At 44.8% G+C, this 57,671-nt stretch carries 45 protein-coding genes and 5 pseudogenes (1 of these 50 running past the window's edge); 32 read left to right on the top strand and 18 right to left on the bottom strand.

The window, feature by feature from the left end; all coding sequences use genetic code 11:
- The 15 genes from ACWXW9_RS11670 to ACWXW9_RS11600 all read left to right on the top strand — a co-directional run.
- Nucleotides 1-779 carry the 3' portion of a hypothetical protein gene (locus ACWXW9_RS11670; protein ID WP_494929531.1) on the top strand. It extends 955 nt beyond the left edge of the window, so only the last 779 of its 1,734 coding nucleotides appear in the window; its start codon lies off the left edge, out of view; it ends in the stop codon at nt 777-779.
- A 123-nt stretch (nt 780-902) separates the two neighbouring features.
- Nucleotides 903-2,738, top strand: a complete 1,836-nt coding sequence (locus ACWXW9_RS11665) for a hypothetical protein (RefSeq protein ID WP_494929530.1) — start codon at nt 903-905, stop codon at nt 2,736-2,738.
- A 30-nt stretch (nt 2,739-2,768) separates the two neighbouring features.
- Complete coding sequence (locus ACWXW9_RS11660; protein WP_494929529.1) at nt 2,769-6,329, top strand: hypothetical protein; 3,561 nt, start codon at nt 2,769-2,771, stop codon at nt 6,327-6,329.
- A 14-nt stretch (nt 6,330-6,343) separates the two neighbouring features.
- Nucleotides 6,344-7,429, top strand: a complete 1,086-nt coding sequence (locus ACWXW9_RS11655; RefSeq protein ID WP_494929660.1) for a cell adhesion protein — start codon at nt 6,344-6,346, stop codon at nt 7,427-7,429.
- 14 nt (nt 7,430-7,443) lie between these two features.
- Nucleotides 7,444-8,277, top strand: coding sequence for a hypothetical protein (locus ACWXW9_RS11650; protein WP_494929528.1), 834 nt, complete (start codon nt 7,444-7,446; stop codon nt 8,275-8,277).
- A 144-nt stretch (nt 8,278-8,421) separates the two neighbouring features.
- On the top strand, nt 8,422-9,642 hold the full coding sequence (locus tag ACWXW9_RS11645) for a hypothetical protein (protein ID WP_494929527.1): 1,221 nt from the start codon (nt 8,422-8,424) through the stop codon (nt 9,640-9,642).
- A 270-nt stretch (nt 9,643-9,912) separates the two neighbouring features.
- Complete coding sequence (locus ACWXW9_RS11640) at nt 9,913-10,407, top strand: hypothetical protein (protein WP_494929526.1); 495 nt, start codon at nt 9,913-9,915, stop codon at nt 10,405-10,407.
- A gap of 36 nt (nt 10,408-10,443) precedes the next feature.
- Nucleotides 10,444-11,061 (top strand): hypothetical protein, encoded by a 618-nt coding sequence (locus tag ACWXW9_RS11635; protein ID WP_494929525.1) that lies wholly within the window; start codon nt 10,444-10,446, stop codon nt 11,059-11,061.
- Entirely contained in the window at nt 11,046-13,826 is a 2,781-nt protein-coding gene (locus ACWXW9_RS11630) for a filamentous hemagglutinin (RefSeq protein ID WP_494929524.1), read from the top strand. Before ACWXW9_RS11635 ends, ACWXW9_RS11630 begins: the two co-directional genes overlap by 16 nt.
- Nucleotides 13,827-13,862: 36 nt before the next feature.
- Nucleotides 13,863-17,867 carry a DNRLRE domain-containing protein gene (locus ACWXW9_RS11625; RefSeq protein WP_494929523.1) on the top strand — a complete coding sequence of 1,335 codons (4,005 nt, stop codon included), beginning with the start codon at nt 13,863-13,865 and terminating at the stop codon, nt 17,865-17,867.
- 703 nt (nt 17,868-18,570) lie between these two features.
- Complete coding sequence (locus tag ACWXW9_RS11620; protein ID WP_494929522.1) at nt 18,571-19,107, top strand: sigma-70 family RNA polymerase sigma factor; 537 nt, start codon at nt 18,571-18,573, stop codon at nt 19,105-19,107.
- A 168-nt stretch (nt 19,108-19,275) separates the two neighbouring features.
- Nucleotides 19,276-19,740 carry a DUF8551 domain-containing protein gene (locus ACWXW9_RS11615; RefSeq protein ID WP_494929521.1) on the top strand — a complete coding sequence of 155 codons (465 nt, stop codon included), beginning with the start codon at nt 19,276-19,278 and terminating at the stop codon, nt 19,738-19,740.
- Between the two features lie 32 nt (nt 19,741-19,772).
- Nucleotides 19,773-20,090 carry a hypothetical protein gene (locus ACWXW9_RS11610; RefSeq protein WP_494929520.1) on the top strand — a complete coding sequence of 106 codons (318 nt, stop codon included), beginning with the start codon at nt 19,773-19,775 and terminating at the stop codon, nt 20,088-20,090.
- Nucleotides 20,091-20,107: 17 nt separating this feature from the next.
- The gene (locus tag ACWXW9_RS11605; protein ID WP_494929519.1) at nt 20,108-20,440 is read left to right on the top strand and encodes a hypothetical protein; all 333 of its coding nucleotides are present in this window, start codon (nt 20,108-20,110) and stop codon (nt 20,438-20,440) included.
- A 104-nt stretch (nt 20,441-20,544) separates the two neighbouring features.
- Complete coding sequence (locus ACWXW9_RS11600) at nt 20,545-21,504, top strand: sigma-70 family RNA polymerase sigma factor (protein ID WP_494929518.1); 960 nt, start codon at nt 20,545-20,547, stop codon at nt 21,502-21,504.
- A 117-nt stretch (nt 21,505-21,621) separates the two neighbouring features.
- On the opposite strand, the gene ACWXW9_RS11595 is transcribed toward ACWXW9_RS11600, so the two are convergent.
- Together ACWXW9_RS11595 and ACWXW9_RS11590 are read right to left on the bottom strand one after the other, a co-directional pair.
- Nucleotides 21,622-22,710, bottom strand: a complete 1,089-nt coding sequence (locus ACWXW9_RS11595) for a M24 family metallopeptidase (protein WP_494929517.1) — start codon at nt 22,708-22,710, stop codon at nt 21,622-21,624.
- Nucleotides 22,711-22,782: 72 nt separating this feature from the next.
- Nucleotides 22,783-23,511, bottom strand: coding sequence for an MBL fold metallo-hydrolase (locus ACWXW9_RS11590; RefSeq protein ID WP_494929516.1), 729 nt, complete (start codon nt 23,509-23,511; stop codon nt 22,783-22,785).
- A 211-nt stretch (nt 23,512-23,722) separates the two neighbouring features.
- On the opposite strand from ACWXW9_RS11590, the gene ACWXW9_RS11585 reads away from it, so the two are divergent.
- A complete protein-coding gene (locus ACWXW9_RS11585; protein ID WP_494929659.1) occupies nt 23,723-24,244 on the top strand; it encodes a GNAT family N-acetyltransferase in 522 nt (173 codons plus the stop codon).
- 132 nt (nt 24,245-24,376) lie between these two features.
- Here the strand turns inward: ACWXW9_RS11585 and ACWXW9_RS11580 are convergent, their stop codons facing one another.
- The 3 genes from ACWXW9_RS11580 to ACWXW9_RS11570 form a co-directional block, all read right to left on the bottom strand.
- Nucleotides 24,377-24,811, bottom strand: coding sequence for a threonine/serine exporter family protein (locus tag ACWXW9_RS11580; protein WP_494929515.1), 435 nt, complete (start codon nt 24,809-24,811; stop codon nt 24,377-24,379).
- Between the two features lie 20 nt (nt 24,812-24,831).
- Nucleotides 24,832-25,587 (bottom strand): threonine/serine exporter family protein, encoded by a 756-nt coding sequence (locus ACWXW9_RS11575; RefSeq protein ID WP_134910629.1) that lies wholly within the window; start codon nt 25,585-25,587, stop codon nt 24,832-24,834.
- A 112-nt stretch (nt 25,588-25,699) separates the two neighbouring features.
- Nucleotides 25,700-26,557, bottom strand: coding sequence for a hypothetical protein (locus ACWXW9_RS11570; protein ID WP_494929514.1), 858 nt, complete (start codon nt 26,555-26,557; stop codon nt 25,700-25,702).
- Between the two features lie 416 nt (nt 26,558-26,973).
- Between ACWXW9_RS11570 and ACWXW9_RS11565 the strand changes: the two genes are divergently transcribed.
- A complete protein-coding gene (locus ACWXW9_RS11565) occupies nt 26,974-27,750 on the top strand; it encodes an HAD family hydrolase (RefSeq protein ID WP_494929513.1) in 777 nt (258 codons plus the stop codon).
- Nucleotides 27,751-27,842: 92 nt separating this feature from the next.
- The gene (locus tag ACWXW9_RS11560) at nt 27,843-28,523 is read left to right on the top strand and encodes a protein kinase family protein (RefSeq protein ID WP_494929512.1); all 681 of its coding nucleotides are present in this window, start codon (nt 27,843-27,845) and stop codon (nt 28,521-28,523) included.
- Between the two features lie 109 nt (nt 28,524-28,632).
- Here ACWXW9_RS11560 and ACWXW9_RS11555 read toward each other — a convergent pair whose 3' ends face one another.
- From ACWXW9_RS11555 to ACWXW9_RS11545, 3 genes are all read right to left on the bottom strand, one after another.
- Nucleotides 28,633-30,051, bottom strand: coding sequence for an NAD-dependent malic enzyme (locus ACWXW9_RS11555; RefSeq protein WP_134910625.1), 1,419 nt, complete (start codon nt 30,049-30,051; stop codon nt 28,633-28,635).
- 271 nt (nt 30,052-30,322) lie between these two features.
- Nucleotides 30,323-31,129 carry an adenosylmethionine decarboxylase gene (gene speD, locus ACWXW9_RS11550; RefSeq protein ID WP_149094592.1) on the bottom strand — a complete coding sequence of 269 codons (807 nt, stop codon included), beginning with the start codon at nt 31,127-31,129 and terminating at the stop codon, nt 30,323-30,325.
- A 217-nt stretch (nt 31,130-31,346) separates the two neighbouring features.
- Entirely contained in the window at nt 31,347-33,677 is a 2,331-nt protein-coding gene (locus tag ACWXW9_RS11545) for an FAD-dependent oxidoreductase (protein WP_494929511.1), read from the bottom strand.
- Nucleotides 33,678-33,893: 216 nt separating this feature from the next.
- Here ACWXW9_RS11545 and ACWXW9_RS11540 point away from each other — a divergent pair, with 216 nt between their 5' ends.
- Nucleotides 33,894-34,670, top strand: coding sequence for a helix-turn-helix domain-containing protein (locus ACWXW9_RS11540; protein ID WP_494929510.1), 777 nt, complete (start codon nt 33,894-33,896; stop codon nt 34,668-34,670).
- Between the two features lie 194 nt (nt 34,671-34,864).
- Nucleotides 34,865-35,713, top strand: a complete 849-nt coding sequence (locus ACWXW9_RS11535; protein WP_494929509.1) for a hypothetical protein — start codon at nt 34,865-34,867, stop codon at nt 35,711-35,713.
- An 87-nt stretch (nt 35,714-35,800) separates the two neighbouring features.
- On the opposite strand, the gene ACWXW9_RS11530 is transcribed toward ACWXW9_RS11535, so the two are convergent.
- Nucleotides 35,801-36,847, bottom strand: coding sequence for an RluA family pseudouridine synthase (locus ACWXW9_RS11530; protein WP_494929508.1), 1,047 nt, complete (start codon nt 36,845-36,847; stop codon nt 35,801-35,803).
- 245 nt (nt 36,848-37,092) lie between these two features.
- Here ACWXW9_RS11530 and recQ point away from each other — a divergent pair, with 245 nt between their 5' ends.
- The 4 genes and pseudogenes from recQ to ACWXW9_RS11510 all read left to right on the top strand — a co-directional run bounded on the left by recQ (nt 37,093) and on the right by ACWXW9_RS11510 (nt 42,936).
- The gene (gene recQ, locus ACWXW9_RS11525) at nt 37,093-38,991 is read left to right on the top strand and encodes a DNA helicase RecQ (protein ID WP_494929507.1); all 1,899 of its coding nucleotides are present in this window, start codon (nt 37,093-37,095) and stop codon (nt 38,989-38,991) included.
- Between the two features lie 172 nt (nt 38,992-39,163).
- Nucleotides 39,164-41,053: a B12-binding domain-containing radical SAM protein gene (locus tag ACWXW9_RS11520; RefSeq protein ID WP_494929506.1), complete on the top strand. Its 1,890-nt coding sequence runs from the start codon at nt 39,164-39,166 to the stop codon at nt 41,051-41,053.
- Between the two features lie 99 nt (nt 41,054-41,152).
- Nucleotides 41,153-41,449: pseudogene (locus ACWXW9_RS11515) on the top strand (NUDIX domain-containing protein); the annotation flags it as partial.
- 173 nt (nt 41,450-41,622) lie between these two features.
- Nucleotides 41,623-42,936, top strand: a complete 1,314-nt coding sequence (locus ACWXW9_RS11510) for an alkaline phosphatase (RefSeq protein ID WP_494929505.1) — start codon at nt 41,623-41,625, stop codon at nt 42,934-42,936.
- Between the two features lie 263 nt (nt 42,937-43,199).
- Here the strand turns inward: ACWXW9_RS11510 and ACWXW9_RS11505 are convergent, their stop codons facing one another.
- Both ACWXW9_RS11505 and ACWXW9_RS11500 read right to left on the bottom strand, forming a co-directional pair.
- Entirely contained in the window at nt 43,200-43,289 is a 90-nt protein-coding gene (locus ACWXW9_RS11505) for a putative holin-like toxin (RefSeq protein ID WP_007429455.1), read from the bottom strand.
- A 256-nt stretch (nt 43,290-43,545) separates the two neighbouring features.
- A complete protein-coding gene (locus ACWXW9_RS11500; RefSeq protein WP_494929504.1) occupies nt 43,546-43,755 on the bottom strand; it encodes a hypothetical protein in 210 nt (69 codons plus the stop codon).
- 113 nt (nt 43,756-43,868) lie between these two features.
- Between ACWXW9_RS11500 and ACWXW9_RS11495 the strand changes: the two genes are divergently transcribed.
- Nucleotides 43,869-44,069 carry a type II toxin-antitoxin system antitoxin gene (locus ACWXW9_RS11495; RefSeq protein WP_494929503.1) on the top strand — a complete coding sequence of 67 codons (201 nt, stop codon included), beginning with the start codon at nt 43,869-43,871 and terminating at the stop codon, nt 44,067-44,069.
- Between the two features lie 12 nt (nt 44,070-44,081).
- Here ACWXW9_RS11495 and ACWXW9_RS11490 read toward each other — a convergent pair.
- The 3 genes and pseudogenes from ACWXW9_RS11490 to ACWXW9_RS11480 form a co-directional block, all read right to left on the bottom strand.
- A pseudogene (locus ACWXW9_RS11490) lies at nt 44,082-44,945 on the bottom strand (IS630 family transposase).
- Between the two features lie 620 nt (nt 44,946-45,565).
- Nucleotides 45,566-45,834: pseudogene (locus ACWXW9_RS11485) on the bottom strand (allophanate hydrolase-related protein).
- Nucleotides 45,835-45,924: 90 nt separating this feature from the next.
- On the bottom strand, nt 45,925-47,835 hold the full coding sequence (locus ACWXW9_RS11480; RefSeq protein WP_494929502.1) for a BglG family transcription antiterminator: 1,911 nt from the start codon (nt 47,833-47,835) through the stop codon (nt 45,925-45,927).
- 252 nt (nt 47,836-48,087) lie between these two features.
- Here ACWXW9_RS11480 and ACWXW9_RS11475 point away from each other — a divergent pair, with 252 nt between their 5' ends.
- From ACWXW9_RS11475 to ACWXW9_RS11460, 4 genes are read left to right on the top strand one after another with little or no spacing between them, the layout of a single operon-like run.
- Nucleotides 48,088-48,405 (top strand): PTS sugar transporter subunit IIB, encoded by a 318-nt coding sequence (locus ACWXW9_RS11475; RefSeq protein WP_494929501.1) that lies wholly within the window; start codon nt 48,088-48,090, stop codon nt 48,403-48,405.
- Between the two features lie 2 nt (nt 48,406-48,407).
- Nucleotides 48,408-48,728, top strand: a complete 321-nt coding sequence (locus ACWXW9_RS11470; RefSeq protein WP_494929500.1) for a PTS sugar transporter subunit IIA — start codon at nt 48,408-48,410, stop codon at nt 48,726-48,728.
- Nucleotides 48,729-48,740: 12 nt separating this feature from the next.
- Nucleotides 48,741-49,991, top strand: coding sequence for a PTS sugar transporter subunit IIC (locus ACWXW9_RS11465; protein WP_494929499.1), 1,251 nt, complete (start codon nt 48,741-48,743; stop codon nt 49,989-49,991).
- A gap of 5 nt (nt 49,992-49,996) precedes the next feature.
- Nucleotides 49,997-51,448 carry a glycoside hydrolase family 1 protein gene (locus ACWXW9_RS11460; protein ID WP_494929498.1) on the top strand — a complete coding sequence of 484 codons (1,452 nt, stop codon included), beginning with the start codon at nt 49,997-49,999 and terminating at the stop codon, nt 51,446-51,448.
- Between the two features lie 213 nt (nt 51,449-51,661).
- On the opposite strand, the pseudogene ACWXW9_RS11455 reads toward ACWXW9_RS11460, so the two are convergent.
- From ACWXW9_RS11455 to ACWXW9_RS11440, 4 genes and pseudogenes are all read right to left on the bottom strand, one after another.
- A pseudogene (locus ACWXW9_RS11455) lies at nt 51,662-52,535 on the bottom strand (IS630 family transposase).
- Nucleotides 52,536-53,112: 577 nt separating this feature from the next.
- Nucleotides 53,113-53,166: pseudogene (locus ACWXW9_RS11450) on the bottom strand (putative holin-like toxin); the annotation flags it as partial.
- Nucleotides 53,167-53,172: 6 nt separating this feature from the next.
- Nucleotides 53,173-53,778: a DedA family protein gene (locus ACWXW9_RS11445; protein ID WP_494929497.1), complete on the bottom strand. Its 606-nt coding sequence runs from the start codon at nt 53,776-53,778 to the stop codon at nt 53,173-53,175.
- Nucleotides 53,779-53,793: 15 nt separating this feature from the next.
- On the bottom strand, nt 53,794-54,369 hold the full coding sequence (locus tag ACWXW9_RS11440) for a class I SAM-dependent methyltransferase (RefSeq protein ID WP_494929496.1): 576 nt from the start codon (nt 54,367-54,369) through the stop codon (nt 53,794-53,796).
- Between the two features lie 264 nt (nt 54,370-54,633).
- On the opposite strand from ACWXW9_RS11440, the gene ACWXW9_RS11435 reads away from it, so the two are divergent.
- The 3 genes from ACWXW9_RS11435 (at nt 54,634) to ACWXW9_RS11425 (ending at nt 57,648) form a co-directional block, all read left to right on the top strand.
- Nucleotides 54,634-55,470: a hypothetical protein gene (locus ACWXW9_RS11435; RefSeq protein WP_494929495.1), complete on the top strand. Its 837-nt coding sequence runs from the start codon at nt 54,634-54,636 to the stop codon at nt 55,468-55,470.
- Between the two features lie 79 nt (nt 55,471-55,549).
- Nucleotides 55,550-55,906, top strand: coding sequence for a FlxA-like family protein (locus tag ACWXW9_RS11430; protein ID WP_494929494.1), 357 nt, complete (start codon nt 55,550-55,552; stop codon nt 55,904-55,906).
- 272 nt (nt 55,907-56,178) lie between these two features.
- Nucleotides 56,179-57,648 carry a hypothetical protein gene (locus tag ACWXW9_RS11425; RefSeq protein ID WP_494929493.1) on the top strand — a complete coding sequence of 490 codons (1,470 nt, stop codon included), beginning with the start codon at nt 56,179-56,181 and terminating at the stop codon, nt 57,646-57,648.
- Nucleotides 57,649-57,671: the final 23 nt, after the last annotated feature.

Raw genomic sequence — 57,671 nt, 5'->3', positions numbered from 1 at the left:
ATATTATGGTTAATCGCGCCAAGCAGGGTGCGAGATATCAAGCCCATTATCTTTCCTGGAATTCGCCGCCCAATCTCATGCCGCCGGCCAGAACCTCTGTTGACGGCAAGAAGGATTATCCGCGAGCCTGGAATAATGCTGAAAATCCTTTGTACAAATACACTTTCAATCCTTCTCGTTACAGCGGGAAGGTGCATACTTCCAAAGTATACGTTATTCACCCCGAAGAGGGTGTGCGCGGTACGTTAAAAGATACGATCTCTTTGGCGGCCTTTTCCTTTAATGCCAACAAATTAAGAGTCAAGCGGGCTAACTGTCCAGATGAATTTGATGTATACCGTTACTTCTTGGTAGAGGGAATTTCCCCATTGACCAAAAAACCAGGTACTCAATTCAGGCCCGCGGGCATTGGCTTGTATGTGAACACAGTAGATGATGAAGGAAATGAAATAAAACCAGCCCCAACTCCTTTGCCACCGGACACTATACAATGTGGTGAGGTGAATGAATCCGGGGGAGGAAAGCTTACAGAGAAGAATCATGAAATGGGCTCTGAACCAGGCAAAGTGGTCATTGAATACGATATGTACACTCAGGCTGACCGAATGGATGTGTATTATCAGAATGAAGTAGTCGCTACTACAGGTGGCCTCGTTTCTAATAAAGGCAAACTGGAGTTCGACTATAATCCAGTTAATGGAGTGACTACCATCAAGGTAGTCGTAAGCTCAAATACCGAATCTACATCATGGAAATATTTAGTTAAATGCCCGGTGTAGTAACCGAATAGAAGCGGAATTCAGTCAAGTGAGAATCGGCTTGTCTTAATATGAAATAGATAAAAGTATAACCAACTACCCTATAGTGTAGCTTGGCTAATCTAATATTAGAGGTGATTGATTGTGTCGTGGTTTGATGGAGATGCTACTTTTCAACTGTTTCCGCAGGAATTGGAGAAACAATTCAATGCTCATGGCTGGAACACGTTTATTAAATACCGGGCAGTAACCGGGAACCCTAGAAATACAGCGACCAAATTCGCTGACGTCCGATTGTTCAGATCCACAGGCAGTGACGGTCAGATACGTAATTTCGGCATGGCTTTTGGTTACGGTGGAACGGTCAAACAGCCCGGGGAGATGGACTTCATCTCACAAAACTCCATGCTTGGAGAAGCACAGCGGGTACAAGGTAGTGACACGCAATTGCAGGTTGTCGTACGGCCTGTAGAGGCGGACTCGGAGATGCTATATAAGAATGGCGTATTCGTTCAGAAGACAGAATATACCTTTGAACCTTACAGTGGCGTGTTTAAGCTGAATAAAGCTGCACTAGCAAGCGATCAATTTACCGTATCCTATGCACCTGCTGCGAATGCTCCAAGTCTACCCAAACGTTTATTTTTCTTTACCTTCGATGATGTGCGCTCGGAAAAAATCGTAGAAGCTGTAAATAACGGAGTAAGGGTAGGCGACCCTGAATCCCTTCTTCCTGACGGAGATGGAACTCGTCGAGAATTTAAAATACCTGCGGACACGACCATCAAGGCAGGAAGCGTCCGGCTATATATTAATCAGGTAGAGGTTTCTCCTACCGATTTTACGGTTGACTACGCAACGAATACGATTAAAATCCCGGCGACAGTTAAAGCACCGGACGCTGGCAGTGAGCTTCACGCTTCTTATATCAGAGTACTGGCGGGTACGGGAACAGACATGATTAATTTCGGGGATGTGACTACCCGGAACTTTGACCCGGATTCCGGAGCAAGCTTAATGGACGCTGTGTACTCCTGCATATACTATATTTATCCTTCGTTGCCTACAGCGTTGTCCTTTACTTCACTGGATAATTATACTCGCGGCTGGCAGCGTGATTCCAGCATCTATTATTGGGGGAACTTCAACAAAGACCGTATTGTTATGTTTCTGCGTCCCGATCCTACCTCGGGTCCTGAAAACACATACTTTGCACCCCTTTACATTGGCAAAATGACCACGCTTGGCAAATCGCCAAGAAAAAATCACGTTCTGATCTCTGGCTGCCGGGAAAAGGACGAAGTGAAATGGAGAAAGGATATGAAGCTGGGTGCAACATACGTAGACTATGGACTGAATACCTCGAACGGTAACAGCTCGGTACAGCTTCAACAGTCCATTGGCGGAACGTATTACCAGCAGCATTATCTCGCCTTCATTACACATGACAAGCAGGTGGACGCGGGTGAGTCCCGGTTTAGCCCTTCGGTGTACAGTGGAAAATACCATATTTCTCCTATGTATGTGGTTCATCCAAATGATGGCTTTGTCGGTAAGCTGGACGAGTGCTACGCTGTTCATCCGAAAAATATCTCTCAGCTTGATGAGCTGGAGGTCGTAGAAACGACAGATCATGAAATTCTGGGCATAGGTGACGGGAAAAATAAGGTATTCCATTTATCTCACCAGCCTTCATTAAAAGATGATGGTACACCATTCAATCTGGTGATCAAAGTTAATTGTGTCGAGGCCAAATTCGGCACGGATTACACATTGGATCTGGAAACCAAGCAAATCACGTTCCTGGACGGTAAAGGACCGAAAGCGGATGAAGAGGTTCTGGCTACCTATGAGTATAAACAGATTTACCGTTATACCTTGGCGGATACACCTGTGAGTCCGTTTACGCTGGCTACCATTAGTCCATTCGCTCCGATCGGCTTGGGTATTCTGAAGGAAACGCTTGTTAAGAACAGTTAACCTACAGGGTTAAAGGAGGTCGGCGGTGACATGCTGGACGGTAAAAAATCTTACCTGATCAGTATCACCGCCCTTTTTTCTAAAAAGGGCTATGAACTGGCATTTGGTACAGACATGATCTTGGATACACAGCGGGATACGCGTTACCATCTGTCTGCTCCTGTGAATAGTACGTACCGAACGCTGAGGCAGGATATGTTAAAGAATGCATCCAAAGCTCCATATTCCGCTACAAGTTTATTCGGGAGAGATTGGAGAGAGGCAGCCATTGCTGGTGAATTCGAGGGTCAAACCGTGGAAGCCGTTCACTCGACCATTGTATCTTACCTATCAGATATTCACAGGCATTTTAGAGGAGAACTCAGACAGAAAGCGCAGCAGCCTTCACGTTCTACAGCGTCAGATGCGCGTTGGAAAATAGGTAGCAAGATCCATTCCATGGAACATGCAGATTCTATTCAGCAGGGATATAGGCAGGAGTCCATTCAGGCTGATTCTATTTTTAATGCGGTGCAGGAAGAAGACGCTGTTTCTGAAATGAGGCAGCAGGTAGAGGCTTTAAGTTCTGTTTATGAATACGGGAAGGTTTTCCCTGTGTATGAGGGACTTTTTGATGCAGGCTCTGAATCCGAGCAGCGTCAGGGGAACGGATCGCCTTCTTCTGAATCTGGAATTTACGGAGAAACGATTAAGCAGGGAGACACTGTTGAACAACAGACGGTTATTCACCAGATATTTCAGGATCGCGAAGCGATGTTAGAACAGCCAGTCGCGGCTGAAAGCTTTGCGATGGAAACTCTCATCCAGCCCGCAAGTGAGGCGTTGCGCCATCGAACCGATATTCGGGATGCCCTAATTGAAATATCAGAATCGAGTGTGAAGGAGCAGATTTTGGATTCGGATGAAATTAACGCTTTAACAAAAGCCAGCAAGCTTGAGCAGATAGTCGGAACTATTCCCGATGATCTACTGGGGACAGATGCTAGAGCCAAGGATGATGATGCCCCTGTAGAAGCTCGTATGGCGAAGTTCGACAAAAGCGAGGATGCCATCATAGATTGGCAGGTGTCTGTCAATCAGCTCCAATTTAAGGATTCCACCGACGGACATAGCACTGCTGCATTGATGCATTCTGGCACTGGTGCTGAACATGAGCGAATGGGCGTAACAGAGTTGAGTCATGACAGGCCAATGATGATTCAAGGGTCTGCCACAGGTAATCGTATTTATCCTCAAGTTGCTGCGGAGCCCCAAGGCATACTGAAGGCGGAGCATGGCGTATTTTCTATACAACCGGAAAACACTTCGTCCATTACAGCAGACCCAAGGATGGGATCGGTCACCGGGCCACCCGAGATGGGCACGTTGTCTGAAAGTATCCGCTCTGTATATGGCGAGTACGCGACAGAAATGGCCGAAGCGGGAATGGAAAATAACCTGCCAGAGGGTTTACAGCACGTTGATGTACCAGCTACACCAAGCTCGATTGAAAGTGCAATTCATCGAATGCAGGAGACTTCGAACGGCGGCTCACTTGAAGGGCTTCAAGGCCATTCGGCAGCAGGAAGCACGGAGTTCTCTGACAGGAAGATAGGTGTACAGACTGAAACGGTTACTAGCGGTCTCGCATCTTCAAGCGGGAACAGTTTGAATGAACCTATGAGTGTGGCTAGCTACAATAGTGAACAAGTCTGTCCTATCAGTCCAGATCGATATAGAGTAGCTTCAGCATATGATGACTCTAAAGTTGTGCCAGAGGAGCGAAGCATTACAGCCTATATCCATTCTTCCGCAGATGCTGACAATGAGCATTTAAGTTCTGGTATCCCTGAGCATCACGCAACGTTAGACGAATCTCAGCGTGGAGAGCGGATATACGTCAGTGAAGAAGCAGAGTTGGACGACCTTGGTTCTGCGCGATTAAATGGATTGGAGTTGGAGGGGCAGCATGGAGAGTTACTAGCAGCTGATGTTCTGATAGAAATGATTGCGGAATCTCCTGAAATTAGCAAAATGGCTCGAATGCTCCAGATTATGTACGGTGAGCAAGCAATGGAGCTCATTGAAGCAGGCATTGAAAATATTGTGGCAGAGGCTGTGAAGGAAGGGACAACTCAGACTTCGGTTGCTCTAATTACTGATAGCGTCATTCATCAACTGGAAACATCATTGGCTGGTGGTTCGTTGGAAGCTATCCAGATTCGTTCGGATCAAGCTAATATCGAGCATACCGAAGGGACGCTACAAACAAGTGCCGAGCAGGGCAGTAAGTCTTCCACTGAAGAGGGACAGCTTACGAATTCCGAATCCGGTAAATCTTTCTCTTCTAAGGAAGGTACGTATCATGCGATGGAACATGCTGAAAGACTCATATCTACGGAAACAGATATCCAGGTGTTGGGCCAGGCACTTATTAGCTCGGATAGTCCGAATGTCATGATACAGGACATGGAAGTAGGCAGAACCTTCTCCAGTACTACAGGTGTCACAGATTCCATGGAACAGGGCACCATGATCCAATCGTTTACAGAAGGTGAATATAGTCATTTGGAAAGGGCAGCCATGAGCACTGGGAACTTTGATACAACGGTGTCAGGACCACTCGAAAGCGCACAGTATATTGGCGAAATGGAAGCGGAGAAAGTCGCGCTGGTTCCGTCAGATCGAATAAGCGTAGAAAGTTTGGAAGCAGAGAAAGTTACGCTGGTTCCATCGGAACGTGTAAGCATCGTGAGCGTGGAAGCCGATCTGCATGAGGTCAAAGCTGGCGAGCTTTTAGAACAGATGAAGGAAGCTGATGTTACTTCATTGGAGCACGCTTTGGTCTATCCGGATATTCAAGCAAGTGTTATCACTAACGGCACTTGTGCTGACAGTCAGGAATATAATCAGGTCTCCGATGCTGTCCTCGTTGACGGAGAGCAAGCAGCCTCTATGGAATCCGTTCAGGAGACGATTACAGGTGAGATCGATCAGGCGAACAGCATCATGAGGACGAATGAGGCTGTGATCGAGCAGGTGCATGGACAAGGTAACAATGTTGAAAATGTACTTGAAGCCCTATGGGTTCACGTGGAAGGCTCTAGTGGTGAGAAGCAGACCTACATCAGTGTCAGAGACGATCATGAAACAGCCACGCTAGGAGATATCAGCAGAATCATGGATATTCAGAAGCTGGAACAAGGCCAAGCCAACGAACAAACGTTGGAAGCAGTAGTGCCTGCTCATACAAATGCAGAGCCTATTTTAAAAATAGAAGAAACCGACCTACATGCTATATCTGAAGGAACTCGCAAGAAGAAGGTCATGTCTACAAATATTGAGGATGAACACCAACAAGCTAGCAGAAAGAAAAAGGTAATAAAAACACAGATTACAGGTGCAGAAGAGGGTACACGTTTGAAAAAAACAGCTACTGTTCGTATCGAAGCTCCAGAGTCAGCCAATCGGCATAGAACCCTGAAGACGGTGATTGAGACTCCATCCGAAGCTACGAATCAATCGGTACCAGGCATGCCTAAACGAAAAATATGGATGATTATGGGCAAGATCGCTTCTTGGAACATCTGGAACTGGAAGAAGACAAGGTAGGTGATAGAAATCTCATGGGGATTTACAAGAAATGGAGTGGATTGATTTTTGATGACGCGTTCCAAAGTGGAGAAATCCATTCCCGCTACCAATTATCTCCGACAACGGCTTGTACCCTGGATACAGGCTTGCAGCAGTTATTTATGTCCCACACAGAACCGGAAACTATGCTTTTGTTTGATGCACCAAAGGATGAGCCTACCCTGCTGTTAGAAGTTACTGCTGATTATGTTCCTATTGCATACGGTGACGAAGGGGGAATTGTCATCTGGCAGGATGGCTACCATCGGCTGGAATTCCTGGAGAGTAAGGATACGACAACCCGGGAGTATAGCCGATGGCGGGCAGAGAAGAAGGGGAATCGATGGACCTTTTATGCTGATCGCGGATTGGGATGGGAGCTATTTGACTCGGCTGATCTGGAGGCTGAAAAAATAGGTATCCTCTTAAAAAATCCACAGCGTGATGAATATGAAAAACTTGGTTTAGACAGGCTTGTGTTATGTAAAAGCAACAAAATAACGATGGGAAATTTGCCAGAAGGCTATTCCGTGTTTTTATGCGATCCCCACGGATATGCTATTGCTTCCTCTAAAGTAGAGCCCACGTGGACAGGGGTTCATCTGGAGCTTCCAACGATGCCCTTTAGCGGAATGCTGAGGGTTTACGATGAAAACGGAGTTCTTTTATCGAGCCTTGGGGCAATGGATATGTACGGTGGTGATCTGTATCTGTATGGTACTGATCTTCGTGTGCTGTGGAAGGATAAAGAGCTTAGTCTAAGCGGCGAAACCTACCTGGGTACGATGTATGACAATACCATTCAGGTGCAGATGGAGCTGTATAATCCCTCAAAAAATAAGAAGGCCGAGCAAATCTCGATGGGTATCCTGAAATATCTGGAGGAATTTGGTTATGAATGGGCGGACTTGAGTCATGATGATGGATCAGATCATCCTCAAGGGGATTATATGCAGCGACTCCCTATGGGGACTCTCCCCCCCGACGGCAAGATGAAATTCTGGATGAAGATAGAGCGCAAAAATGAGCACTTTGGCATCAAGCCTCTTCATTTTATTTTGGATATTACTCATATATAAGGAGGTGTTGGATTTTGGCTGGTACGAAGATGACGTTGCGCAGATATGGAAATGAACTAATCTATTGGAACGGGCAGGAGATTATTGTAGATCAGGCCTACCTGGACAAGCATAAAGACTTGTACATCCGTCTGACACATCCTTATATATTGGGTACAAAGATGCTGGACGTATATCTGAATGGGCAGCATTTGCTGGTCCAGGGTGGATATGAAGAAGTGGACGAAAACACGATTCGTCTCGATTTGGGCACATACCCGCTGGAGCATCCCTTGGCAGGGCAGCACATTCCTCTCGTGATTAATGATGAAATTTACATCCGTACCTGGAAGGCTGAGTATCGTCAAGGGGGCGGAAGCGGTATTGATGATCTCAGGTTCAAAAGGCTGGAGGAAGAAATTGTATCGGCCCGTAAATATACGGAGCGTGATGTCCAGTTTCATCGTCTGGATGACAGGCTGGATTATATTCAAGAGCGGGCAGAGGTCAAAACGATGGTCTTTATGCTGGATCGGATTCCGCTGGGTCCCTGTAAATATGAAATGAGATTCCCCTTCGAAGGTAAGATCAGGGAAATATATGCTTCTTGCGGAGTGTACGGTACGAGTAAAAGTGAGTTTTCCATTGAAAAATGCTCACAGCTCGACTATGAAACGTTGCCAAACTGGACTAATATTTTCAGCCGTAACCTGACCATTCATGCGGGTGAGAAAACCAGTAGTACAAGCAACTTACCCTATGTTCTGTCCGATCCTCTGATTCATAAAAATGATCATTTTCGTATTTACACTCATGTGGCAGGCGAAGGCTTAAGAGGCTTGACGCTAGAAATTGTCGTTACTATATAAGGTAGAAAATAAGGTGAAAAATTAATGATTTAAAACAAAATATGACTACAATATCGGATAAGAAGGCATCAAGCAGACTTATATTGCATTCGTAACAAAACATAAAAGAGGATTTTGCAAAATCCCGACAAGGAGAGGTATGTTATGGCAGAAACAAGAGGTATTGCGAGATTTCGTGGTGAGCAGTTGAATAACAAGCTGTTGCGGAATCAACATTTTGATGAAGCGAACAAGATTGCAGAGAAGTACATTGACCTCCAGTTTCATAATCACCGTGAAATTTTGGAAGACACCAAGATTGATGTATTTGTACAAGTTAACGAAAAAGCGGTTGCCGGCAGCACACAGCTGGATGTATCTGGCGATATCGGTACAAGAACCATCTCGACCGGAGACAGAGTAGAAGGTGTTGTGCTGACCGAGAAGGTGCAGCTTCGCGCCGCCGGCACAGATAGCCCGATCGGAGACAGCGATTCTGACGTGGTATACGGTCGTCTTGAAGAAAGTAAAGGCAGCTACCTTCTGAAATTTTATAGTGTAGAAGGGGGCAAAGAGCAGCCTTATACATTTGATGCAAAAGCGGGCAAAATTGATTATCGTTTCGTGATTCGCACGAATTTGTCTGTCATTCCTTCGGATGCGATCATTCAAGGTGGTAGCGGATTCGTGGAAGGGGCCACCGATGCCAAGGCCTATATGAACCTGATTCAGTTGATGAAGGATGTATATGGTTCAACGGGTACGCTGGACAATGACGGTAATTCGAATCTCGTAGTTTCTATTCAAGATCAGATTAGCCAGGAGGTACAAGATCGCCAAGATGCGGATCAGGCGATTCGGGATCAGTTGGCGTCTGCTACAGGCGCACAACTGATCGGGGTTGCGACAGATCCGAACTATAGCGGAGTGACTTTACAGTTGGCTCTCAGCCATTTGGCGCAGCGCTTGAAATCTTCTGAGGATTTGATGAATGGAATTAATGACCGGGATGCAGATTCGGCAAACGGCTATTTCAAAGCAGGTGCTTTTGGTCATGCGGAAGGTCGTATTCTTGATCTGGAGAAGGCCGCAGATGCTGCATTCAAAGCATTAAGCGTGAAAGTGGGTACGATCGAAGCGGCGGATGAAGAAGAGGTATTTGAAGCAGTTGGTGGGGAAACGGAATACACTCTAAAAAAGGGAAAAGCCAAAGACAAAACGGTACGTCTGGCCATCAACGGGCAGCTCCAAACACCAGGCATTAACTTTACCTATATCAAGGATGCCAGCGGATTGATTACAGGCTTTAGCTTTACGCCGGATACGTTGAAGGTTGTCGAAGATGTACCGGATGTGTTGTTCATTCAGTATAAAAAGGCTGAATAAGTAAGAAGCAGGCCTCATCCTATTTTCTGAAACAATTAACTCTTTGTATCCATCTGCTTAAGCTATAGCAGCACCCCTTAGAAGCGTTGAACGAGTGTATGCTCATTCGTAGCAGCTAAGGGGTGTATTTATGTCTACCTCTAAAGAGTTTTGTAGGTTTTATTTCCGCAGAATGTTAGTTTTCGATTCTAGTTACTTATATTGAGTATGCCATGAAGAACGTGGCAAAGGGTTTTATTTTATCTTTTCTAAAATGAAGGAGGAAAAAACATGCCAGCACCAGCAGTATCATGGCTTAAAACAGACAACGTAACAACATTGTCAAAATGGGAGATCGGGACGATTGACGCAGGATCTTCTTCTCCAGCTCTGGGTGTACTTATTTGGAACAACCGGGGGAATGTAAATAACGATTTTTCGACAATGACCAATTGTACCATTACAACCAAGGATAGCTCAGGTGGAGATAATGGTGAGCTGGTCCTGAATACATGGATTCAGGTACGTGTAGATAGTATGGCAGAATCCAGCTTCACCTCAATTGGCGGGACAGCGACGAAGGTCATTCAGGCGGGAGGGAATACGGTCAATTCCAAGGGAACCTTTTCGCCGGGAAACAAGGAAATTTTGGGGGTTATCAACGATGGCTCTGTAGGCAATTCCAAAGGCAACTACACACAAGTGACACTACAAGCAAGCGTTCCGGCTACGGCCACGGCGGGTAATGTCAACTTTTTGACACGTGTGGCCTATCAATACGTCTAACAACTGATATCCAATACAATGGGAGGAAGAATATCTATGTTTGCACAATGTAACGGATATTCTCCTGTGTCACAGGATTTTATTTGGCTGGGTGAGTACACGGACGGTGCTCACCTTTCTGAGTATGATTTTGTCACTCAGGCAGAAAACAGCTTTTACGCCATTCAAAGAGAAAAATTGGTCCGTTTTGGTATGGTTGGGCATGGTCAAACCTTTTTCTTTGAAAGTGACGGTATTTTCAAATTAGCTGGCAGGATGGTGGAACTGGTATATTCAACGCCGGACAAAGACTATAACCTGACGGGTAATGTGTTTCAATCCTACAGAGACATTATTGCATATAAGGATGCGGAGGCATCTGGATTACCCAACTACAGTCCTGCTGCGGCTGGAGAGAAAGGCGTAATGAGCAGTACGATTACCCAATTTAATTTTGGATATAAGGCGGCACTTCTGATTGACCCTGTTGAATTTCATGTCAAAGCGATCTGTAAGATTCCATTCAATGCACCCGTTCATATGGCATTGAGACTCGTATCTAATACGGAACTGAATGGTAAATTACGGGTCAAAGTAAACGGCTTGGTTACACAGGAATTCAGTGCTCCATTAAAACCCGATATCGGAGGTGAATTGAATTGGCTGGTTCAGTAATACGTAATTATACGATTGAAGTGGATAACATCAATAAAAAGTCAGTGTTCAGTATATATCCTTATCCTGTAGAAGTGCTCACTCCAAATGGCTGGGAGAATATCAAAGAAGAATTTGAAGAGCTTCAGGAAAAAAAACTGGATGGCAATTATACATTAACACCTGATGAAGAGCAGATGTATCAAGAATATAAGCAATTGGCTGATTCCTTTTACGAAAATAAAATAGCTTCCACGATTATTTTGGATACCGTCGATCCGGCGGGAATTGACATCGTGGGTAGAGATCGGGTGAAGCATGTATTGGATGCGGAAACCCGCGAACAGATTCCGTTTGGACGTGAATTTGCTTATGTGCATGGAGCCTCCAATCTTAGCGGAACGATTATTTTACCCTATGATGATTATTCGGATGTATACGTAGTCAGTGATGCGGATGAAGACGGTGTTGCCGACCTGACCTATGTGAAGACGAAGGAAGAGACGGACGGCGTAAGACCCTATTATGAAAAGATAGAGGGCCAGACCTATATTTATGTGGATCACTTCTCTGGTGGTGGTGGAACGCAGGCAGATCCTTATATTGTTTCTACCGAACAGGATTTGGATGATGTACGGAAGAAGCCTGGGGCCTGGTATATGCAGGATAGGGATATTGTCATGGGCAGCTTTCAGAGTGGAGAGGGGTTTACACCGATAGGTGATGGTAGTACCTCTCTTATGTTCACAGGTGTATATGATGGGAATGGTTACTCTATAAAAAGCTTGTACATGAATCAGGATAGAAATTTTGTTGGCTTATTTGGTTATACCAGGTCTGCAACAATTCGTAATTTACGGTTAATCAATCCTAACATAACGAATAAAAAGTTATATACAGGTGCTTTAATAGGTTATGCATTCAATACTTCAGTATATAACTGTAATATTATTTCAGGTGTAGTAGAAGGTCAGAGTGGAATTGTTGGTGGATTAATCGGTCAACTATATCAAGACATCCGCAATTATTCAGGCAGCTCAACCATTAATTATTCATTTAATTATAAGTGTAACGTTCGATCCGCAGGCAATATTGCAGGAGGGTTCATTGGAAATGTAAATTATTACAACGGCAGTTTCTCAATTGCATATTGTTACTCTACCGGTAAGGTTGAGGATATCACATTAGCTCGGGAAAGAAGCAATATTGGGGGCTTTATAGGCAGTAATAATACTTCTGCAATCACAAATTGTTACTGGGATATAGAAACCTCTGGAATTCCAACCAGTGCAGCAGGTGTTGGCAAATCCACATCCGAATTAAAAGTTGCATCCACATTTGAAAACTGGGATTTTGAAAATTATTGGTATATGAGTCAGGATTACAATGGAGGATATCCTGAGCATCGACAGTTTATTCAATATCAGAACGGAACAGGAAAAAAAGAGGATCCTTTCATTATCCTGACGGAGTTTGATCTTTCCCAAATGCGTTGGTTCCGCAATGAATATTATTTCAAATTTGAAGATGATATCAAAATGACACAATTTCAGGCGAATGACGGATTTTACCCCATTGGTTTTAATCTTGTGGGTAAAGAATCGTATTTCAAAGGATATGTTGATGGTGGAGGGCGCTGTGTTGCTAACTTATTCATCTATCGTCCCAATGATTCATTAGTAAGTCTGTTTGGCTACATGATGGGTGGATGGATCAAAAATCTGGATATCATTGATTGTAATATTACAGGCAGCAGTTATACGTCAGCATTAGCGGGCCAGGTTTCCAAAGCTACCATTAGCAATTGCCATGTCAATACATTTTCTTATTGCAAAGTTACAAGTAAAGGAAATCATGGAGCCGGCTTGGTAGGACAGGTAACTACGGATGGAATCATAGAGGACTGTAGTGTAAATACAACTGTCGTAGGAGTAGACTACACTGGAGTATTTGCAGGCTATTTAACAGGTAATGGAATTATACGCAGATGCTATGCTTCTGGTAAAGGTGAGAGTACCGGTAATTACCTGGGGGGATTTTTAGGTTACGGTAATGGCTCTTCTGTATTGGAGGATTGCTGGACAGATGCGCAGTTAAATGGAGTGACAGTAGGCGGATTTGGTGGAAACACGGGTACCCTTACGATAAGACGTTGTCTCGCGTTAGGCAAGGCATTTGCTTCCTCCGGATTGAATGGATTTATTTACACAGGAAGCGGAGCCTTTTCACATAATTACTTTGATAAGGAATTGTACAAGACTACTTCCGGTACAGGAGGATCAGGTCTGACCACCCGTGAAATGAAGTACAGGGGAACCTACTCCAATACAGCCTGGAATTTTGACGATACTTGGATTATGGACCCTAAATACAACGACGGTTATCCTGCATTAAGGAAGCTTCTGCCTCTTGATCTGCCGTTGCTCGGCTTCCGTAATGAATTTGGCAAATACTATACGGATAATGCAGGAGAGCGGCTGCGTTACCTGGAGTTCGGCACATTAGTCGCAAGCCAAACCTCTTCCCCCAAACCAGTATGGTTGCAAAATAATGCTGATTTCCCGGTGAATCAACTCAAAACATGGGTGGATAGCGCGACGGTAGCCAAAGGAATGGAAATTGATTTAAGTATGTCGGATACTCCGTTTTTACCTGCTCAGGAATTAGCCTTTAATGGCACCTTGGCCAAGGGCAGCGCGGAAAAGTTCTATGTAAGAATCAAGTCGGATATTGCAGTGAAGACGGGTGGAACGTTTGATCTAAGGGCGAAAGCAAGCCCCATGTAATGATGTTCCAATACAATGGAATAGGGCGTGATGTTCATGTTTAGTAAGAGAGGATTAATCCTTTCCCTTCACGCTTCCCTTGCTGATCAAGGTTTGGAGGCTGGTTCCAACTCAAAACCCACTTCGCAATGGCATGATTTGAGTGGTAAAGGAAATCACGGCATACTGAACGGCTTCCAATTTACGAAAAATGATGGCTGGGTAGGAAAGAACACCCTTGCCCAGCCCTATGCCCTGTTTTTTAACGGGACGAGTCAATATATCCAATGTACAGGCGCGGATACCTCTAAGCCGATCAACAGTGTTACCTTTGAAGTGTGGATATATTATATCGGAGGCAACGTTGTTTTGTCCTCCGGGGGACAACTGGACGATACTGAGGGGAACGATACCCAGGGCATCTCGGTCAAGTTTAATCCTACAGGGGAATTGGAGCTTCAGATTGCGACCAGCACGAGAAAAGCATATGCCAACTTAGGGAAGTTACCCAGAAACAAATGGTATCATATTGTTGGCGCATATGACGAAATTACAGGCAATCTATCTACCTTTCTGAATGGGGCTCCTCAAGGAAATGTGCAAGCTGAAGCCACTGAGCATATCAAACAGCCAGATGGACTTTTTATTGGTAAACACAGTACAGAGGCTAGTCAGTGGTTTCGTGGATATATTCCTGTTGTACGGATGTACAATGCTGCGTTAACGATGGATGAAATCGTTGCAAACTATATGTCTGGTTACCTTTTGGGGATAAGTCATTCGGACATGCAGAATCATGCGAGAGTACCGGAAAGGCAGAATCTCATAGCATCCTTGCAAGTAGGAATTAGCGGGGGAGTTCAAGGGAAGCAGACTATTATTCCTACGGACATGGCTGACATGTTTTCACATATAACGGTTAAAAAGCCTATGGATGTAGTCAGCAATATGCATATTAATACTCATGTTTCTGTAAAAGCGCACTATGCGGCCCACCCTGCGGATCATGATGATGTACAGAGTGCTATTGAAGTTAAGGTAGCGGATAATCTTGCAGCCGTACTGGGTGTTAATACATCAGGTAAAGCAGCAGTAAAGGCTCGCTACGGTATCCTGCCTACGGATAACAGCGATGTTCAAGGTAGAGTGGCAGTTAAGGTATCCGATCATCTCACTGCTATGCTGAGTGTTAGCTCATCAGCTATAGCAGTAGCCGCATACGATGTGAAGCGGCTCATGCCAAATGATTTGCTTTCCAGCCTGAATGTTGTGCAACAGGGATTACCTTCCTGTATATCGGTTCAAGCAAGTACTACCTTAGCCGCCAAATACGATATTCATGCTGCTCAGGAGCAAAACCTCAAAGCTGCAATAGAGGTCAAAAAGCCTAATGATATCGTCTGCAGCTTAAAGGTAAACACTCAGGCAAACAGCAATGGAAGATATCAGGTGCGGGGGATTGAGCCTGCTAACCTCAGCTCCAGCCTGCAAGTTAAATCTATTCATCAAATATATTCATCATTGTCTGTACGAGCCCATACTCACCTGGCCGTGAAATATGGTATAGAGTCTCTTGGAGCCGAAGACTTAACCTCCTTCCTGACGGTACCAAGTATATCTGAACTGCACAGTAGCATTCTGGTAGGTACCCATACCCGAATCATGGGGCATTACTATATTCATAAAAGCCATGTTATAGATATATATGCTAGTCTGGAAATTAAGAAAACGGAGAATCTACCTTCATTCTTGTCTATTGCATCCTTTACCCAGTCTACCGGCAGATACCGGATAACTTCTCGGAGTTATGATGATCTTCCGTCTGCAATGACGGTTCGGGAAGTTTCGAATATGGCTTCATCCATAGGAGTTGCACCCTATACATGGATGAAAGGCAGATATGATGTTATCGAGCCTCCGACATACACGACGATTATGTATTCTAATAAAGATGCTTTTGTTCGTGAGTCTCAGCCCAGATTAAACTATGGCGTTGAGGAACAAATGTATGTTGGATATTCTGCCTCGGCTCAGGAGAGATACAGATCTTATGTTGGTTTTGATCTGGATACTGCTTCTATTCCCAAGAAAAATACAACGATTAAATCTGCCGAGCTCAAAGTGTATTTTGACGGCCGTAACGTACCCTTGAAGGGGATACAGCTTATTGAAGCATCCAGGGAATGGACAGAATACGGAGTTACATGGCAAAATCAACCGTTTCCGTTTGGCTTTAGCAGCTCGACTTCAACCTATGATGGTATAAACATCGTTCAAGACGTAGGTGGAGATTCAGGATACATTTCTTTCGATGTAACTGATTCCATTCGTGCATGGTATGAAGGAAAAAGGCCGAATTTTGGATATATCTTTAAAGCTCTGGATGAATTTGAAAATGGAAGTATCCGTTTTTTTACCAAGGAGCAAAAATCGTACCGTCCTATATTGGATATTACGTACTATGATACTCGTATCTATAGCTTGGGCAGGAACAGTATAGAAGGTGGCCTTACCTCTCGCGTAAGTAAGGTATCTGATCTTGCAGCCTCGTTTCGTATTAAACAGTCCCATGGAGCAACAGTTTGGAAGGGTAGCCTGTTTGTCCATAACCAAAGGGAGATCCTGGCCGATATCACAGTGACGGTACCTAACTTAACCAGTAAAGTGTCTGTACGCCGTAAGGATAATCATTCTTTGGCAGCTCAGCTTGTTATTGCTGTTGCACGTGAGAATTCAATGGACAGCACCCTATGGGTGAATAGGAAAATAGTACCTTCGATTATGTATGTCTTTTACAGGGAGAACCTTGCTTCCGAACTGAGTGTTGCCCGCTGGGCAGCTCCGTTTCCCGAGCTTCCGGCAACGCTTCTTGTCAATCGTAAGGAAACGCTTGGATCGATCCGTGTAAGAAGGACAGAGCATCAGGATATCTCTTCTGGTATGGAGCTGAGTATCCCTAATATATTAGGGAACATAACCGTTTTTCAGGGAGCGGTAAAGAAAAGCTCTATTTCAGTCCGTAGATCTCGTGAAGTGGATCTGATGGTGGAGGGGCGTATACTTGATAGGCAAGATATGCCTGCGGATATGAATATCCACAATCCTGATTTTTACGGCTGGCTTCAAATTGTGTTTAGTAATCAGCTCATATCCGGTTTGTCTGTAAGAGCCCAAGCGTATTCCAGGCTATCTTCAACGTTCACAATACCGCATTATACTTCTTTGAGATCAAGTATAGCGATCTGGCCGAAAAAAGATGTGCTTTCAAGCCTTACCGTGCTTTCAGGAAATTTATGGGCCTCCATATCCATTCCGTACCATAAAAGAATGGATATGCAGTCACGAATTACAGTGCGGGCTAAGCTCGTTTCTGATCTGGAAATTGCAGTAGGAGTAAGATCCGGCAATCTGGGCTCTAACCTAAAGGTTCGAGTGGACAGCCATACGGATCAGTCTTCTCATCTGCGAATCAGACGTAGTCATTTGGACTCTGTCTCAAGTGAGCTTTACGTAAAAACTTGGGAGAAATCTGAACTTAAAGGCAGGATCAGTGCACGGAAAAGCCGTGAATCTGATAGATGGTCTCGAATCTCTGTGCGAATTTCCGATCAGCAGGATTGGGATACCGAACTATCGATTCGTGTTATGGAACACCATGATCTGAATGCTGAAGTGGGGATTAGACGGGACGCAGCGTATGATAAATATGGTCGCGTTACCGTTCGACATTCAGAGCAAACAGAGCTTCCATCAGATTTGGAGATTCGGGAACATAGTCACATCACAGGCTATCTAACGGTGAGAAGGACAGTACAAATAAGCTTACAAAGTGATATGAGTGTGTGGGAGAAATCCATTGTCACTGGCTCAGTGGTGGTCAGACAGTATCGACAAAATGATCTTCATGGTTCCATGGACATTTGGAAAAGATCTATATTAAAAGGCCATATTTCCGTGTGGCAGAAATCATTACTACCTGGGGCTATACAGGTTCAGGTGTATGATGATATGGCTTCCAGTATAGATGTGGCTACAGAATACGGATACTGCTTTATCATGTAAACTTAACCCCTGCTATTCGTAGCAGGGGTTAAGTTTTACTGATTTTTACTTATATTGAACCTGTCAGGGAAGAAAATAGACAAAAGGCCAAAACAGATCCTTGAATGCGAAGGTAGAGGCATTGGTAGCCAGACTTGAAGGTGGATAGGAAATAGATTTTTAGGTTGATACTTGAAAAGTTTGAGAGAGAGGAAATAAACTGACGTTTGAAATGAAGTACTAATTGGAGGCTATCGAGGAACTTCGACAGTTTTCAAAAGAATGTTGAAATAGGTCTTATGGAACATGTTCGAATTGATTCAAAAGGCTTGTTTGAAAGATGTATACACAAAAAAAATAGAACAATATAACCAGATGAAAATAACATCAATCAATGTTAGGAATTGACAAGGTTATATATACCTATTAAAATGAGAACATAAGTTCGTATTTTGAAAAGATAATAGATAAATTGCAACTCTTCTGATAGATATGACGACTATTAGAGTAGAATCCTAAAAATTATATATTCAATTAGGTAAATGGAACTGATTCAAATGTATTACGTATTAAAAAAAAGAGTAGGGTAAGATAAAGAAAAAAGTGGAAACTAATTGTCGAATGTCGAAATTCGGAAAGGAGTTGTGATACAAGTTTTAAGGAGGGAACAGAGTGAACTGGAACCTATTGATTTAAAATAAACTATTAAAATAGGAGAACCGCAATGATAACGACAAATGTTAGCTCATTTGACCCAGATACCTTAAATCATATTTTTAACTTTATACTTCGTGGTGTTAACGAGGAGGATCGAGAAGATGTGAAACAGGATTCAATCGTTCAAATTCTGACAGCGATCCACAAAGGGAATATAAAAAAGGATATATCTACTTTTTCACATACGGTCATTAAACGTTCTGTGGTTGACTATTATCGTAAAAAAAAACGTAAAATTGCACAGTTTAGTACAACCGTTAACTTTTGCGATGGCACAGATGAAGAAGGCTCAATGGCCAATTATTACTCGGTTCAGGTGAATGATTATGGGTTTAAATTAGCAGACGTGAAAGTAGACTACTTAAGCAATCGTAACAGATTCACAAAACAGGAGCAACGAATCATAAATTTCATGCTATTCACCGAAGAAGGAATGGATATGAAACCTGCAGAAATCGCCCATTATCTTGATATTCATAAATCTCATGCTTGTCGAGCCGTGAAAAAACTAAGAGAACTCTATAAAACTGAGATTGACAAATAAACACTCTGATATACCACTATCAGAACAAAATCAAATCCAAAAGGAAATAGAAAGGCACTACGCACTGCCCCTTACTATACATTAATTAGTATACATATCTGACTGAGGCATTGCAAGTGAATGATTCTGAAAATTTAATGAAAATTGTTAATAAGGAAGGTAGTTTACATGTTGAGTCGCTATTTAGTCGGTGGAAGATTAGACCCACCTTTCTATCCTACCAAAACAAGGCCCTGCATAGCAAGCCGCAGGGTTGATATAGATGGCTTAAGAGCTGTAGAAGGTAAAAGGATGATATTAGATACCTTTAAGATATCCAATGATCTTGAGTTTTTCGCTATTTCAATAAAGGCGGATGTTATTACCCCTGCTGATTATTGGTCTTTAGTGGTTGATGAAAATGTAATTGTTAACCATGTATATTGCAAAGATTATAGTGAAGGTCTCTATTTTCAGGTAGCTCATCCTGTAATGGGCGGGAGGGAATTTCGTTTTGAATTTTACACGGAGAGTGCTGACCGCAAAAGAATAGAAGTATCCTATTATTTTTTGACAGACCCGAAGGTTACCCTTCGTCTAAACGGTATAACGAACCAAAGCTATGATCCTATTTCTCTACCAGACCGGGTTTAAGGAACAGCACCTAGGGAGGGAGGTTATAGAACATGATCGGTTATATGAATAAACGCCCCCATTGTGGGGCGGAATCTTCTTTTGTTCCTGAAGAGATGGAATGCGATCAATCCCTTGTTCTTTGGTGTAAGCACTGTGGGGATTATATCAATCAGACCATAACGATGGAATCCTTGAGGAAGTGGTGGGCGAGATACGACGCAGGCGAAGACGCATTTAAGCCACCTGTGAGCAAAGGCATACTGCTTATGTTTGAAAAGCTGGAACAAACGTTGGCAGCAGAACCTGACTGTAACCTGAATCGGGTTGAAATACATCTCAAGGATTTTACAGACTATCGCTATAAATAAACTCTGGAGGCAAGGCTATGAACTATACGAACAACAACAGGTACCAGCAAGATGGGGAAGATTCTGATTCAGTAGAATTTATACAAATTATTAGCAAAATTCAGAGAGTTGTCAAAGAGAATAAGGAGCTTAAAAGGAAAAATCATCATCTGATTTCCCAAAATAGACAACTTGCGGCCCGTAATCAATTGCTCGAATTGCAAATGAATGAATATACGTCTTTGGTTCAGGAAATGGAGCAGCAGTTCCTTACCCAGCACGAATATGTGTTGGATTCGATGCAAACTAACCAAACGCGTTCAAAGAATTTTTTATACTTGGATGGATTCCGGCCATACGTATCTCATTAACTATTCAGATAAATAAATTCTAAAAAGGTAGACCGACTACTGGAGTGTGAGCGTGATCAATGTAGAAGGAAATTCATTATGCTGGTATTTCCAGAAAATACGGGGTGAACGGATTGCTCAGTGATACGTATGTACAATTAAGAAAACCTGCTGTGAAGGATATGCATAATATAAAGCTGATCTGTGCGTGTAAAGAGGACAAAGACCTTCTTGGGGAATTTCTTCAAGAGAATCGGAAATTTATGTTTTCGATTATTATGCGATATAAGGGAAGTATAGAAGAGCTAAAAATGAAATTCAAGGTTACTGAAGATGACTTATACCAACATGCATGTATAGGATTACTAACGGCACTCAAGGATTTTGATATTCATCGAGGAATTAAATTTACTACGTATGTAGTAAGGCCAATTTTATGGGAGGTTAATCAGTTATTATATAGCAACTCTCAAGAGGTAAGACTTAGTCGAGGAGCTATTGATATGATCCGAAGGATGGTAGAGATAGAAGATACACTAGGCTACAGGCCGAGTGAGCAAAAAATGGCGAAGCTCCTTCAAGTTCCTATAGAACGTTACAGAGAAGTTGCCCAATTCAGTGATGCAATGGAACATTTTGATTCAATAGATAACTTCGAAGCTACAGACAACTCACAAAATAACATAGATGAGCATGTGATTAATAAGGTTTATGTTCAACAACTGTTATGTAGTTCTCTGTTTACAGAACATGAAAAAACGGTGATGCACTTAATTATGAAAGGAGCTAATAACTCCCGGATATCTGAAATACTCCACGTATACCCCATGACAATCAGCAGGACGTTAGCACGCATCAGGAAAAAAATAGACAAACACAAACAGGATACTGAGAATATCCAAATTGAAGCTCAATCAAAATACAGAGAAGAAATTAACTTAATTGTAGAGATGAGTAAAGAACATAAACAAGTCTTGAATGTTACAGACATTACAGATGTACTTAAAATATCCGGCTATGATATTTCAAAGTATTCAAAACGTGTTCTTTACTATATCCGAAAAAAAGCAAAATTAGCTATATAAAGTATAGCAAAGTTAAACGCAAATCACAACTGCTCTCGATCGATATTAGAATCAAGAGGGTAAAAAAAGCCCATGCAGTTTTCAGCATGAGCTTTAAAGCGAAAAAAGATATCAAACCTATCCCAGTACCGTTAGCTCTTTCGGAAAAGAGGTCAGTACTTCTACGCCGTCAGAGGTGACCAGAACGTCATCTTCAATCCGCACACCACCGAGGCCTGGCACGTAGATGCCGGGTTCTATGGTGAACACGAAGCCTTCATGAAGCAGGTCTTCATTGCCGCCATGCACAGACGGATATTCGTGAACGCTCATGCCAAGGCCGTGTCCAACCCGATGGTTAAAGGCGGGACCATACCCGGCAGCTTCTACAACTGCACGTGCTGCCTGGTCTACCGACGCGCAGGATACACCCGGACGAATGGCGGCAATACCAGCCTCGTTTGAGCGGAGTACCGTCTGATAAATCGTCTCCAGCTCAGCTGACAGCTTGCCAAAAGCAAAAGTACGCGTAATGTCTGAGGCGTAACCGTCTGAATATACGCCCATATCAAACATGAGCAGATCGCCGTGTTCCAGCTTGCGGGTACCAGGAACACCATGAGGCAGCGCTGTTTTGGGTCCAGATAGTACCGTAGTGTCAAAGGACGGGCCATCTGCGCCGATTTTCTTCATCTGGTATTCAATTTCGGCTACCAGCTCGACTTCTGTCACGCCTTCACGCACATGGGTCAGGCCGTGGCGAAGCGCGTCCTCTACCAATTGTGCGGCATGTTTCAGACGCCGTACTTCCTCAGGTGTTTTTCTTACGCGCATATCCTGAAGCACGGGACCGAGATCCACATATTGAGCCGCACCAATGGCAGTATGTAGCTGCTCGTAGCGGAGTACAGAGACGTGTTCCTTTTCCAAGGCGAACACCTTCACCCCGGTATCTGTGTGCTGGCGCAGCAAATCATATGGATTATCCGTATCTGTGTGGGTGGAGATGCGAGTCACGGAAGCAGCAGCGTGGGCCGCCTCTGCATCCAGTGCAGGCACGATCAGTTCAGGCTCCTCGTCCCGTAGCAGCACCAAGCCGAGGAATCGCTCATGCGGCTCACTGGCAAAGCCAGTCAGGTAGTAGATATGCTTGGGATCGGTGACGAGCAATCCGTCCCATGACTGTGACTTCAATTCATCATATAGCCGGGTTATTTTATCATTCATGCAGATTCATCCCTTTCTATTCATGAATTCATTATAACGCTTATTACATATTTGTTTATAGATTTGACTACTTTAGTCTCGTTCCTGACTTAATGTCTGTAGACGTGCCTGTACATTCTGATCATAAAAACCACCATGGTAGCACAGCACCTTCTCGACATCCAATACGGTCAGTTTACCGAGGCTTTCCAAGGCCAGTGGCATATCCGGTGTAGCCGATTCAGCAGGGCCGACCAGTTTGCCTTCAACTACACGCAGCTCGTCCGCCGCCAAAAGCAGCTTTTGTGCGGGCACATACAAGCTGATATGTCCCGGTGTGTGACCAGGTGTATGAATAATCTGTATTCCTCCACCATAAGGAAGATGCTCACCGTCTTCGAGGACATGGGCAAAGCGCAAGTCCGGCAAGCGGCGGATCATATCCTCTGCTTGCTGTTTGAGTGTATTATCCAACTGATTGATTCGTTCCGGTGTCAGCTTCACAAACGACCGATCCCCTGTCATATAAGGAATATCATCCTTATGAGCCAATAGAGCGGTATTCGGTAGCAAGTCCAGTAGTGCATGAACATTACCGATATGATCAATGTCCTGATGCGTTAAAATAATTCGCTTCAGGTGGCTGATATCCTCTCCCACATCTGCAATAGCCTTGCGCAACCCTTCCAACTGGCCTAGCATCCCCGTGTCAATGAGCGTAAGCCCGTCCTCATCCTTGAGCAGCACAGGATAAATCGTTGTTTTTCCAAAGAAAGATTCCATAGGTATTTCCAAAATCAAAATTTGAGTTCCAATATTCATATAAGCTGCTTCAGATTCCCGTGAACTCCGAAGCACACCTCCTGTCTCATATTGTTAAATGGGTCGGCTAATCTTTGAAACTTTTGATTTTCTTCAAGCTCTATTATAGGACCCTTTGCATCCGAACCGCAAAAAACAACTCGATATGGCTGTTTGGGAGCTTGTCTTGTACAATGAAATAAATCAACAGAACAGGAGGCGGGTACGAATGGTGAATAGGGACCAATCTTTTTCCATTGAATTTGCGCGCAGGGAGAATCTTCCGGATATTGTGGGCATTTATAATTCCACCATTGCAGGACGAATGGTAACGGCAGATCTGGAGCCCGTGACAGTGGAGAGCCGTATCCCATGGTTTGAGGCTCATCAAGAAGACCATCGACCTTTGTGGGTTCTGAGACACAAAGAGGCGATTGCAGGGTGGGCCAGCCTACAGTCTTTTTACGGACGTCCAGCTTATAACGGTACGGCAGAAATCAGTATTTATGTCCATGAAGATTCTCGTGGAACTGGAGCAGGAAGTCGTCTGGTGCAGCACGTACTGAGTGAATGCCCTAGGCTTGGAATTACGACGCTGTTGGGGTTTGTATTTGGTCACAATGAGCCGAGTATCGCCTTGCTGCGCAAGTTCGGTTTTGAGCAATGGGGTTATTATCCGCGTGTTGCGGTGCTGGACAGCATAGAGCGGGATTTGGCTATTCTGGGTAAACGAGTGGATGTTGAGGATAAATAGACGAACCAACATCGTTTATAAAGTGGAACATGAAAAAAAGCTGCATCCAAAATCTTCTGTGCACTACAATTGTGCGTGTTTTTGGAAGCAGCCTTTAATGTTGTGAAAAAATGATGTTGCTTATCCCGTCGTTTAACGCTGCGGTTTCAAACGTATATTGTGAAAAATCTGATTGAGCACCTCGGACAGCACCAAGCCGACAGCAATGGCACCTGCGATCATGAGTGTGCTCATAGCCAGCTCCAGCGCCTGAGGATAATTATGCTGTACAAACTGTCGCATCGCATTGTAGGCCATTCCTCCCGGAACCAGCGGAATCATGCCTGCCACGCTGAAAATAATAACGGGCATTTTGTACAGTCTGGCCAAGCTCTGGCTGATGATCCCGATCAGAACCGTTGCCAAGAGGCTGGCACTCACGGGTCCCATGCTGCCTGTCGTCCAATAATAGACGAGCCAGCCCAGCATCCCGACGAAGCCGCATTGCAGCAGTGAACGTCGGGGAGCGTGAAAAAGAATGCCGAAAGCAGCGGTAGCAATAAAGCTTGTGAATAATTGTGCAACCATAAACTTGGATCTCCTCCGAATCACATATACGAAATGATAACCGCAACACCGGCTCCAATACCAAATGACGTCAAGCAAGCGTCAGCCCCCTTGGATATGCCCGAAACGAGGTGTCCTGCCATTAAATCCCGAATGGCATTTGTAATTAATAAGCCTGGCACCAATGGCATAACGGAGCCAATAATGATTTTGTCCATCATCTGGCCCCAGCCTGCAACTGTCAGTAAAGCCGCCAGCAAGCCGATTAAAAAAGATGCCGAAAATTCTGAGAAAAACTTAACCTTAACGAGCCTGTGAAAATATTGCACGGCTGCGAAGCCAGCCCCGCCGCAGAGAACGGCTGCGGGGAAATCCCGCCAGACCCCGCCAAACATAATCATAAAGCAGCCACTCGCCAATGCCGCGGCTGCCAGTTGTACGCCGTTGGAATAGCGGTGCGGACCACGTTCAATCTTGGTTAGCTCCGTAACCGCTGCGCGGGGTGACAAGCCACCCAGACTTATTTTACGTGAAATCGCATTAACCTCTACAACCTTATGCAAATCCGTGGTCCGCTCCACAATCCGGATCAGCTTGGCAGGCTCTGCGTCGTTAATGGCAAAAAAAATCCCGGTCGGTGTCACATAGCTATGGGACTGGGGTATGCCGTAGGCCGAGGCAATGCGGGACATCGTGTCTTCGACGCGATAGGTTTCGGCTCCATTTTGCATCATGAGCTTGCCAGCCAGCAGACATACCTCGATGATCTCAGGAGTAGGATGGGAATGATTATTCATGCTCGCTCTCTCTCATTCGTACCGGGCCGTTAGGCCGTATTATTTGTATATATTGTAGCACAAAAAGCCGCCTTTTCAGAGGCGGTTGTGTTGGGAAATAAGGAGTAATCCGTCAAGATTCCATCGTATCGGGAATAACTGTATAGTAGGACTCTTCCAAATGTGTTGCCGCCTCAGACAAGCCCATGGATCTAAGCTGTCCTGCTACAAAAACACGAAGGGCAGAATGGGTGAACAGATGGCGTGTTTGAGCATCCCGGATAAAGGCCAATATCGCTTCACGCGAACCGTTGCGGAACAAATCACGAACCGTTTCACCTTGTTTATCCCAATGAAAGGGCTCTGCCACGCTTAAAAGAGCACTCTTAATAGACGAACGCTGTTTTGCGGAAGAAGAAAAGGGCGGAATGCCCAAGCCGTTCAGTGTAGGGGCAGCTTCGTTTTGCTTGCGCTCGATTCGCAAATTGTCGATGTAGGCAGCCATATCCTGAATCGGTTGGACACCGAAGCGTTCCCGAAAGCACTCCCGCACTAACGCGGTGCGCTCATCGACGGCCTGAGGAGGCCGGTGTCCTGTATGTCCTGTATAATCCTGTCCACTAGCGTAGTAGCGCTTTAATGAACTGTTCTCTGTATAAACAACACTTAAAAAATCCTGCAAGTGGCGGGCAACCACCCATACACCCGTCCAGTCAACAGGGGATATGCACACAATGGGGGCCTGCGAAAGATCCTTTTCAAGTCCAAAATCCGTTAAAAAGCCGTAATGTATTCCGTCCACGCCCGCGTGAGCAAAGGGAATCACATCCGGCGGTGTAGCCATATATCGTGGCGCGCGGCTATGCTCCATAATCAATCCCAAATCAAAACCCAGAGAATGCCGGTTCGCTTCAAGCTCCTGTTCAAATTCTATAAGTGCCTCAATCAAAGGTGTAGCTGATCCGTAGGCAGGGTTAGAACCGGAATTCATCGTGTATGCCTCCTTATCCAAGTACATCCGTAAAGCGTTCATCCCTAAAAGGTACGTGATTTTACACGAAATGTAAACCTGTATGCTGAATCTTTTCAAAAATGTGACCTTTTACCTGTGTGCTATGAAATAAGCCGCTTTCGGACAAAACAGGACGAGATACCTATTTTAGATAAGTACAGAAGTAAAGTGAGTTTGCGAAAAGGATGGTCTTTTCATTTTATGACTGTCACGGTGAAGTGTGAATGCGGGAGTGGATATAACAACAGATACAAATAGCAGGTCAACTATAGATACGAGCTATGGATGGCGAAGGGGTAAGATGTAATGTGCAACGCATCGGGTCAGCGGGTATAATATCAGGACAAGGTGAAGATGGACGACATCCAATGATTTTTACAGAAAGAAGTGGGTATATGAACTTGCACAAGAAGGCCGTATTTTTTGATGTAGATGATACAATGTACGATCATTTGCACCCTACTCGCGATGCATTGCGTACAGTATTAGGATTGAGTGAACATTTTCCTTATGAAGAGGCTTATCATCGTATTCGTTATTACAGTGATGTATTGTCGGCAAAAGGAGGACTATTGGAGGGGAAGGCTGGGCCGGATGAGCTGGAGGATATGAGGGAAGGCCGTTTTGTCCTGGCTTTACAGGAATTTGGGGTGAATATTACCCGTGAGCAGGCAGTGGATATCCAAAAAGAGTACCTGGATCGTCAGTACCGGATTGAGCCTTTCGAGGGAGCTACATCGTTAATGGATGAATTGAGCTCGGCAGGATATCTGGTTGGCTTGATTACGAATGGCCTCGAAGATCACCAGATGAGCAAAATCAGGGCCATGGCTCTGGAAAATCATATTGCGGCAGAGCATATTTTTGTATCCGGAACGGTTGGCTATGCCAAGCCTGATCCACGTATTTTCGAAGTGGTGAACGAACGGACAGGGACTATGGCAGAGCATTGCTGCTATATCGGGGATTCCTGGCGCAATGACGTGGCGGGAGCTGTAGCGGCCAACTGGCGGGTCATTTGGTTCAATCACAGGAAGGCTGCCCCGGAGTCTGAGGTAGCGGGAGCCTATGAAACAGTGGCAAGCTATTCAGAGTTGAAAAAATTACTGCTGCCAGACGTATCAAGCACGGCACATACCATATTTACCCAAGCGGGTCATACACCATCCTGAATCCATTCCTGAAGACGGCTCGTAGTACAACTTATCCGACATATGTCTAACTTCATTCAAATGGTTCAGAACAGAGAAGGAAGGGATCGCACATGGTTGAACAATGGAGGCAGGCAGACGAAATCATAAGTCAAGTGACTGTTTACAGTACCGAGGATAATGATCCGGTTACGATTAAAACAGTCTCCCAAGACGTCCGTTGTATTGGCATCGGGACGGATGCGGCCGTATTTATGCTCGATACGTTGCCCGGCTACGCGTTCAAGGTGTACTCAGACATGGCGATCGAGAAGAAAGATGTGGAGGCCGACGTATACGAGCGGTTGCGGGGGTCCGATTTTTTTCCTCATTATTACGGGAAAGGCGATAAGTATATCGTCATTAGCTATGAATCAGGTATTACGTTGCTGGATTGTCTGCTGCAAGGCATTCCCGTGCCGGAGCAAGTGATCCAGGACGTAGAGGAGGCGAGGGAGTTTGTCCGTTCCAAGGGGCTGAATCCCCGTGATATTCACCTCAAGAACGTACTGATGCAAGATGGACGCGCCAAGGTATTGGACGTATCCGAGTACGTGAAGGAGGGCGATGACAAGCGCTGGGAGCATCTGGTGTGGGCGTATCATACGTTTTACTCAAGTATTTCGGAGGTTAAAGTTCCGTCATGGATTCTGGAGACGATTAAAAAATGGTACTACAAGCTGGACAACTCCAGCTTTAATCTGGAGGAGTTCGCCCAACGCGTCAGCCAGTTATTTTCCAAATGGAAGTCATAGCCGCAGAAAATCTTCATCTTCTTATAAAAAAAGGATTGCACCCGTATTAGGGGAGCAATCCTTTTTGGCACGTTACCAGACATGTCTTACGGAATAAGCAGATTCTCTTTTACCTGAAATCGCGAGGTACTCTTCTGGCGGTTCCGCTCTCAATCGCAGCCCGAATAACTTTTTCACGCACCCGCTGAACGGCATTCTCGTTAAATACGCCGGGGATAATATACAGCTTATTTAATTCTTCGGGACGGATGGTGCTCGCAATGGCTTCTGCTGCCGCCAGCTTCATCTCTTCGTTAATTTCACGGGCGCGACAGTCGAGTGCCGCGCGGAATATGCCGGGAAAGCAAAGCACGTTGTTGATCTGGTTAGGGTAGTCTGAACGTCCAGTGGCAATGACGCCTGCAATGTCTTCGATATCCTCGGGGGCAATTTCGGGAACCGGGTTAGCCATGGTGAACACCACCGGAGCCTCGTTCATGTGTTTTACGTCTTCCCGTTGAAGCAGCCCGCCAGCCGATAGACCGATAAACACGTCAGCGCCTTTCAGAACCTCGGACAGCGTGCCTGACAGCCGCTCGGGATTGGTATGCTGTGCATACCAGTTCCACACCGGATGATCGTACGTTTCATCGGCTGTAATGGCCCCGTGGCGATCTACACCAATGATGTTAACTGCACCCGCAGACAGCAAAATTTTAGTGCAGGCTACACCCGCAGCTCCGATACCGCAGACGACGATTTTGACATCAGACAGCGCTTTGCCGACGACCTTGAGTGCATTGATCAGCCCTGCGTACAAGACAACAGCGGTGCCATGCTGATCATCATGAAAAACAGGAATATCCAGCTCCTGACGCAGCCGTTGCTCAATCTCAAAGCAGCGAGGTGATGAAATATCCTCCAGATTAATACCGCCGAAAGCTGGAGCGATTTGCTTGATCGCCTTGATAATTTCCTCGGTGTCCTGCGTGTCCAGACAAATCGGAAAAGCATCAACGGACCCGAGCTGCTTGAACAGCATGGCTTTACCTTCCATGACTGGCATAGCCGCGTAGGGGCCGATATTGCCCAAGCCGAGGACAGCGCTCCCGTCCGAGACGACAGCAACGGTGTTCCGTTTGATTGTCAAACGGAAGGCTTTGTCCGGCTCCTCATGAATCGCCATGCACACGCGTGCTACATCTGGAGTGTACACCCGGGACAAGTCGTCGCGATTCTGTATCGGAACCTTGGGCTGCATTTCAATTTTACCCCCGAGATGCAGCAGAAAGGTCCGGTCAGAAATGGACAGCACCTTTACGCCTTGTGCTTTTTTAATCCGGGCAATCATTCGGTCGATTTCGGCCGGGTCAGCAATGGTCACTGTAATATCCCGCACGGTGACCTTTTCAGAGGTTCGAATGACGTCAATCGCAATAACATCCCCACCATGTTCGTTGACCAGCGTAATCAATTGACCAAATTGGATGTGCTCGGTGGAAATTTCCAGTCGTAAAATGATGTTTTTACCGCCAATACCGCCTTGCATGCAAATTCCTCCTTTGTGTTCCATAAGAAAATAAGTGGAATCAATTGATTGCGCTTACAATCGAAAGCGTGCCTAAGAGGTGCAATCTAATATTTCAACTAGTGGATTCTTTCCCTATCATAGTGAACAATCTCTCACTTGTACAGATAAAGCTGAATCAATCTCCCATTTTGCATCAAAAAAAGGACAAAAGCCCGGCTCCATGTCAGCTCCAAAGCTATTGTCCTTTTCTTATAGATAACCTGTAGTCCATTCTACTGCCTTCATCCCACTATGTCATATTTTTGCCGTAATAGATTTCGTCCATTTCTATCTTAAGCCGGGCGGTTATGTTTTGCTGCTCGTTCTCGCCCAGACTTTCCTTCGTATAGCCGAATAGATAATTGTCCAGATCGAATTGTTTCAGCTTGCATTTGGTGTGGAAAATGTTTTCCTGATATACGTTCACGTCTATCATGTCATACTGGCTGCGCACTTCGTCAGGAATATAATTTTGAATGGAGGCGATGTCATGGTCAATAAACAGCTTGTGCCCATTCGTATCACGAGTAAAGCCGCGTACCCGATAATCAATCGTCATAATATCTGTGTCAAAGGAATGGATCAAATAACGGAGTGCCTTGAGTGGAGAGATTTCTCCACAGGTAGAGACGTCAATATCGGCTCGGAACGTGCTGATTCCCTCGTCGGGATGATATTCCGGGTAGGTGTGGACAGTGATATGGCTTTTATCCAACTGCATAACGACAGAATCGGGCAGAGGACCGGGTGATTCATCGTAAGACTCTGTAGGCACCTCCACGATAGGGCCTTCCGATATAAGCATGGTCACACTGGCTCCTTGAGGAACATAGTCCTGCTGGGCTACGTTGAGCACATGAGCTTCAATGATGTCAGATACATTTTTTAAAATGGCAGTCAGTCGATCCGCGTTGTATTGTTCGTCAATATATTCGATATAGGCCTCGCGTTCTTCCCTTGTTTTGGTATAACAAATATCGTACATGTTGAAACTTAACGATTTGGTCAGATTGTTAAACCCGTGCAGGGTAATTCGCTGTTCCGGTGTCATGGTCATGGGCTATTTCCCCTTGTAGTCGCAGTATTCATACATAATGTTCCCATCACGTCTTTTCATATACCGATTTCGTAATACTCCATTCTGTAGCTATAGCATTTACAGTGTATTGCACAGGTATGATATGGGGGGAGCAACGGCCTGAATTTTTAAGGTCCGAATAAGTATGTTTTACCCGTTTGAGCGGATTGAAAACAGGCCAGGGGATAAGAGAGAATCAACGTTCATATACACTCAAGTTCTGCTCATATAGACGAATTTCTACGATTTCAGCCCGTGGGCAACCGTGAGTGGCCTCCACAACCAGACGAAGCTGATCTGTAGCAACGGGGTTCCTGATTACATGAATCCTTTTTCGCTTTCGATTATTCCGTTCTGTGTGGAGGGTTACCCAGCTTCCATCTGTAAATGCCTCGATTCGATAATGACGTACCAATTCGGGGATGACTTCAAAAGGGGTCCGATGATGGTGAAGATTGATCAAATCCTCGTTAACGTCATCATTAAAGGTACAATGAATCTCCCGAACAATCGTTTTTTGCGGCAGCCGCAGCTCAATCCATGCTTCCTGTCCGGCAAGCAACGGATCGGATACCCACATGTTTGGCCCACCATATGGTCGTACATGCCCGTTTATAATATTAGCGGGAGCGTAACTATTCGTTTCCTCTATAATGCGAAAGCAAAAGCATTTGCGCACCATAGACGTGGCACCGGATCGCATTGTCCATTCCAGCACCGCGCTGGCTCGCACATATCCGTGCAGTCCCGAGCTGGAGCAGATAGCCTGATCCTGTATAAAAGAAAGCACGCCGCTGAGCGGTTGATGGGACATGTATAGCGATACATGTTCATTCGCTCTCACGATCAAGAAGGCATTCGCTACCTGGTCAGGTGCCCAAGGCAGACGGGCCTCAACCCACTGCTGATCACCTGCGGAAACCGCAGTTTCACAGGAGGCTTGGAGCGAAGCGGGGACATAGTTTTGCGGTTTGCCCGTGTCCCACAGTTCAAACCGGATGAGCGTATCCTGCTTCACATCCACCAGCAGGAACACTGTTTCCACCCTGCTGTGAACAGGGAACAGCAGCCCTGCGGCTTGTCGTAACGGTACGCGTTCATCGGGCGAGTCCACACGTAATGCTTTAAGGCTGCTGGACGCTGTTACCGTAGCGCTTCGGCTTATATCCCGCGTGTCCTGATTCGTCACGCCGAGCAGGGAGGCATCCTGCCGCAGCAATGTCTGTTGCAGCAGCGACAAATGCTGCTCGCAAAGCTCGCGGGGAGTCATTTCGCGTGCTACGCATAGCGCAGCGCCTGTTCCGGCCGCTTCGGCTATCACCGCGCAGGTTGCCATAACGCGTAGCGTACCGAAGGCGACATGCGTGGCGCTAACATTTCTGCCCGCAAATAATAAATTACTCACATTCGCGGAATACAGGGAGCGAAACGGGATGTGGTACACGCCGTCAGGCTGCAAATGGTTTGCCCCGCTTCCCGGATCATACATGCCCTGCGGTGGATGCAAATCGATGGACCAGCCACCAAAGCCAACCCGGTCCGGGAACAGGGTCTGCTCCTCGATATCGCGCTGATGAACCGTGTAATCACCGATAAACCGTCGATATTCCCTTTTGCCCGGAATCGTCCCGACCCATTCCAGTGTCATTGTATCTGCATCGAACTCGCCTGAATTTTTAATATAATCCCAGATCCCGTAGATAACCGACCACAGCTCGTCACGTATCCGTTCATTATCATGTACCGTGTCCAGTTCACCGCCCCATTCAATCCACCAGTAGTGGCAGCCGGAATCTCCGCTGCGAAGGATTCGGCTTTTGGGAATCGGTGTTTGGCGGATGTCCTTGGCAAAGGAAGGAGGTGCGTATTTGACGGAATGCCCGGTATCACGTGTATAAAATAAAATCGTACTGCCGAGTAACGTCATATCTGCCGTTTCAGGAGCCAGTGATTCTCCGAATTCTTGCTGCGACTCGCGCCCCAGCCGATATTTGGCACCTGCCAGGAATCCGACCAGCCCGTCTCCCGTACAATCAAGGAACATGCTGCTCTCAAAGCGGATACGCCGTTCCGAGCCTGTCATCCATCCGGTCACTGCCCGAATCATACGCTGCTGTCCTTTTTCCTTAGACTCGCTTTCCTTAGATTCGTTGGTTGCGAATACGAGTTCCTCCGATTCTACATCATAAATATCCGTGTTGAGGAACAAGGTAATGTTCGGTTCAGCACGAACAAGATCAAGGACAACCGCATCCCACAGATAAGGATTCCCGTCAGGGTTGCGATACTGATTCTCCGTGAATAGCTCGCCCATAATGCCGCTTTCGCGGGCGTATCGGTTTACCCCGTGCTTCGTGGCTCCGCATACCCATACCCGCACCTCGCTGCTGGAGTTTCCTCCCAGCACCGGACGATTTTGTACCAGCGCCACCGTCTGGCCCAGACGAGCCGCCGCAACAGCCGCACAGACACCGGCCAATCCCCCGCCTGCTACGGTAATATCGGCGCTAAAGGTTTCCTGTCTCATGCAGTCTCACGCTCCTTTATGATCGATTGAGATCATATTACCCGAGTGAGCTTCGTTTTGACATGCACGGAAACATCATGCACATATACTTAATTTCATGTTCAGCTAATCTTTAGTAACAGGATTTATAATGTGACTAGGCGGATCATGTAGCACGCTTTGTGGATATTTTGCTCATAGTCAGCAGGACATGGAAAATGAAGGTGGTGAACGCCCGTGTTTGGGGTACACATTCATCAGCATGTATATTGGAAGCGGAAAGAATCTTTTCAGTTGGCGTTTGATACTGACGCGTATTGGATTGCCTATGTAATTGAAGAAGGAAAGTTTGCTTATACTATCAAGGAACACTGTGGGGAGGCGAATGCCGGGTCCTTGATTCTTTGTCCGCCCGAAGAGGTATTCCACCGTAAAATCTTAACGCCGCTGAGCTTCCACTTTTTTCGTTTTTCACTCCCTGAAGCGAGTAGCATTGGCGCATCAATCCATGCTGTTTTGGATAAAGAAGATGAGGATCGCTTTCTATCGAGTTGCCGTTATTTATGTGCGAACGCGCTGGATGATAGCAGCCATGCCCGAACATGGAAAAATCATCTGCTGGAGGATTTGCTTTTTCTGTTTTGGAGCAGAGCCAGCAGAGGGGACATGGAGGAACGTACGAATCGGGTGAATGACCCGTTGATCCAACGTGCGCTTCACTATTTTCAGGAGCATGCATGTGAGCCATTGTCCATCAAAGAAACGGCTGCTTGTTTGGGGTTAAGTTCGGCGCAATTCACGAGGCGCTTTCAAGCGGCGGTGGGCTTGACACCCATCCGGTATGTGACCTCACTGCGTCTGGAGAAGGCCCAGACTTTATTGCTGGAGACAGAATATACGCTGGATGATATTGCGGAAAAATGTGGATACCTGAACGGATTTTATTTTAGTCGGGTTTTTTCTGCCAGAAGACACATATCACCTTCACAATACCGCAAGCTTAACCGAATATGATTATAGACTTGCAAGGATAGTGACTTTGGGCATTGCATAAAATGAAAATAGAAACTTCAGCTAAAACCAAGCGTATAATAAAATAAACGTAAGAAGCTGAGAATTATGAAGTTAAAATGAATTTGATAGCAAAAAGGATTTCACAATACCATCCCATGTTACACTGAAAGTAAAACGGTGAAAGGAGTTTCAAGATGCTGGCTTTGTCCGATCCGGCCTGGGCTTTGCTCCAAGGCCCCTATGGTTCCTCTCAATACGTCCCGGAAATGTTGAAGCAGCTCCAAGCCGGATATGACGGCGAAATAGCTGACACCTTGTATTGGGAGGAACTATATCACCAAAATACGTTATATACATGTACCTTTGCGGCTGTACCGTACCTCGTAGATATTGCGTTAAGCAGTTCTGATATAAGGATTCGAGCAGATATTTATAACATTTGCGGAATATTTGAAGCGAAAAATGTAAATCCCTTACATTCAAAAGTTCCGTTGGAATTTGCAAGGGATCAGGTAGAACTGGATGTAGGTCTGGCTGAGTATATATATGAACAATACCAGCAAGCCATTGTTCGGCTTACCGAATTGACCGAGGAAATGGTGTTGTATGCCAAGGATCACGAAGGAAATGTCGGCAAACGATATGTTTTGGCTGCGGCTGCTGCCTTTCAGGGTTATCGGTGCGTAGCTTTTATGCTTCAAAGCTTTGATACTGGGGATGAATATACGCTGGATTGTCCGCATTGCGGAACCCCGCTCTATATTTGGCCTGTTGAGCATAGTGATGTTCTGGTGGCTTACGATAAAGATCCGGTAAATTCAAACAGTCTGGTTCCCTATTCGATCCAATCCGGCTCATTGGACCATAAAGGCTCGAATCTACAGTGGCTATACCAATATGCCCAAAAAATTGAGGAAAACAACCTTTTAGCGCATTTACCCTACTTAAACGGTTGGCTGAATTGTCCTGTTTGCAATACACCCATTTCCATTTGGGACGAGCTGATGAAAACGGCCAATGGTGTCCGAAAGCATACCGCTTAATGAATAAAAAAGGGAGCTGTATCATACAGCCCCCTGATTCCCCGTAGATTTTTCCACTCCAATTATTCCTGCTTGTTTTACGTAAGTCTACTCTCGAAACGGATTTAAAAAGGTTTTAGGAATGTCAGATTCAAACCGCAGCAATACTCCAGTGACGGGATGAATAAACGATAGTACCCGAGCATGCAGGCCGAGGCGGCCGATAGATTTGGCTTTGGAGCCGTATTTTTTATCTCCGACAATCGGATGGCCGATATCCTCCATATGAACGCGGATCTGATTCTTGCGTCCGGTTTCTAAACGTACTTCCAGCAAGGAAAAATGCCGATTGGCCTGTAGCAGCTTGTAATGAGTAACGGCGTGCTGTCCGTCATTCGGATATGGGCTGGAGTACATTTTCAGCGTCTTGCTTTCCTTCAGCCATGAGGTGATGGTGCCCGCAGCTTTTTTAACCTGTCCTTCTACAAGAGCGATGTACGTTCGTTCATACACAACTTCCTTCCACGCTTGTTGCATTTCCTGCTGTATGGCTTCGCTTTTCGCAAACATCATGACTCCAGATGTATCACGATCCAGACGATGCAGCACAAAAATACGATTGTATGGATGTTCACGTCGCACATGTGCCGTAAGCTGACGGTATGCCGTTACTTCCTGTTCCTGCGCAGAGGCGACGGACAGCAGCCCGGCATCCTTGTGAATGACAATAATGGCCTCATCCTCATGCAAAATACGCAGCCCGGTCAGCGGCACCACGGGAGTGATCTTTTCCTTGGAGAGTACCACTGTCTGACCTTGCTCCAGCGGAAAATTGAACACGGTACGAGGAATGCCGTTCACGGACACCTGTCCACGAGCCAGCGCTGATTTAATGGAATTACGGCCCATGCCAGACACATGCTCTACCAAAAAATTCAACAGCTCGGCAGGCTCCTGTACAATATATGTTTTTGCAACGTTTTTTTCCGGTTTACCCTGCTCTCGGGCAGCATTTTTATCAAAAACCCCCGTTTTGCCCCGTGCTTCGGGTCTATGTGAGCCGGATTTTCCGGCGGGTTTGTGGCTGCGCTTGGCGTTGCCTGTGTTTGGCGTGGATTTTGTATGATTTTTTCGATTGGGTTTACGATTGTTCATGGGTTCTTTCTCCTTCTTGGTACCGTGTCTCATCATAGTAATGGACAAACTTGCGGCACCGTGTTCACTATATCATGAGAAAACAGCGAACGCCATGGTAGAAGGGTTCGATAAGAATTTCATTATACATTATACCTATGGACTTCCAGCGGTTGAACATTGCCCTGAACCCCGGTAAACTAAAGGTAACGAAAGATAAGCCGATATGCGTCGAGGACGCCAGAAATATGAGGGGTTTTGAAACTATGAGTGTACAAGCACCAACATTGGAACGGGCGCAGGATCTACTGCAAAAATTTTATGGCTACCCTGATTTCCGGGAAGGCCAGAAGAAAATTGTCGCCAGTATGCTGGAGGGCAACGATACGCTGGGCATTATGCCGACAGGCGGCGGGAAATCCATATGCTACCAGATTCCTGCGCTACTGCATGATGGGCTGACGATTGTTGTATCACCGCTGATCTCGCTGATGAAGGATCAGGTGGATGCGCTGACCACGATGGGGATTGCGGCTGCCTATATTAATAGTACGCTGAGTGGCCGGGAAGTGAACGACCGCATACGTGCCGCACGGAATGGCGATTTGAAGCTGCTATATGTTGCACCGGAGCGGCTGGAGCTGGACTGGTTTCGCGATGAGATGGCGCAGTTGCCGATTTCCTGCGTTGCGGTCGATGAGGCGCACTGTGTATCCCAGTGGGGACATGATTTCCGTACCAGTTATCTGGCGGTGGCTCCGTTCGTGGATGGGCTGTACGAGCGCCCGATTGTAGCGGCATTTACAGCAACGGCGACACCGCAGGTCATGGACGACATCGTGCGGCTGCTTCGCCTGCGTGAGCCGGAGACATTCGTCACGGGCCTGGGACGGCCAAATTTGGCGTTCAGTGTGCTGCGTGGGGAGGACAAGCGCAGCTTTCTGCTGAATTATGCGCGTGAGCATGACGGCGAATCGGGCATTATTTATGCAGCAACACGCAAGGACGTGGACGACCTGTACCAACGGCTGCGGGATGCGGGAATGGCGGCTGGGCGTTATCATGCCGGGATGACCGATCAGGAACGGGCAGACAGCCAGGAGGGGTTCCTGTACGATGATATTCGTGTCATTGTAGCGACTAACGCCTTCGGCATGGGGATCGACAAATCGAACGTGCGCTACGTCATTCACTACAATATGCCTAAAAATATGGAGGCTTACGTGCAAGAGGCGGGACGCGCAGGACGTGACGGCGATCCGAGTCAATGTATTTTGCTGTTCGGACCGCAGGATATTGTGACCCAGAAATTCCTGATCGAGCAAAATCCGCAGGATGAGGACCGCAAGCGCAACGACTACCGCAAGCTCCAGCAGATGGTTGATTATTGCTACACGACTCGCTGCTTGCGTACGGCGCAGCTTGAGTATTTTGGTGAGGCAGAGGAGCATGAAGCTTGCGGCACATGCAGCTCATGTACGGATGAACGGGAACTGGTAGACATGACCATTGATGCGCAAAAGATTTTTTCGTGTATTCATCGCATGCGGGAACGTTTTGGTGTTTCGATGGTAGCCTCGGTATTGAAAGGCTCGCGTAACAAAAAAGTGCTACAGTATGGCTTTGACAGCCTGCCAACCTATGGTGTAATGGGCAATCGGACGGAAAAAGAAATTTCTGAAATTATTAACGTCCTTGTATCGGAAGGTTATCTGCTGCTGTCTGAGGGACAATATCCGGTTGTCCGTTTGCAGCAGCCTGCGGCTGAAGTGCTGAAAGGTCAGCGCGAAGTCATGCAGCGTGTGGTGCGACATGCCACAGCTTTTGCAGGTGGGACAGGCTCACGTGGACGACAGGGACGCGATGCGTACCCGGCGGCAGTCAACGAAACGGTGTTCGAGCAACTGCGCCTGATTCGCCGCGATTTGGCCGCGCAGGAGCATGTGCCGTCCTATATCATTTTTAACGATGCTACGCTGCGTGAGATGAGTGTAGCGAACCCGCAATCTGAGGCGGACATGCTGCGGATCAAGGGTGTCGGCGAAGTGAAGTTCCGCAAGTACGGCAAGCTGTTCCTTGATTTTTTTCAAAATCAGGGGAATGCCGGAGGAACGGTGAGTGAAGAGGAGATTTATGTGGACGATGTGTACGAGGATTTTGAATAGCTATACTAAAAGGAGGATTTTGCAAAAATCCACAAAGCGACGTGTAATCAACAATATATAGATCGAAATGATTTTATTCGTTTATATATTGCACCTTGGAGTGACTGGAATCGAATTTTGCAAAATCCTAAAAGATATGAGGCGTCATGCAAACTATAAAAGGTTGTGACCTATGAAAGTCATTTTATCAACGTTAAACGCAAAATATATTCATACCTCGCTGGCGATCCGGTGTCTCAAAGCCTACAGTGAAAAGGACTTTGACATCGAGCTGGCGGAGTATACGATCAAGGACCCTGTGATGAACATCGTATCCGACCTGTTTCAGCGGGGAGCGGATGTCATCGGCTTTTCCTGCTACATCTGGAACATTGAAGAAACGATTAAAGTCATTGATGTATTGAAAAAAATTATGCCAGAGGTCAAAATCATTCTCGGTGGCCCGGAAGTCTCTTACGATACCGACCATTGGATGAAACGCCTGCCGAATGTGGATTTTATCGTTGTCGGTGAGGGGGAGGAAACCTTTCATCAACTGCTTCAGGAGATTGAGGGTACGCAAAAGTACCATTTTGTATATGGACTGGCCTACCGCAAGGGAGAAGAGGTCATTCAGATGCCGGGCCGTCCAAAGGCGGACTTGAACGAGCTGCCGTCACCGTACCGCTTTGCAGAGGATATACCGGAATTAGGCAAACGGGTTGTTTATTTTGAAACCAGTCGGGGTTGCCCGTTCAGTTGCCAGTTCTGTCTGTCCAGTATTGAGGTAGGGGTGCGTTATTACGATATTGAGCGTACGAAGTCGGATATTCTGTATCTGATCGACAACGGAGCCAACCTGATCAAGTTCGTCGATCGGACCTTTAACATTAAACGCGATTATGCGCTGGAAATGTTCAAGTTTCTCATTGAAAACCATCGCGGATGTGTCTTCCAGTTTGAGATTACGGCAGACATTATGCGTCCCGAGGTGTTGGATTATTTGGCGGAAAACGCGCCGCCGGGCGTATTCCGCTTTGAAATCGGCGTCCAGTCGACGAATGATCCGACCAATGAGCTGGTCAAGCGTCGCCAGAACTTTGCCAAGCTTTCCCGTACCGTTACGAAGGTCAAGCAAAGCGGCAAGATCGACCAGCATCTCGATTTAATCGCCGGTCTGCCTTTGGAGGATTACAACACGTTCCGTAAAACGTTTAATGACGTTTTTGCGCTAGGCCCGGAAGAGCTTCAGCTCGGCTTCCTCAAAATGCTGCGCGGCACGGGACTGCGTATCGACGCAGACAAGTACAACTATACGTACATGGATGTTGCGCCTTATGAAATGCTGAGCAATGACGTCCTTTCCTTTGCCGATATCGTTCGACTCAAACGTTTGGAAGATGTGCTGGAGAAATACTGGAACTCCCATCGTATGGATCATACGGTGAACTATCTGATCGAGCGCGAATTTGCGTCGGCCTTTGATTTCTTTCAGGAGTTCGGAGACTATTGGGAGGGACAGGGCTGGCAAAAAATCGGTCACCAGCTCGAAGACCTGTTCACGCGTCTCCAGTCCTTTCTTGAATCACGCGGAACGAAGCGAATGGATATGGTGCTTGGGCTGATGAAGCTCGACTATTTCCTGAACCATAAATACAAGCCGCGTAAAATCTGGTGGGAACACGCCTTGGAGAAGGACGATTGGTCCAGCTATATGAAAATGGCTCTCCAGCACCCGGATGCGCTGTTGTCACCTGTGGTTGCAGACTTTGTGGCAGATGCGACGCAAACTGCTGCACCTGCTTCTCATGCTACAGATGGCCATTCCGTTTCGGACAGTTCGCAGCCGCAGCCATACCGCGAGGTGATTCCGTCTTTCGCTTCCTTGAAGCTGGGTGAAAAGGAACTGCAAAAGTACGCTGTGCTGGATGTTCTGCCGTTCCGGCTGGATCATATCCTGAGTGGTGGCAGCCCTTTGACCGCTGAAGGCCGAACGTTGCTACTCGTAATCTACCAGCAAAACGAGCAGCAAAAGCCACTGTACTACACCATGCCAATTGGCAAGGAAATTGCAGCGATTTAAGAGGAATAAGGTACAAATGACATCTAAACATCAGAAGGCATCGTTCTTAACAACACAAGAGTCGGTGCCTTCTTTTGACGAATGAAAAGAGTGATCAGATTGGGCTATATTATGGACTTAAGAAAAGTGGTAGGTACCAGACCCTTAATCATGGCAGGCGCTTGTGTGCTATTACTTAATAATAACCAATTATTGCTGGGACTTAGAACAGATAATGGATTATGGGGATTGCCAGGCGGGTCATTGGAACCGGGAGAATCTATGGAAGAGGTCGCGGTAAGAGAATTAGCCGAGGAAACAGGACTGAAGGCGGGTAGCCTTACTCTATTGGATGTATTCTCCGGGCCGCAATTATACTATAAATACCCGCATGGGGACGAAGTATACAATGAAATTATTATGAGATGATCCTATAAGATTTTAACCCGGACCTGGATAGAAGCGAAGCTATCTGAGGCCGGGTTTTGTTTTTTTACATCTATGTGATCTTTTGCTTGATGACGCTTTACAATTCAAATATATGATTATTTCATCATATATTTATATTAAATCTACTGGAGTGTGACCTTGTGAAGAAGCGTTCAATGAAAAAGAGTATTCTTGCTTTAGGCGCTATTACGGTTTTGGGTGCACCATTGTTATCATCTGACCTCCCTACCACTTTTGCAGCCTCATCTAATACGAAGTCCACTACAGCACAAGTATCCAAAGCACAGAAGTCTACCTCAGTAAAAGTCGATGCTCCTAAAAATGTCATTCTCTTTATCGGCGATGGCATGGGAGAAGCAAGCCGCAATGCGGTTCGTCTTGCAACAGTCGGGAAGTCGGGATTGCTTGAAATGGATAACATGCCTGTAACGGGGCTGGTTAGCACAAGCTCAGGGGACAACCTGGTTACAGATTCCGCCGCCGCCGCAACTGCCATTGCAACAGGTGTAAAAACATATAACGGTGCTATCGGGATGGATCTGAATAAAAAGCCCGTCACAACGATCATGGAGCTGGCCAAAAAAGCAGGCATGTCCACAGGTGTCGTGACGACAAGCCAAGTAACAGACGCAACGGGGGCAGCCTTTGGTGCGCATGTCGAAAAGCGCTCTGCGCAAAGCGAAATTGCTAAGCAGTATCTGGAAAATAGCAAGCTGGATGTTATTCTGGGTGGTGGTGAGGATTTCTGGTATCCTGCGGGTACAGCAGGTAAACATCCAGATGCGCCGGCAGAAGATCCTGAGGAAGCTAGTAAGGGAACTCAAGGAAATTTAGTGGAGCAGGCCAAGAAATTGGGCTATAGCTATGTGACAGATCAGGCGGAAATGAAAGCAGCCAAAGGCTCTAAACTGCTCGGGTTGTTCGCCAATGAAGAGATGTTCCAAGCTCATAATAAGCTGGGGAACTCTTATAACCCAACCGTTTCTTTGCCTGATATGACGACGAAAGCGATTGATGTTCTTTCCAAAAACCAAAAAGGCTTTTTCCTGATGGTAGAGGAAGAAGGAACGGATGAGATGGCGCATGACAATGAAGGCGCATTAACGATCAAGGCTGGGCAGCAGCTCGACAAGGCCGTTAAAGTAGCCAAAGATTATGCCAAAGCGCATCCAGATACATTGGTTCTGGTTACAGCTGACCACGAAACGGGTGGTTTGGCCATTGAAGGCAAGGATGCGAAAGACGAAGCCGACGACGGCACCACGAATGAAGATGGTCCATTCACCATACAAGGCACGAACGAAACGTTTTATATCGATTGGACGACAAAAGGACATACCGCAGTAGATGTGGCACTGACTGCGATGGGACCCGGCGCCTCCCAATTTAGCGGAAATTACCCGAATACTGCAATTCATGACAAGCTGGTTAAGCTGCTTAAATTGAAAAAATAACTTGGGATGAAATGCTGTCATCTGATATTTGAATAGAGAATATTAGGTGGGAAATCCTACCGTTCGGTGCCTGAATAAAGGATTTTCCATATTGGCAATATGGTTTTTCCTGTGATAAACTATAGCCAAAAGGTATATACTAAAAAAGAGTAAGGATGCTACCAACATCCTCACTCTTTGACAACAGCCGCTTATAAGGGCGGTGGCTGTTCAAAAAGTTTTAGTCATCGAAATATGACCGCATTCCTTTTCCAGAGGGCGGTCTATTTCTTTTTGTTGAAGGAAATAATCAAGATCACCAACGTTGCAAATTGAATCATCAACATCAGCGTATCTTTAACCTCCACAGGCATCACCTCCTTTGCAGGAGACTAGCCGACCGCCCATCTAAGCCATTCTGTTGTTAGTTCATAGTATATCATGTGGATAGTCTTACTAAAAAGGACAAAAATGAAAACGTCTGTTTCTAGATTCTAGGTTAACTTGTTCACCAACGATTGTACAGGATGGACAGAAAAGTTTAACCTATCATTTCGTGAAATCAGAGTGTGGTTTTTGGATAAGCTATTAAGGGTAACTTTATTCCTCTAATAAGGCGAAAAGAGAAAATTATTCACCAGCCAAAATTTGGTTTAAGCAAACGCCATCTTTTAAGCCTTGTTCATACATAATAGATTCAGCCATGCCTTGGAGTAAGGTAGTATTGGTTTCATAGTTGTAAAGTGCTTGTATGTATTCCTTTGGCAAGCAATCATGTAGAATAGAAAAGAGTTGATTACAGTTTTTCATTAAATCTTCGTATTCTGGGGATGTAGCCAAAATGGAACTTGCAACATGCTCCATGCGAATAGAAATGAACTGGTTAAGGCCATCTTGTATGGTTATTATACAGTGCTATAATAATGAAATCACTATGGTGAGGAGTTTGAACAATGACAACAAATAAAAAAGCGTTCACACTACGATTAAATCAAGAAAATTTTGAGAAAATCAAAATTATAGCTGAGCATGATAAGCGGTCAATCGCAAAACAAATTGAATATTTAATTGAACAACATATTGAGGAATTTGGGAATAAGAAAGCTAAAGAGCTTGAAGAGGAAAAAGCTAAAGAGCTATATAAATTGAACTAAAGAAACAACCAGCTAGAACCTGACACAAAGACGCTCAACGATCATCAAAGGTACTTTCATAATCTCTTCCATAAACTGTTGTACGTTGGTACGAATTTCAGCGATCGTGTGGTAAAAGACGTTGTTAATCACATCGGATTTAAGCCATTTCCACAACCCTTCGACTGCATTCAGTTCGGGGCTATAGGGAGGCAAAAATAAGTTCAAGTCGATCCTTCATCTCGTTTAGGAACGATGCCAGCAGTTTGACACCCCGATGTTTACCTGTAGTTTGAATGATACGCTGCTTGCCACGAAGAAACCACGTTTTTTGAATGGCTTGGTAATCGCGAATCATGGATTCGTCTTCAAATAATACATGGTCGATTTTTTCCGTCATGTATCTTTTTTTAAATTTGGAAACGTGACTTCCGAAAAAATTCGTTGCTTTCTTCGTCTGCCGCTACCAAGGTATAGGTTGGCTTGGTGTAGCTTAGCCCCTGACGGTGCATCTTTTTGGAGATGCCGCGAAGCGAGTATGTCTGACCAAACTCCCTTTTGATGAAGGCTGCCATGATCTCCAGTGTCCAATTGTGACGCGCGGTAAAGCTTACATCATGCGGAACGGAGTCCACGATCGTTTGTTTTAACTTTTCCAGTTGTTCTTTCGTTAATCGGACAGGTGCTCCTGACGAATGATTCATTTGCAGTCCGGAAAGCCCACGTGTTTCATAAGCTTGAATGTACCCTTTTACGGTTTTGGGGCTTATGAGCAATTTGCTCGACCTCTGTTCCCTGTAGATACAAATACAGCGTCTGATAGCGTTCAAACATCCGACGATCTTTTGCTTGTTTCATCGCGGTTTGGATCTCTTGAAATGAGGCTGAATGTTCCATGCGATTGCCCTGCCTGTCTAAAATTTTTACTTTATTACGTCGACATGCAGTAGCGAATTCCTTACCATAGTTTTCTAATCTTTAGTTCAACTTATATAGTTGGTACTTTGGAGTAGTTTCACTTAAATTTTCGATTTTTCTATCTTTGTACTTAGAACAAGTTCCTCGACTGGTTATCAGCGGCGTCACTGAACAATTTTTACTGAGAAAAGAACATGTAGCACTTGAATTCAAACTTTTGTTATTCATCTAATCGGCAAAGTAACAGCTATTTTTTCGGCTTTTAATGGTACTATGTTCTTGTCCCTCGACAAGAAATAATGTTCAGACGATGTTTATGATTGAATAATATTTCAGGGTGATTAACTGGATTTATATAGAAATTAAATGCATGTATATCCAAATAGTTTATACTGTATTTCCTTACTTTCAGTATTTATTCTTAGGTATATTTGTACCTTATATCATGTATCAGCTAATTGGAAAATCTCAAAGATTTTAAGCCTTGAAAAATCCTTTTGCAAACAAGATTAAGTCCATCTTACAAATGTATTCAATCAGACCCAAAGACAGTCAGATATTTAACCTGACTGTCTTTTTTTGTGAAACAAATTCAATATTTATGCAAAGGCTTTTCTCCATCCCCCGAGTAAGCTAATATTCTCCGCACCTTCAATGGGATAAGCTTCACATAAAAATCCGCTAACCTGCCTTCCATCAACTCTACCTGGCCAATACCAAGGGGAGCAGGAATGGAAGCTGTGAATATACCAAATGAATCTATCGGCATATCCCATAACTCAACTTGAATGGAGAACCCATCTTCGCCTGCTCGCACGAGACCCGGTTTAGCCGGCTCCGTAGGAAGCTTATACTTTTCGTATACCAGTCCAAATGCAGCCTGTCCGCACGAATTGCCAAAAATCTGAACCTCTATGTGTCTAGCTCGTGAACACTCTTTTTGGAAACATATCTCCTGTTATAGTCTATCCATAAGAAGGGTAATTCTATTGGTAAAATCCTTATAATTCATTGCTTTGGTCAATTCCTTTATATTTTCCCATTCGGATAGAATGTTGATAAAACTCTCGAATACATGGGTAAACAATTGCCGTTGTGTTTTATTAATCGCAATCATGGCAATCACCTGAACCTTTTCCGCCCCCCATCTAATAGGCTTTTCGTTAATAATGATGCATATTCCCGTTTTCTTGGCATCCATCTTCATGGAATGTGGCACGGCCACGTTATTATTGAAGGCGGTGGAGGACATTTTTTCCCGTTCCAAAACAGCGTCGCAATAATCCTTCTGAACATACTGCTTTTCATAAAGTTTCTGGGACATGTATTTGATGTATTCTTCCGCATCGTTCAAATAAACGTTTTTCAGGAACAGGTCTTCATCAAAAAACATATTGAGATAATTTTTCACATGCAACATATTTTTTCTTTCATTCAATTTTACGATCACATTTTGAACTTGTTCATAATCTTCTTTTGTAATAAAAGGATGCACAAAAACCGTTGGGATTTGGAGCGACTTAACCGGAAGCGTCGTAATGATCAACTCGAATTTATTCGAATCAGGCAAATGATCAAGTTCCGAAGTCACATGCATGATTTCGATAACATCCTTGAATTTTGCTTCGATTTTTTGTACCAGATTGAATTGCATATCATAGTAATTAGGGCATACGACCGCACACAACAATTTCGTCTCCAACTCTTTTTTTCTTTCAAAAAACGACCCGATATGAAAAGAAATATAAGCGATCTCATCCTCTACGATTGAAATGCTCTCCAGTTTTTTCAATTCGTTCGAAATGAATACAGATATTTCATAGATCAATGGATAAGTATCTTTCAAACTATACGTTAACGGATTTCTGGACCATTGCTTATTCCTCGCTCTGAACACCAAATTTCTAATATGAAGCGTAAACTTCACGATGAAACTGTCATCAGAAAGGTCAATAAAATAGGATTCATGAACCTTCTTCAACAAGGTTTGCGCGAGTTCAATGTAGTGCTTATCCATAAAGTGGGTTAAAGTCTCGGAAGTCAGCGACTGATAATTCAGCAGTGTCGTTTTGCTTGAAAGCAGAAGCACAAGATAATATCTTTCCGCAGCGTTAAATCGGATTCCGTACTCCCGTTCAATCATCTCGGTAATATCTTCAGTTGCATGCATTTCCAAATTACTTTTTAAATATTCGGCTTGTTTATTTCCCTCAATGGACTTGTTGTTTTTGATTCGATCCATGGTGATTACCAGATGCAAAATAATGCTATTGATAGTGTATTCATTGCTGATCAGATTATATTTTTCCAAGATAGCGATTACGTTTTGTTTTAATTGAACAATGTTATAGTCTTTAAAGGTCTCCTGTACTTTACCCATAGTCAAAAAATGTGGCGATGCCTCTTGGGCAATAATGTGGCTCATGAGCTTTCTCTTCTCGGTTTCTTCCCCCATCAGAACCAACATGTCGTTCTTTCGCCTTACTTTCAAATGGAATGCGAAGATTAAATGATTAGCACTATTAATATCATTTTCGATCGTGGATGTGCTGACAAACAATTTTTCGCTTAAATCGAATACATTAAGTCCTTCGGTATTAACAATTAACTCCTTAAGAATCATATTCATTCGTTTTGACGGGGTATCTTGGGCATGAACAGAAGGGGTGGTTTCCTGAAGATCCTGAGCAATCAATTTATACCCCGCTTGTGTAGAAGCAATTCGCGGCGTATCACTGTTAATTACGCTTACATAGTTTCGAATCGTTCGGGTAGAAACTTTAAAATTATTAGCCAGGGCCGCAGCTGTAACCCAATCGTTATGAGCTTCCAAATAATTGAGAAACGCTGTTAATTTAGAACTTTTCATATGCATTTCCTCCTTTTTTCCTAACTGTGGCCATCTTTCTATTAGTATAATGTAGACTTAAAAATACTCAGTATTCAGAAATTTCCTAGGGGTAGGAAATTATTTTTGCTAAATACGGACACATTTCTTATAACAACAACCTTTTTCAGTTGGGAAATCCCTGTTTTCCTGGGGTTAGGAAAGTATAATATTGGCTTGGTTCTTCCGATCGTGACATACTGAATTTGTAAAACAAAAAGGAGGAAAGACATCATGACAAAAAAAGTATTATTGGTTTGTGGAGCAGGCGCTTCATCCGGTTTTATGGCGGCTGCTGCGCGGAAGGCGATTAAACAAACAGGTGACGATATCGAATTTAAAGCCAAAAGCGAATCGGAAATTGCTGAGCACTTGAACAGTATTGATCTGCTTCTCGTTGCGCCGCACCTAAAATACATGATTGACGACGTAAAAGGCGCATGTGAAGAAGCGGGCGTACAATACGGCATCATTCCCCAAAAAGTGTATGGATCGTTGGATGGTCAAGGATTAGTTAAAGTTGCCAAAGAATTGTTGGAAGGTGGAAAATAATTGTGGAAAAAGTGACTCTCGAAGAATTGGCCTTGCTCTCCATGAACGTGATCTCGCATGCCGGTAAAGCACGTGATTATGTCTATCAGGCCGTGGACAAAGCATCGAAGGGAGAGTTCGAGCAAGCCGACGAAATAATGAAACAAGCAAATAGTGAGATTGTCACTGCTCATAAAGCCCAAACCAAGACATTACAAAAGGAAGCCGATGGCATCGAATTTCCGTTTTCACCATTATTCGGCCATGCTCAAGATACCATGATGACTGTTAAATCCGAAATGAACGTGATGAAAGAAATCATCAAGCTGTACAAGAGACTGTAAGGAGGAGCAAAAATGCTGGGTAAATTGATGCCATGGATGTCTGATGTTTTTGCGCCAAAGGTGAATGCCATTGCAAAAAATCCTTGGGTTGCATCTGTCCAAAGCGCAATGTTAGCAGCGATGCCGATGGTTCTGATCGGCTCGTTCGCCACCATCTTGACCATTGTCAAAGATTTTTGGAAGGGTTTTCCTGACTTCTCGTTACTTAGTACGTTCTCATTCGGGTTATTCTCGGTGTTCTTGGCGTATTTAATTCCGGAAGCGGTCATGATTAATAAAGGCCACAAAGACGTCTCCAAACAAGCAGGACTTGCAGGTTTGACATTCTTTCTTCTCCTAGTGTTTCCCACGCTTACAGCGGAGGGCAGGATCAGTTTTGATCTGAATACCTTCGGTTCAGCTGGCATGATCGCTGCCTTGATTGCAGGACTATTCGTGGGCTTTATCATGAATCTCTTTTCCAAATGGAAATTCATCGATGAGGATTCCCCCATTCCAGACTTTGTGGCCACCTGGTTTAATACTTTAATCCCGATTGCTCTGATCCTGGTAGTGGGTTGGTTATTCACATTTCAATTGAATATCAACTTGTACAACGAAGTTAACTCGATCTTCTCGCCACTCATTAATCTGGGACAAGGGTTCTGGGGACTCGTCATCATTAATTTTTTGGGTTACGCCTTCTTATACACGTTCGGAATATCTAGCTGGGTGTTATATCCGGTTATCACTGCTATTGCTTTGCCCGGCATTGCGCAGAATCAGGCCAATTATGCTGCCGGTCAGGTCGTCACCAATATTTTCACGAATGAAGCAATAACTATGTTTCTTCTCGGCGGCGGCGGTGCAACGCTATCGCTAGTCATTATGCTTGCCTTTATGGCCAAGTCACAACGACTAAAAATGATTGGGAAAGCTTCTCTGATTCCGTCCATTTTCAACATCAATGAACCCGTTGTCTTCGGTGCGCCGATTGCGTTCAATCCTCTTCTCATGATTCCAATGTGGATTAACGGACTCCTGGGGCCGGCTTTGCTTTGGATTGTTATGAAGACCGGTCTTGTACCTATTCCACATGACCCATTCCAGCTATGGTATTTGCCTGTACCGATCCTAAGCTGGGTTGTAACGCAATCGATTCGCGGACTGTTCTTCTTCATTGTACTGTTTGTTATCAGCTGGTTGGTCTATTATCCCTTTTTCAAATTGTACGATAAGCAAGCTGTTCAACAAGATTTGGAATTAATGGAAGAAGGAGAGTGATACTCGTGCGAAAAAACAATTACCCTGCTTTTCCGAAAGGTTTTCTGTGGGGTGGAGCCATTGCTGCTAGCCAAGCCGACGGTGCCTACGGCGAAGAAGGAAAACGGCCTAACTCATCTGATGTGCAGCCTTACCTGAAAGGCTTGTCGAATATGGAGATTCAGCAATTGGAAATTGAAGGTATGACATTGGATGAGGTGAAAAGAAATCTGGAGGATACAACGCACTATTTCCCTAAACGTTACGGAATTGACTTCTATCATACTTATGAAAGCGATTTAGAATTGCTAGCCGAGATGGGCTTCAACACGTTCAGGACTTCCATTGATTGGTCGAGAGTGTTCCCGAATGGCGACGAAAACGAACCGAATGAATTGGCCTTGAAACATTACGATAAGATGATCGACAAAATGAAGTCGCTCGGCATCGAGCCGATCATTACGATGCTGCATTACGAAACTCCGATCAACATTACGCTGCAATATGGTGGTTGGAACAATAAAGCCGTAATTGACATGTTTGAACGATACGGTAAAGTATTGTTAAACCGCTTCGGAAATCGCGTTAAATATTGGATCGTCATCAACCAAATCAACATGATTCAAATTGAACCGTTTTTGTCTCTAGGCATATGTAGTGACCAATATGACTACATTGAAGAAGCGGAGTACCAAGCCGTTCACAACCAGATGGTAGCTTGCGCCAAGATCCAACAGTATGCCAAAACGTTGAACCATGATTTGCAAATCGGCACTATGGTTGCCGACGGAACCGCTTATCCGTATTCCTGCAAACCCGATGATGTTGTGCTTGCCATGCAACATAACCGTATGCAATATTTCTTTACTGATGTTCAGCTTCGTGGCGAATATCCGAAGTATGCGCTTAATTATTTTAGAGAAAATCATTATAATCTTGATATCACTGAAGAAGAACTGCAGCTTTTGAAAGATAATACGATGGATTATATGTCCATATCTTACTATTTTTCTCAGATGGTTGATTCGTCGAAAAATGTGAACAAACCTGATTCCGTTACACCAAATCCTCATTTGGAAGCTAACCCATGGGGCTGGAATGTCGATCCGCAAGGACTCTATCATTCACTCTCCCAATACTGGGATCGTTATCAAAAACCAATTATCATTGCTGAAAACGGATTTGGGATGTATGACAAGCTTGAAAACGGTATGGTACATGACACTTATCGCATATCCTATCTGGGAGATCATATTGAGCAGGTTGGTCGGGCAATACATGATGGCGCAAACGTCATTGCTTACTGTGCCTGGGGACCCATTGATATTGTTAGTTGTTCTTCGCAACAAATGTCCAAGCGGTACGGTTTTATATACGTGGATCTGGATGATGAAGGAAACGGAACGGGTGAACGAATTAGAAAAGATAGTTTCTGTTGGTATAGGCAAGTTATCTCAAACAATGGTTCTGAGATTTAAAACAGTTCAAAGAGGTAGAAACCCTGCCTCTTTTTTTAAAAAATATGTACACTATCTTTCTGCTCTGAGCACAGAATCAAATATTCTTCAAGACAACCGTTTGCCCTCTCATTTTGCCCCGCAATTACTGCCATTTCCGTTTCACTCACCTTAGCCTTCTTCTCCTCAATCCTTACTCTAACTATATAAATTGAACTAAAAAGAAACAACCAGCTAGAACCTGACACAAAGACGGTCAACGATCATCAAAGGTACTTTCATAATCTCTTCCATAAACTATTGTAGGTTGGTACGAATCAGCGACCGTGTGGTAAAAGACGTTGTTAATCACATCGGATTTAAGCCATTTCCACAACCCTTCGACTGCATTCAGTTCGGGGCTATAGGGAGGCAAAAATAAGTTCAAGTCGATCCTTCATCTCGTTTAGGAACGATGCCAGCAGTTTGACACCCCGATGTTTACCTGTAGTTTGAATGATACGCTGTTTGCCACGAAGAAACCACGTTTTTTGAATGGCTTGGTAATCGCGAATCATGGATTCGTCTTCAAATAATGTATGGTTGATTTTTCCTGTCATGTATCTTTTTTTAAATTTGGAAACGTGACTTCCGAAAAAATTCGTTGCTTTTCTTCGTCTGCCGCTACCAAGGTATAGGTTGGCTTGGTGTAGCTTAGCCCCTGACGGTGCATCTTTTTGGAGATGCCGCGAAGCGAGTATGTCTGACCAAACTCCCTTTTGATGAAGGCTGCAATGATCTCCAGTGTCCAATTGTGACGCGCGGTAAAGCCTACATCATGCGGAACGGAGTCCACGATCGTTTGTTTTAACTTGTCCAGTTGTTCTTTCGTTAATTGGACAGGTGCTCCTGGCGAATGATTCATTTGCAGTCCGGAAAGCCCACGTGTTTCATAAGCTTGAATGTACCCTTTTACGGTTTTGGGGCTTCGGTTAATGATATGAGCAATTTGCTTGACCTCTGTTCCTTGTAGATACAAATACAGCGTCTGATAGCGTTCAAACATCCGACGATCTTTTGCTTGTTTCATCGCGGTTTGGATATCTTGAAATGAGGCTGAATGTTCCATGCGATTACCCTGCCTGTCTAAAATTGTTACTTTATTACTTCGACATGCAGTGGCGAATTCCTTACCATAGTTTTCTAATCTTTAGTTCAACTTATATAGAAGATGCATGATCGTTTTGTCGCAATGGCAACTGTCGTTTTTATCCTAAAGGATATATAAGTTGAATTAAAAAAATGTACATGGAAAACGGAGTAGGCGGAATGGTTCTGTACAAGCGAAGCGGTCGCTTTTGTCCCCGGATTTCTACCCTGATTATAAGCTTTATTCAAGAAATCCGGGGGCGGTGACGATGGGAAGCACTATCCGACTGCGCAGTGGCGTATTAGGTAACTTTTAAATTCAGCTTATATAGAAGAAGATAAATTTTATGAAAGAAACAGCTATATCAGGGACAAGGAATTTTATTATTATGATTTGACTTTATAGCTGTAATTACGTTATAAAATCGGTAATAATGAGGTGAGAATAAGTAAGGAGCTGTGCGCTAACACGGCTCCAGCATACAACAATTGCATAAAGAGCAGTCGGCCGCGTAAGATAAGGTCGGAAATAGACCGTTTTCCTTAGTCAGGGCGGTCTATTTCTTTTTCATGTAGGTAAGTAACGCCAGAATGAACATGCCGAACATGAGTCGCCTTTACTCCTCAGTTGTTTTCTTCCCCCAAACGTATTTCATTATAAAAAATAGTATTGCCAGTACCACAAGAAGCAACGCGATCTGTAAGCCATAATGATGTATAAGTTCTCCTGCTGTTTGTACATGATCGCCGAAAAAATGTCCGAGCAAAAAGAAGATTAGCGTCCAGATCAAGCCTGTTGAGTAAGAGAACAAAGCATAACGCCTGAAGCTCATTTTATTGATTCCGACAATATAAGGGATGATGTGACGGACAATCGGCAGGAAATAACTGATGCAAATGGTGAAATTACCATACTTATGTACCAAATTTTCCGAAAATGTAATGTACTTGTCCATTTTCTTTTTTCGTCGTAAGCGATCCAGAACGGTTGTACCCAAGAATCTTCCCAATACATAACCTAAGGACAAGCCCGATATAACCCCTAGATATACGATGAAAAAGGCGAGTAACGGTTGAAGTATTCCCATGCTGGTTACAGCCCCGCCAGTCATCACAATCACTTCGTCTGGAATGGGTAGCCCCACAATCCCGAGCCACAAGGAAAAAAATAGTGCCGCATAGCCATACTGTTCGATGATGGAAATTAAGTATTCAACGTCCATAACGACTCCCCCTATTCATGCTTTCTTCCGGCATACATAGACGAAAGCAGGTGGAATGTTCATGGGCACAAACTTGATTTCCTCAATATCAAACCATTCCCCTAACTGCTGCTTCATTTGCTTGGAATATTGAAAAGCGATAAACATTCCCTGATCCTTGAGCGACAGGTGAATCTGTTCTACAATTTGGTCTCGCATCGTTTGTGGAAAATTAAAAAATGGCAGCCCGCTTATAATGCAGTCAAGCTGTTCAATTTCGGCATTTTGCATAGCAAGTTGAAGCTCACGGGAGTCGGAATAACAAAGATAATTCGGAAATCTCTTTTTTAAATCTCGTCTCATCGTCTGATCCTTCTCAAAAAGCAGCACCTTGGTTTGTTCCCTTGCAGCAGACGGGATATACTGGGTAATTGCGCCAGTACCAGCACCAAGCTCGGCAACGGTATGAACTTCACTCCATGGAATAGACTCAATCATTTTTTTGGCTAGAAATCTGGAACTTGGCGTTATACTACCCACATATGCTGGCGAATGCAAAAATTTAAATAAGAACAGAAATCTCTCGTGAACCAAATGACTAATACGGATCATGAATCGTTCCCCTACTTTCGATTTTCTGAATACGTTCGTTTATTCTCTGCTAAGAGTAACAAATTATACCTTTGCTTGCTCCTGTCTGGAGTAGGGTTCATATCCCCGTCCTACGGCGGGGATTTTCCTTGACTATAGTCCAGGGAGCAGTGGGGAAATTATTCAGTTATCATTCAGCGTATTCTCAGGTTGCATTCAGTTTCGCTACCGATGAAAGAGAGGTGGGCAACTAAAAACATCATGTACACTGAGAGGGGATCTACTTTGTCACTATCCATTAATAGACATCTGATCACGACTTCCTACGATACCTCGAATACGGTGAAGTCTAACGAGACTGGATTAAATAACACAGGTAACATCACACACAAGAAATCTAACGATTCACTCGAATTGAGCACGGAATTTATGGAATATGCGGGTGGAATGCAAGCCTCGCTTCCTACGGAAAACTACAGTAAGGATTACAAATACGATCAGGATGCGTTTACGCTGACTACGGATCAACAGAAAACGTTATTATCCGAGCTGCAAAGCTACCTGACCTCTTCAAGCGCCTTATCTGAAACAGATGAACCTACTAACAGCAATACCAGGAACCCGCTGGCTTCGGTTACCGAGTTATTATCCAATCTGGATCTTTCGACGGCAACGGATGAGGAAGTATCGGATCTATTCGATAAAGTAGCAGAAACGATCCAGAATAATCGGCCTACACCGCCGCCCAAAGATGACTCATTCCAGTCGGAGGTCGATAGCAGCGGTCTACCTTCTATGATGCAAGCGATGGGTGGAATTATGCCTCCGTTCGCATGGAATATACAGGAGACCTCGAACCAAGAGGACAACAGCACTACATCTGACAAGGAACTTACGGTAGATGAAAAAAGATCTCTCATGAGTGATTTGCAAAGTATTCTGAGTTCCAGTCTGGTGTCCGGGTCGACGTCTTCAGAGGATGATCAAGCAACGGATCTGTTGTCTGCATTAAAAAACGCATGGGGCAATACGGACGAATCGAATGCGACAGATGAAGAAATATCGGCTTTATTTGATAAAATCGCTAAAGTTTTTGAACAATCTGTTTCATCATCTTCATAGTTATACCTTGCAATACCATTACTTAGAGTTAGTTAGCCCACAACTGAAAACCCATACTATTATAAAGGTGGAATCTTTTATGAACATCTCATCGACATCCAGCAGTTCTATATCTATTGCAAGCACCACATCTTCATCCAGCACCAATGATACAGCTAGTCTGGAAAAGCAAAAAGCTCAACTTGAAGCGGAGTACAACAAGGTACAGCAAAGTAAGGATAATAAAGACACAAAAGAAACGCAAATGAAGCAGCTTCAGCAGCAAATTAAACAAATTGAAGCGCAAATTGCCCAGCAAAGCTCTCAATCCACCAGCACGTCAACTCCAAAAGCGCAACAGCCAGCTCCACCAAGCAACACGGAAACCACTCGTGTCAACACTGCTAACAGTAGCGACATTACCGGTGTTGGGAAGTCACTGGATATTTCAATCTAATCCAATCTTTTTTTCTCATTGTACGGCAGACGGTAGACAGCAGAAGACAGCAGATAGCAGGCTCTCCGCCTCACCGGGGGGCCTGTTTTTTTAGCATTCAGCAAACCTTCAGTAAGCACTCATTTTATTTTCAATCTAGTGTTCTAAAATGAGTTTGTAGCCGATAAGGACAAGCAATTCACTCCTTAAAAGTTACCTGACACCTTATAGAACCATCAAGTCCATGCATACAGGCTTCACCAAACTATACTTTGTGAAAAGGGATGAATTTTATGAAAAAGAAATTGAATGTAATCGCTACGGCTGTACTGCTGGCTTCCATTACTGCATCGTATGCTTTTGCCAGCTCATCGACGGACGGGACGACCGCTGATTCTACTGCATCATTTGTAACTGCCACTCAAGAGGATTCCGCTACAGTAACTTCCACAGACACCAGTGCCACAGGTACTAGCGTAACCGTAGAAGCCCCACCGGAAGGAACGCCTCCGGATGGCGAGCCACCAAGCGGACAACCAGGCGAAGGCTCGGACAGCTATACAGATAACGGAACAGCAAAATACACACAAAGCGGTAAAAGTGTAACCCTGTCCAAGCAGACGATTGCTGCGAATCAGGCAGATCAGTCGATTGTTAAAGTAACAGACAGTGGCAAATTAACGCTTTCCAAGTCCACTCTGACTAAAAAAGGCGCTACCTCATCGGACGATTATAGTAACTTTTACGGCCTTAACGCTGGGGTTTTAGCTGCTTCTTCCAGCACCATCCAGTTGTCGGACTCCACTATTAAAACGGATGCCAACGGAGCCAATGCGGTGTTTGCAACAGGAGAAGGCTCTTCCATTAATGTAAAAGATGTTACCATTCAAACCAGCGCCGACTCCTCGCGTGGACTGGATGCTACCTTGAAGGGAACGGTTCATGCAACGAATGTCAAAATCCAAACGGCTGGTGAGCATTCCGCCGCTATTGCGACAGACCGGGGTAACGGTACGATTAATGTGACCAAAGCAACGGGCAAAACAACAGGAAAAGGTTCCCCAGGCATCTATTCGACAGGTACGATTACTGTATCCAATTCGGATTTGAAAGCAGCCGGCTCGGAAGCGGCTGTCATTGAAGGTAGAAACAGCATTACAGTCAATAACACCAGTTTGTCTGGAGATGTAGATCGTGGCGTCATGCTGTATCAAAGCTTCTCGGGCGATGCTGAGGTCGGAACCAGTGTCTTTGCGATGAATGGTGGTACATTGACGGCTAAGGCGGGTCCTATCTTCTATTCTACCAATACAGAAGCCGTGATTAACCTGAAAGGGGCCAAATTAAAAGGAAATACAGGAGTATTGCTGAACGCTGCTGCTGACAAGTGGGGAACCACAGGTTCAAACGGGGCCAATGTAACACTGAACGCGGACAACCAAACATTGCCAGGCAGCATTACTGCGGATAAAGTCAGTTCCATTACAGCTAATCTGAAAAACAAGACAACCCTGAAAGGCGCTATAAATTCGGAAAACACAGCCCAATCGGTTGCATTAAATCTGGATAAAACAAGCAAATGGGTCGTTACAGCGGATTCCTATTTGACCTCTTTGACAGACAGTGACACTAAACTCTCCAACATCGTGGATAACGGACACACCATTTTTTATGATGCAAGCACGAGTGCAAATAGCTGGTTGAACGGGGAAACTATTACCCTGTCCGGCGGCGGCAAGCTGACTCCAGTCAGTGCCTCATAAGTAGCTCGTTCGATAGAGTTGTT

It is taken from the genome of Paenibacillus sp. LT-B23 (assembly GCF_059417685.1).
Note: the sequence above shows the minus strand (reverse complement) of the source record. Positions and strands in the feature narration are given on the sequence as shown.

Excerpts from the sequence above, each read along its gene's own strand:
- ACWXW9_RS11660 (WP_494929529.1), top strand. The coding sequence starts at position 2,769 with ATGCTGGACGGTAAAAAATCTTACCTGATCAGTATCACCGCCCTTTTT.
- ACWXW9_RS11655 (WP_494929660.1), top strand. The coding sequence starts at position 6,344 with ATGGGGATTTACAAGAAATGGAGTGGATTGATTTTTGATGACGCGTTC.
- ACWXW9_RS11645 (WP_494929527.1), top strand. The coding sequence starts at position 8,422 with ATGGCAGAAACAAGAGGTATTGCGAGATTTCGTGGTGAGCAGTTGAAT.
- ACWXW9_RS11640 (WP_494929526.1), top strand. The coding sequence starts at position 9,913 with ATGCCAGCACCAGCAGTATCATGGCTTAAAACAGACAACGTAACAACA.
- ACWXW9_RS11635 (WP_494929525.1), top strand. The coding sequence starts at position 10,444 with ATGTTTGCACAATGTAACGGATATTCTCCTGTGTCACAGGATTTTATT.
- ACWXW9_RS11625 (WP_494929523.1), top strand. The coding sequence starts at position 13,863 with ATGTTTAGTAAGAGAGGATTAATCCTTTCCCTTCACGCTTCCCTTGCT.
- ACWXW9_RS11620 (WP_494929522.1), top strand. The coding sequence starts at position 18,571 with ATGATAACGACAAATGTTAGCTCATTTGACCCAGATACCTTAAATCAT.
- ACWXW9_RS11615 (WP_494929521.1), top strand. The coding sequence starts at position 19,276 with ATGTTGAGTCGCTATTTAGTCGGTGGAAGATTAGACCCACCTTTCTAT.
- ACWXW9_RS11610 (WP_494929520.1), top strand. The coding sequence starts at position 19,773 with ATGATCGGTTATATGAATAAACGCCCCCATTGTGGGGCGGAATCTTCT.
- ACWXW9_RS11605 (WP_494929519.1), top strand. The coding sequence starts at position 20,108 with ATGAACTATACGAACAACAACAGGTACCAGCAAGATGGGGAAGATTCT.
- ACWXW9_RS11595 (WP_494929517.1), bottom strand. The coding sequence starts at position 22,710 with ATGAATGATAAAATAACCCGGCTATATGATGAATTGAAGTCACAGTCA.
- ACWXW9_RS11590 (WP_494929516.1), bottom strand. The coding sequence starts at position 23,511 with ATGAATATTGGAACTCAAATTTTGATTTTGGAAATACCTATGGAATCT.
- ACWXW9_RS11580 (WP_494929515.1), bottom strand. The coding sequence starts at position 24,811 with ATGGTTGCACAATTATTCACAAGCTTTATTGCTACCGCTGCTTTCGGC.
- ACWXW9_RS11575 (WP_134910629.1), bottom strand. The coding sequence starts at position 25,587 with ATGAATAATCATTCCCATCCTACTCCTGAGATCATCGAGGTATGTCTG.
- ACWXW9_RS11570 (WP_494929514.1), bottom strand. The coding sequence starts at position 26,557 with ATGAATTCCGGTTCTAACCCTGCCTACGGATCAGCTACACCTTTGATT.
- ACWXW9_RS11565 (WP_494929513.1), top strand. The coding sequence starts at position 26,974 with ATGAACTTGCACAAGAAGGCCGTATTTTTTGATGTAGATGATACAATG.
- ACWXW9_RS11560 (WP_494929512.1), top strand. The coding sequence starts at position 27,843 with ATGGTTGAACAATGGAGGCAGGCAGACGAAATCATAAGTCAAGTGACT.
- ACWXW9_RS11555 (WP_134910625.1), bottom strand. The coding sequence starts at position 30,051 with ATGCAAGGCGGTATTGGCGGTAAAAACATCATTTTACGACTGGAAATT.
- speD (WP_149094592.1), bottom strand. The coding sequence starts at position 31,129 with ATGACCATGACACCGGAACAGCGAATTACCCTGCACGGGTTTAACAAT.
- ACWXW9_RS11545 (WP_494929511.1), bottom strand. The coding sequence starts at position 33,677 with ATGAGACAGGAAACCTTTAGCGCCGATATTACCGTAGCAGGCGGGGGA.
- ACWXW9_RS11535 (WP_494929509.1), top strand. The coding sequence starts at position 34,865 with ATGCTGGCTTTGTCCGATCCGGCCTGGGCTTTGCTCCAAGGCCCCTAT.
- ACWXW9_RS11530 (WP_494929508.1), bottom strand. The coding sequence starts at position 36,847 with ATGAACAATCGTAAACCCAATCGAAAAAATCATACAAAATCCACGCCA.
- recQ (WP_494929507.1), top strand. The coding sequence starts at position 37,093 with ATGAGTGTACAAGCACCAACATTGGAACGGGCGCAGGATCTACTGCAA.
- ACWXW9_RS11520 (WP_494929506.1), top strand. The coding sequence starts at position 39,164 with ATGAAAGTCATTTTATCAACGTTAAACGCAAAATATATTCATACCTCG.
- ACWXW9_RS11505 (WP_007429455.1), bottom strand. The coding sequence starts at position 43,289 with ATGCCTGTGGAGGTTAAAGATACGCTGATGTTGATGATTCAATTTGCA.
- ACWXW9_RS11495 (WP_494929503.1), top strand. The coding sequence starts at position 43,869 with ATGACAACAAATAAAAAAGCGTTCACACTACGATTAAATCAAGAAAAT.
- ACWXW9_RS11480 (WP_494929502.1), bottom strand. The coding sequence starts at position 47,835 with ATGAAAAGTTCTAAATTAACAGCGTTTCTCAATTATTTGGAAGCTCAT.
- ACWXW9_RS11475 (WP_494929501.1), top strand. The coding sequence starts at position 48,088 with ATGACAAAAAAAGTATTATTGGTTTGTGGAGCAGGCGCTTCATCCGGT.
- ACWXW9_RS11465 (WP_494929499.1), top strand. The coding sequence starts at position 48,741 with ATGCTGGGTAAATTGATGCCATGGATGTCTGATGTTTTTGCGCCAAAG.
- ACWXW9_RS11445 (WP_494929497.1), bottom strand. The coding sequence starts at position 53,778 with ATGGACGTTGAATACTTAATTTCCATCATCGAACAGTATGGCTATGCG.
- ACWXW9_RS11440 (WP_494929496.1), bottom strand. The coding sequence starts at position 54,369 with ATGATCCGTATTAGTCATTTGGTTCACGAGAGATTTCTGTTCTTATTT.
- ACWXW9_RS11430 (WP_494929494.1), top strand. The coding sequence starts at position 55,550 with ATGAACATCTCATCGACATCCAGCAGTTCTATATCTATTGCAAGCACC.
- ACWXW9_RS11425 (WP_494929493.1), top strand. The coding sequence starts at position 56,179 with ATGAAAAAGAAATTGAATGTAATCGCTACGGCTGTACTGCTGGCTTCC.